The sequence below is a fragment of the Microcoleus sp. S36a_B3 genome, from assembly GCF_036700745.1.
Taxonomy (GTDB): Bacteria; Cyanobacteriota; Cyanobacteriia; order Cyanobacteriales; family Microcoleaceae; genus Microcoleus.
The window spans coordinates 132,024-189,694 of record NZ_JAUBPN010000004.1 but is presented as its reverse complement, the minus strand read 5'-3'; the positions used below and the strand labels follow the sequence as shown (position 1 = coordinate 189,694).

General features: G+C 45.9%; 50 protein-coding genes and 1 pseudogene (2 of these 51 cut by a window edge). 23 read left to right on the top strand and 28 right to left on the bottom strand.

What is annotated here, in order from left to right; translation table 11 throughout:
• Positions 1 to 742, bottom strand: the 5' portion of a protein-coding gene (locus QUA01_RS06650; protein ID WP_194066113.1) for a tetratricopeptide repeat protein. The gene continues 1,460 nt to the left of window position 1, outside the view; 742 of the gene's 2,202 nt are visible here — the first part of the coding sequence; it begins with the start codon at positions 740 to 742; its stop codon lies beyond the left edge, outside the window.
• 363 nt (positions 743 to 1,105) lie between these two features.
• On the opposite strand from QUA01_RS06650, the gene QUA01_RS06645 reads away from it, so the two are divergent.
• Complete coding sequence (locus QUA01_RS06645) at positions 1,106 to 1,315, top strand: hypothetical protein (RefSeq protein ID WP_194066114.1); 210 nt, start codon at positions 1,106 to 1,108, stop codon at positions 1,313 to 1,315.
• 374 nt (positions 1,316 to 1,689) lie between these two features.
• Positions 1,690 to 3,075: a tRNA uridine-5-carboxymethylaminomethyl(34) synthesis GTPase MnmE gene (gene mnmE, locus QUA01_RS06640; protein WP_333088138.1), complete on the top strand. Its 1,386-nt coding sequence runs from the start codon at positions 1,690 to 1,692 to the stop codon at positions 3,073 to 3,075.
• Positions 3,076 to 3,291: 216 nt separating this feature from the next.
• Here mnmE and QUA01_RS06635 read toward each other — a convergent pair whose 3' ends face one another.
• Positions 3,292 to 4,830 carry a SagB/ThcOx family dehydrogenase gene (locus QUA01_RS06635; RefSeq protein ID WP_333088136.1) on the bottom strand — a complete coding sequence of 513 codons (1,539 nt, stop codon included), beginning with the start codon at positions 4,828 to 4,830 and terminating at the stop codon, positions 3,292 to 3,294.
• A gap of 230 nt (positions 4,831 to 5,060) precedes the next feature.
• Here QUA01_RS06635 and QUA01_RS06630 point away from each other — a divergent pair, with 230 nt between their 5' ends.
• The 4 genes from QUA01_RS06630 to QUA01_RS06615 all read left to right on the top strand — a co-directional run bounded on the left by QUA01_RS06630 (position 5,061) and on the right by QUA01_RS06615 (position 9,919).
• The gene (locus QUA01_RS06630) at positions 5,061 to 5,582 is read left to right on the top strand and encodes a pentapeptide repeat-containing protein (protein WP_333088135.1); all 522 of its coding nucleotides are present in this window, start codon (positions 5,061 to 5,063) and stop codon (positions 5,580 to 5,582) included.
• Positions 5,583 to 5,777: 195 nt separating this feature from the next.
• Entirely contained in the window at positions 5,778 to 6,110 is a 333-nt protein-coding gene (locus QUA01_RS06625) for a hypothetical protein (RefSeq protein ID WP_333088134.1), read from the top strand.
• Between the two features lie 33 nt (positions 6,111 to 6,143).
• On the top strand, positions 6,144 to 8,222 hold the full coding sequence (locus tag QUA01_RS06620; RefSeq protein WP_333088133.1) for a dynamin family protein: 2,079 nt from the start codon (positions 6,144 to 6,146) through the stop codon (positions 8,220 to 8,222).
• A gap of 14 nt (positions 8,223 to 8,236) precedes the next feature.
• Positions 8,237 to 9,919, top strand: a complete 1,683-nt coding sequence (locus QUA01_RS06615) for a dynamin family protein (RefSeq protein WP_333088132.1) — start codon at positions 8,237 to 8,239, stop codon at positions 9,917 to 9,919.
• On the opposite strand, the gene QUA01_RS06610 is transcribed toward QUA01_RS06615, so the two are convergent.
• The gene (locus QUA01_RS06610; protein ID WP_333088131.1) at positions 9,886 to 11,178 is read right to left on the bottom strand and encodes an endonuclease/exonuclease/phosphatase family protein; all 1,293 of its coding nucleotides are present in this window, start codon (positions 11,176 to 11,178) and stop codon (positions 9,886 to 9,888) included. The genes QUA01_RS06615 and QUA01_RS06610 overlap by 34 nt on opposite strands.
• Positions 11,179 to 11,287: 109 nt before the next feature.
• Positions 11,288 to 11,761: an SMU1112c/YaeR family gloxylase I-like metalloprotein gene (gene gloA2, locus QUA01_RS06605; RefSeq protein ID WP_333194925.1), complete on the bottom strand. Its 474-nt coding sequence runs from the start codon at positions 11,759 to 11,761 to the stop codon at positions 11,288 to 11,290.
• 223 nt (positions 11,762 to 11,984) lie between these two features.
• Here gloA2 and ilvC point away from each other — a divergent pair, with 223 nt between their 5' ends.
• The 3 genes from ilvC to QUA01_RS06590 all read left to right on the top strand — a co-directional run bounded on the left by ilvC (position 11,985) and on the right by QUA01_RS06590 (position 16,881).
• Positions 11,985 to 13,034 (top strand): ketol-acid reductoisomerase, encoded by a 1,050-nt coding sequence (gene ilvC, locus QUA01_RS06600; RefSeq protein WP_333088128.1) that lies wholly within the window; start codon positions 11,985 to 11,987, stop codon positions 13,032 to 13,034.
• Positions 13,035 to 14,409: 1,375 nt separating this feature from the next.
• Entirely contained in the window at positions 14,410 to 15,045 is a 636-nt protein-coding gene (locus QUA01_RS06595) for a TetR/AcrR family transcriptional regulator (protein WP_194012757.1), read from the top strand.
• 111 nt (positions 15,046 to 15,156) lie between these two features.
• A complete protein-coding gene (locus QUA01_RS06590) occupies positions 15,157 to 16,881 on the top strand; it encodes a DHA2 family efflux MFS transporter permease subunit (protein WP_333088125.1) in 1,725 nt (574 codons plus the stop codon).
• A gap of 372 nt (positions 16,882 to 17,253) precedes the next feature.
• Here QUA01_RS06590 and QUA01_RS06585 read toward each other — a convergent pair whose 3' ends face one another.
• The 3 genes from QUA01_RS06585 to QUA01_RS06575 form a co-directional block, all read right to left on the bottom strand.
• Complete coding sequence (locus QUA01_RS06585; RefSeq protein WP_333088124.1) at positions 17,254 to 18,912, bottom strand: alpha/beta hydrolase; 1,659 nt, start codon at positions 18,910 to 18,912, stop codon at positions 17,254 to 17,256.
• Between the two features lie 476 nt (positions 18,913 to 19,388).
• Complete coding sequence (locus tag QUA01_RS06580; RefSeq protein ID WP_194066127.1) at positions 19,389 to 21,392, bottom strand: cation:proton antiporter domain-containing protein; 2,004 nt, start codon at positions 21,390 to 21,392, stop codon at positions 19,389 to 19,391.
• A gap of 218 nt (positions 21,393 to 21,610) precedes the next feature.
• Positions 21,611 to 23,008 carry an amidase gene (locus tag QUA01_RS06575; RefSeq protein ID WP_194066128.1) on the bottom strand — a complete coding sequence of 466 codons (1,398 nt, stop codon included), beginning with the start codon at positions 23,006 to 23,008 and terminating at the stop codon, positions 21,611 to 21,613.
• A 306-nt stretch (positions 23,009 to 23,314) separates the two neighbouring features.
• Here QUA01_RS06575 and QUA01_RS06570 point away from each other — a divergent pair, with 306 nt between their 5' ends.
• Both QUA01_RS06570 and QUA01_RS06565 read left to right on the top strand, forming a co-directional pair.
• Positions 23,315 to 24,559 (top strand): type IV pilus twitching motility protein PilT, encoded by a 1,245-nt coding sequence (locus tag QUA01_RS06570; protein ID WP_333088414.1) that lies wholly within the window; start codon positions 23,315 to 23,317, stop codon positions 24,557 to 24,559.
• A 68-nt stretch (positions 24,560 to 24,627) separates the two neighbouring features.
• Positions 24,628 to 25,431, top strand: a complete 804-nt coding sequence (locus QUA01_RS06565) for a circadian clock KaiB family protein (RefSeq protein ID WP_333088121.1) — start codon at positions 24,628 to 24,630, stop codon at positions 25,429 to 25,431.
• A 132-nt stretch (positions 25,432 to 25,563) separates the two neighbouring features.
• Here the strand turns inward: QUA01_RS06565 and QUA01_RS06560 are convergent, their stop codons facing one another.
• Complete coding sequence (locus tag QUA01_RS06560; RefSeq protein WP_333088120.1) at positions 25,564 to 27,204, bottom strand: thioredoxin-like domain-containing protein; 1,641 nt, start codon at positions 27,202 to 27,204, stop codon at positions 25,564 to 25,566.
• A 282-nt stretch (positions 27,205 to 27,486) separates the two neighbouring features.
• Between QUA01_RS06560 and QUA01_RS06555 the strand changes: the two genes are divergently transcribed.
• Positions 27,487 to 28,203, top strand: a complete 717-nt coding sequence (locus tag QUA01_RS06555) for a hypothetical protein (protein WP_333088119.1) — start codon at positions 27,487 to 27,489, stop codon at positions 28,201 to 28,203.
• 103 nt (positions 28,204 to 28,306) lie between these two features.
• Positions 28,307 to 28,786 carry a DUF2726 domain-containing protein gene (locus QUA01_RS06550; protein WP_333088118.1) on the top strand — a complete coding sequence of 160 codons (480 nt, stop codon included), beginning with the start codon at positions 28,307 to 28,309 and terminating at the stop codon, positions 28,784 to 28,786.
• A gap of 103 nt (positions 28,787 to 28,889) precedes the next feature.
• On the opposite strand, the gene QUA01_RS06545 is transcribed toward QUA01_RS06550, so the two are convergent.
• The 5 genes from QUA01_RS06545 to QUA01_RS06525 all read right to left on the bottom strand — a co-directional run bounded on the left by QUA01_RS06545 (position 28,890) and on the right by QUA01_RS06525 (position 33,278).
• Positions 28,890 to 29,231: a hypothetical protein gene (locus tag QUA01_RS06545; protein WP_333088117.1), complete on the bottom strand. Its 342-nt coding sequence runs from the start codon at positions 29,229 to 29,231 to the stop codon at positions 28,890 to 28,892.
• Positions 29,185 to 29,586, bottom strand: a complete 402-nt coding sequence (locus QUA01_RS06540) for a GAF domain-containing protein (RefSeq protein WP_333088115.1) — start codon at positions 29,584 to 29,586, stop codon at positions 29,185 to 29,187. The genes QUA01_RS06545 and QUA01_RS06540 overlap by 47 nt, the downstream gene beginning before the upstream one ends.
• Before the next feature lie 15 nt (positions 29,587 to 29,601).
• Entirely contained in the window at positions 29,602 to 30,504 is a 903-nt protein-coding gene (locus QUA01_RS06535) for a GAF domain-containing protein (RefSeq protein ID WP_333088114.1), read from the bottom strand.
• 114 nt (positions 30,505 to 30,618) lie between these two features.
• The gene (gene arsM, locus QUA01_RS06530; RefSeq protein ID WP_333088113.1) at positions 30,619 to 31,587 is read right to left on the bottom strand and encodes an arsenosugar biosynthesis arsenite methyltransferase ArsM; all 969 of its coding nucleotides are present in this window, start codon (positions 31,585 to 31,587) and stop codon (positions 30,619 to 30,621) included.
• Between the two features lie 104 nt (positions 31,588 to 31,691).
• Positions 31,692 to 33,278: a hypothetical protein gene (locus QUA01_RS06525; protein WP_333088111.1), complete on the bottom strand. Its 1,587-nt coding sequence runs from the start codon at positions 33,276 to 33,278 to the stop codon at positions 31,692 to 31,694.
• Positions 33,279 to 33,705: 427 nt separating this feature from the next.
• Between QUA01_RS06525 and QUA01_RS06520 the strand changes: the two genes are divergently transcribed.
• From QUA01_RS06520 to QUA01_RS06500, 5 genes are all read left to right on the top strand, one after another.
• Positions 33,706 to 33,852, top strand: coding sequence for a hypothetical protein (locus QUA01_RS06520; protein WP_333088110.1), 147 nt, complete (start codon positions 33,706 to 33,708; stop codon positions 33,850 to 33,852).
• Between the two features lie 68 nt (positions 33,853 to 33,920).
• Positions 33,921 to 36,215 carry a photosystem I core protein PsaA gene (gene psaA / locus QUA01_RS06515; protein ID WP_194010323.1) on the top strand — a complete coding sequence of 765 codons (2,295 nt, stop codon included), beginning with the start codon at positions 33,921 to 33,923 and terminating at the stop codon, positions 36,213 to 36,215.
• Between the two features lie 108 nt (positions 36,216 to 36,323).
• Positions 36,324 to 38,549 carry a photosystem I core protein PsaB gene (gene psaB, locus QUA01_RS06510; protein WP_333088108.1) on the top strand — a complete coding sequence of 742 codons (2,226 nt, stop codon included), beginning with the start codon at positions 36,324 to 36,326 and terminating at the stop codon, positions 38,547 to 38,549.
• A gap of 773 nt (positions 38,550 to 39,322) precedes the next feature.
• Positions 39,323 to 39,862, top strand: coding sequence for a group I truncated hemoglobin (locus tag QUA01_RS06505; RefSeq protein WP_333088107.1), 540 nt, complete (start codon positions 39,323 to 39,325; stop codon positions 39,860 to 39,862).
• Positions 39,849 to 40,205 (top strand): hypothetical protein, encoded by a 357-nt coding sequence (locus QUA01_RS06500; RefSeq protein ID WP_333088106.1) that lies wholly within the window; start codon positions 39,849 to 39,851, stop codon positions 40,203 to 40,205. The genes QUA01_RS06505 and QUA01_RS06500 overlap by 14 nt, the downstream gene beginning before the upstream one ends.
• Positions 40,206 to 40,337: 132 nt before the next feature.
• On the opposite strand, the gene QUA01_RS06495 is transcribed toward QUA01_RS06500, so the two are convergent.
• The 4 genes from QUA01_RS06495 to QUA01_RS06480 form a co-directional block, all read right to left on the bottom strand.
• Complete coding sequence (locus QUA01_RS06495; protein WP_333027259.1) at positions 40,338 to 40,532, bottom strand: hypothetical protein; 195 nt, start codon at positions 40,530 to 40,532, stop codon at positions 40,338 to 40,340.
• A 140-nt stretch (positions 40,533 to 40,672) separates the two neighbouring features.
• Entirely contained in the window at positions 40,673 to 40,885 is a 213-nt protein-coding gene (locus QUA01_RS06490) for a helix-turn-helix domain-containing protein (RefSeq protein ID WP_006631308.1), read from the bottom strand.
• An 86-nt stretch (positions 40,886 to 40,971) separates the two neighbouring features.
• A complete protein-coding gene (locus tag QUA01_RS06485; protein WP_006631306.1) occupies positions 40,972 to 41,184 on the bottom strand; it encodes a helix-turn-helix domain-containing protein in 213 nt (70 codons plus the stop codon).
• A 78-nt stretch (positions 41,185 to 41,262) separates the two neighbouring features.
• Positions 41,263 to 41,475 (bottom strand): helix-turn-helix domain-containing protein, encoded by a 213-nt coding sequence (locus QUA01_RS06480; RefSeq protein ID WP_193974409.1) that lies wholly within the window; start codon positions 41,473 to 41,475, stop codon positions 41,263 to 41,265.
• 193 nt (positions 41,476 to 41,668) lie between these two features.
• Here QUA01_RS06480 and QUA01_RS06475 point away from each other — a divergent pair, with 193 nt between their 5' ends.
• Positions 41,669 to 42,139, top strand: coding sequence for a hypothetical protein (locus tag QUA01_RS06475; RefSeq protein ID WP_333088105.1), 471 nt, complete (start codon positions 41,669 to 41,671; stop codon positions 42,137 to 42,139).
• Between the two features lie 90 nt (positions 42,140 to 42,229).
• On the opposite strand, the pseudogene QUA01_RS06470 reads toward QUA01_RS06475, so the two are convergent.
• Positions 42,230 to 43,495: pseudogene (locus tag QUA01_RS06470) on the bottom strand (RNA-guided endonuclease InsQ/TnpB family protein); the annotation flags it as partial.
• Positions 43,486 to 43,914 (bottom strand): IS607 family transposase, encoded by a 429-nt coding sequence (locus QUA01_RS06465; RefSeq protein WP_442921530.1) that lies wholly within the window; start codon positions 43,912 to 43,914, stop codon positions 43,486 to 43,488. The pseudogene QUA01_RS06470 and the gene QUA01_RS06465, both read right to left, overlap by 10 nt.
• A 494-nt stretch (positions 43,915 to 44,408) precedes the next feature.
• On the opposite strand from QUA01_RS06465, the gene QUA01_RS06460 reads away from it, so the two are divergent.
• Positions 44,409 to 44,624, top strand: a complete 216-nt coding sequence (locus QUA01_RS06460; protein WP_333088413.1) for a type II toxin-antitoxin system HicB family antitoxin — start codon at positions 44,409 to 44,411, stop codon at positions 44,622 to 44,624.
• A gap of 145 nt (positions 44,625 to 44,769) precedes the next feature.
• On the opposite strand, the gene QUA01_RS06455 is transcribed toward QUA01_RS06460, so the two are convergent.
• Complete coding sequence (locus QUA01_RS06455) at positions 44,770 to 44,976, bottom strand: hypothetical protein (RefSeq protein WP_106150778.1); 207 nt, start codon at positions 44,974 to 44,976, stop codon at positions 44,770 to 44,772.
• A 71-nt stretch (positions 44,977 to 45,047) separates the two neighbouring features.
• On the opposite strand from QUA01_RS06455, the gene QUA01_RS06450 reads away from it, so the two are divergent.
• Entirely contained in the window at positions 45,048 to 45,371 is a 324-nt protein-coding gene (locus QUA01_RS06450; protein WP_333088103.1) for a hypothetical protein, read from the top strand.
• On the opposite strand, the gene QUA01_RS06445 is transcribed toward QUA01_RS06450, so the two are convergent.
• The 8 genes from QUA01_RS06445 to QUA01_RS06410 all read right to left on the bottom strand — a co-directional run bounded on the left by QUA01_RS06445 (position 45,362) and on the right by QUA01_RS06410 (position 54,819).
• Positions 45,362 to 46,684: a CO2 hydration protein gene (locus QUA01_RS06445; protein ID WP_333088100.1), complete on the bottom strand. Its 1,323-nt coding sequence runs from the start codon at positions 46,682 to 46,684 to the stop codon at positions 45,362 to 45,364. The two genes, QUA01_RS06450 and QUA01_RS06445, sit on opposite strands and share 10 nt — an antisense overlap.
• A 232-nt stretch (positions 46,685 to 46,916) precedes the next feature.
• Complete coding sequence (locus QUA01_RS06440; protein ID WP_333088098.1) at positions 46,917 to 47,306, bottom strand: NirD/YgiW/YdeI family stress tolerance protein; 390 nt, start codon at positions 47,304 to 47,306, stop codon at positions 46,917 to 46,919.
• Between the two features lie 207 nt (positions 47,307 to 47,513).
• Positions 47,514 to 49,019 carry an NADH-quinone oxidoreductase subunit M gene (locus QUA01_RS06435; RefSeq protein ID WP_333088096.1) on the bottom strand — a complete coding sequence of 502 codons (1,506 nt, stop codon included), beginning with the start codon at positions 49,017 to 49,019 and terminating at the stop codon, positions 47,514 to 47,516.
• A 110-nt stretch (positions 49,020 to 49,129) separates the two neighbouring features.
• Positions 49,130 to 49,846: a carbonic anhydrase gene (locus QUA01_RS06430; RefSeq protein WP_333088094.1), complete on the bottom strand. Its 717-nt coding sequence runs from the start codon at positions 49,844 to 49,846 to the stop codon at positions 49,130 to 49,132.
• A gap of 104 nt (positions 49,847 to 49,950) precedes the next feature.
• The gene (locus QUA01_RS06425) at positions 49,951 to 51,810 is read right to left on the bottom strand and encodes an NAD(P)H-quinone oxidoreductase subunit F (RefSeq protein WP_333088093.1); all 1,860 of its coding nucleotides are present in this window, start codon (positions 51,808 to 51,810) and stop codon (positions 49,951 to 49,953) included.
• Positions 51,811 to 52,127: 317 nt separating this feature from the next.
• Positions 52,128 to 53,117, bottom strand: coding sequence for a glycosyltransferase (locus QUA01_RS06420; protein WP_333088092.1), 990 nt, complete (start codon positions 53,115 to 53,117; stop codon positions 52,128 to 52,130).
• 216 nt (positions 53,118 to 53,333) lie between these two features.
• The gene (gene mraY, locus QUA01_RS06415; RefSeq protein ID WP_333088091.1) at positions 53,334 to 54,449 is read right to left on the bottom strand and encodes a phospho-N-acetylmuramoyl-pentapeptide-transferase; all 1,116 of its coding nucleotides are present in this window, start codon (positions 54,447 to 54,449) and stop codon (positions 53,334 to 53,336) included.
• Positions 54,450 to 54,579: 130 nt separating this feature from the next.
• Positions 54,580 to 54,819, bottom strand: a complete 240-nt coding sequence (locus tag QUA01_RS06410) for a DUF3134 domain-containing protein (RefSeq protein WP_194010307.1) — start codon at positions 54,817 to 54,819, stop codon at positions 54,580 to 54,582.
• 391 nt (positions 54,820 to 55,210) lie between these two features.
• Here QUA01_RS06410 and QUA01_RS06405 point away from each other — a divergent pair, with 391 nt between their 5' ends.
• A complete protein-coding gene (locus QUA01_RS06405; protein WP_333088089.1) occupies positions 55,211 to 56,890 on the top strand; it encodes a glycosyltransferase family 4 protein in 1,680 nt (559 codons plus the stop codon).
• A gap of 243 nt (positions 56,891 to 57,133) precedes the next feature.
• On the top strand, positions 57,134 to 57,671 hold the 5' portion of the coding sequence (locus QUA01_RS06400; protein WP_194068823.1) for a PAP/fibrillin family protein. 47 nt of this gene lie beyond the right edge of the window; the window shows 538 of its 585 coding nt (coding positions 1–538); its start codon is at positions 57,134 to 57,136; its stop codon lies beyond the right edge, outside the window.

The window sequence follows — 57,671 nt, the reverse complement described above, 5'->3', positions numbered from 1 at the left end:
GCCACGGAATCTCGCCTTTTTTGTTGTTTCTCAGGGCGCTGAGTTCCTTGGGTGAGAGTCCCGTTACCGCAAGCTGGGCGATCGTACCTAGAGCGTAGATGTCGCTATTGTAGTGGGGGTTGCCTTGCGATTGCTCGATCGGCACATACAAAGCCTGCACCGCCAACTCCTGTTTTTTTCCCAAAGGCGATTTAACAGACTTCGGCGGAGTTTGCGCCCACAAATCACAATTAACAAGTTCCGGGTTAATTTCTTTGTCTAAGCTAAAGTCAACCAACACAAATTTTCCGTCTGACTCGCGCCGGATAACTCTGTCTGGTTGAATTCTGCGGTGAATAAAGCCCTTGGAATGGATGAACGCCAAAATTTCTAATATCGATGATAGCAAAGTAATTACTTCATCTTCTTGCCAAGCTTCACCCACAATCAGTTCTTGACTCAAAGGTGAACCCACAATAAATTCTTCAATTAAGTATAAACTTTGATTTTCCTCAAAATACGCCAATAATTCGGGAATTTTGTCGTGTTTACCCAATTCCTCAATTATTTCTGCGTTTCTTTGAAATATAACTTTGACTAATTCGGGAGTTTGCGAACTTGTGCCGGGAAGCCGCATTTCTCTAACCGTGCATTGCGGATACCCGGGACGGTGAGTATCTGCTGCTAAATAAGTTTTTCCCACCTCATTTGAGTCTGTGACTTTAATGATGCGGTAACGTCTGTCTAGAAGTTGACCAATCATGCTCTGCCCTCTACCCTGTCAATGTTCCATTATCGCATGAAATCAGGATAGCTCACTGTGGTGTCAAACTTTTAGCTATTGATTCCGGTGTGCCAAGCAGCCGAAAAAATAGCCCGTAGTAGGACTACAGGTGCTGGCAATTTAAAGAAAGGCTATCGCCGAAACTTTGAGCCTTGTCTGAATTTGAGCAGTCCTGGACGCAGTGTTAAAAGCCGGGATGCAGTATTTCCGTAAAAAACCAATTTCTGCGTCGAGGACTATAGCATTAAGATTAGTCCCAGTCTGCTGCCCGTATCGGTTGACTGTAAATGCAAACCCTGAACTTATAGTATAATTTAGTAACCGAGCAACAGATGACTTAAAATGAACGTACAACTGGTTGACTCCCTAATTCAAGTTATCTTATCTCTCTCCGCAGACGAGCAATTAGCGATTACGGACAAATTACTAGAAAACATCCCGTATCCTTCGACTCAGGAACTTATGCAGCTTTCTCAAAACGGTGGCTGTTTTGACTTTTTGCAGGACGAACCTGATATTTATACGATAGAAGATGGAGAACCTATTGCGTGATACTAAAAAAAGGAGATATTGTATTAGTACAATTTCCATTTACTGATTTGAGTCAGATGAAATTGCGTCCTGCTTTAGTGCTGTGTGCTATCTAAAATTCTGATGAAGTTACTGTTTGCTTTATTTCCTCTCAAAATGTTGCAAGATTAAACAATGAAGAGTTTGCCCTGAATGTGGAAGATAGAGAATTTCCAGCAACTGGATTGCGACTATCATCTAAAGTTAGAGTAACTCGAATAGCTACCCTCCAACGCAGATTATCAGACGATTGGGTGAATTAGGAAATCTCTATATACAGCAATTAAATGCCTATATAATCGAGGTATTGCAGATAGGGCGATCGAGATAATTATTGAACTCTAGAGCAATTAAAAATGGCTGAATCACTAACAAAAGGAGGAACGATCGCAGCGATCGCCACTGCCATAGTTCCCCAACAAGGCAGCGTCGCCATTGTGCGACTTTCCGGGGCTTCCGCCTTAAAAATTGCCGAAACTCTGTTTCGCGCCCCAGGACAGCAAATTTGGGAGTCTCACCGCATTCTTTACGGCCACATCCGCCACCCAAAAACTCAAGAATTAGTTGATGAAGCTTTGCTGTTAATCATGAAAGCGCCGCGTTCTTTCACTCGCGAAGATGTGGTGGAATTTCACTGTCACGGCGGGATTATGGCCGTCCAACAAGTTTTGCAGTTGTGTTTGGAAAGCGGGGCGAGATTGGCGCAGCCGGGAGAGTTTTCGCTGCGGGCTTTTTTGAACGGGAGGCTCGATTTAACTCAGGCTGAAAGTATTTCAGATTTGGTGGGAGCAAAATCACCTGCTGCTGCACAAAGTGCTTTAGCTGGTTTGCAGGGAAAATTAGCCCAGCCAATTCGCAAATTAAGAACAACTTGTTTGGATTTGCTGGCAGAAATTGAGGCGAGAATTGATTTTGAGGAAGATTTGCCTCCTTTAGATGAAGCTAAAACTTGCTGGGAAATAAATCATGTTTTGGCGGAACTGTCAACAATTTTGACGACGGCGGATCGCGGTGAATTGTTGAGAACCGGTTTGAAAGTGGCGATTGTGGGGCGGCCGAATGTGGGAAAGTCGAGTTTGTTGAATGCGTGGAGTAAGAGCGATCGGGCGATCGTCACAGATTTGCCCGGTACGACGCGAGATGTAGTAGAATCGCAGCTAGTTGTGGGCGGCATTCCGGTGCAGGTGCTCGATACTGCCGGCATTCGGGAAACTGAAGACAAGGTAGAAAAAATTGGGGTCGAGCGATCGCGCGCTGCAGCAAAACAAGCCGATTTAGTATTGCTAACAATTGACGCAGAATCTGGTTGGACAGAGGGCGATTCCGAAATTTACGAACAAGTAAAGCACCGCCAGCTAATTATAATCATCAACAAAATCGACCTAGTAAAAACCATCCCCGAACTACCTTTTTCCTCGGAAATTCACCCTACAGTTACCGCATCTGCCGCCCTAGAGCGAGGCATAGAAAACTTAGAAACAGCCATCTTAGATGCCGTCAGCCACGGAAATTTGCAAGCAGCAAACTCCGATTTAGCAATCAATCAGCGGCAAGCAGCAGCCTTAACCAAAGCCAAAATTTCTCTGGAACAATGCACGGATACTATTAGCAACAAATTGCCTTTAGATTTTTGGACAATAGATTTGCGCGGTGCAATTCAAGCATTGGGAGAAGTTACGGGCGAAGAAGTGACAGAATCAGTGCTAGACAGAATATTTAGCAAGTTTTGCATTGGGAAATAGATCAGACGGCGGTTAAAACCGCGCCTACAAAAACTAAGTCCGCCTCCGCGGACTAAAGAAAACAGGTAATTTTAAGCGCCTGGTCTTCTTATCTTCAACCCGCGGAGGCGGGTTTTGTTTGTGTAGACGCGGTTTCAACCGCTGAGTTTTCTGTTGCTACGTGTTGATTATTTCATTTAACTCATATTATCTCTACTAGAACGATCGCCCTAAAATTCACGATCGCGGTCTTCCCAGAGTAGTAATATAAAGCACAGCCTCGCTTGTAGGAATACCGAGAACGTCATTGACGCGATCGTCAAAAAAGCCCGCGATACCGCTAACACCCAAACGCAGTTGAACCGCTGCTAAATTCAACCGTTGGCCCAAATGACCCGCGTCCATGTGCAAATATCGGTAAACTCGATCGCCATATTTTGCTACAGCCCTGTTCAAATCCGCCGTGTGAAACAACAGCGCCCCCGCATCTCGGCCCAAATCTTGCCCCAAACACAAAAAATGCAACTCCCTGCGGAAATTTTTAAACCGAATTTGCCGCAACTCTTGAGCTTTCGGAGCATAATAATAACAGCCTTCCTCCAATCCATGCACTCCCGAAACAGCAATAAAAGTCTCGATCAAACTCAGATCGAAATAATCGGGATAACCGTCTAATCCTTGGTCGATATAGTGCTGTGGCTGGTAAGTAAAATCGAGCAAGGCTAACAGTTCGCCCAAGCTCAAAGAAGCACCAGTATAAGCGCGGGTAGAACGCCTTTTGAGGATAGTTGTTTCTAAAGTTTCCAGATTGACTCCCCAAGGAATCGAAGGACTGACAGTCGAAATTTTAGTACAAAATGGAAAATTGTATTTATCCTCTAAATCACCTTCTTTTTCATCAAATTTCCAGCCATCCGTTCCGGTGGGGTCTGAATCTAACTGTGTCGCTTTGTGGAGGTATCCCAACAGTTGACCTTCGGAAATTTTAGGATAATCTGTTGTGGTGTTTCCGGGCAAAGCTGTTTTGAATTTGGGCAAATTTTGGTCGATATCCAGCAAGTCGGCTAACGCAACTACACAAATCGCTCCTTCTTGCTCCGAGTCGATGTACAGTAATTCATTGATAGCTGCATCGGCGAATCCTCCAATCAGGTGAGGTCGGTAATCGTTGATGGCGCAAGCTAACTCGATATTGCTCAATAAATGACCGGTATCGAGGAAAATTCTGCGGTAAGCCCGGTCTTCGTAACGCCAAGAAGAACGGAAGAAAACAGTAGTAATCGCGATCGCCAGTTGGGTATTTTCGAGCGCCGGCGATCCGAAACAAGCAGCTTGCAACCCCGACCAAACTTCACTGTTCCAAAAATGAACGAGTGAATGAGTTCTGCACTGATAGTTGTAGAGTCCGGCGGGCAAATGTGGCGTGCCGCGGGAGATTAAATAAACCTCTGCAGGGTACAGCCCGCCCGCCGACGGTGCGGATCGCAAATACAGATAGCTCTCATCTAGCGTCTGCACCTTCGCAGTCAACCCGTAGCTGCACAGCAACAAGCTCGACAAGCGGTGCCACCAACCGGCATCAGCCGCGGCCTCGCGATCGTCCGAGGGGTCTTTTATATAAGGCTTTAGGTCAAAATACGCACCAATTTTATATTCTTTGAACGGCACCGGTTGCTCTGTCCAATCTAGCTGTCTGCTTTTGGCAGCAAGGGTTTCAGGGTCATATTTCGTCCGCTCGTGGTAGTGCTCAGCCATAGAAAGAGGAAGTTCTGGCATATTTCAGTAGAAGATGGGCTTTGGTTTGTCGATCGATCTTGAGATTACTGACTGGTTACTGACCGAGCCAGCCAGAAATTTACAAATATAAAAAAAATCTTAGAAAAAATGCGCTCGTTGTTACACAAGCTTAACATAAGAGAATGCTTAGGTATAAATACGCAAACAGTAATAGCCCTTTATTATCGTTATGGACTGGCTACAATAGCTGTCCTCATAAAGAGATGAATATGCAAAAGCTAAGCGCTGAGCAATTGTTAGCTCAGTATTCTGAAGGCAAGCGAAATTTTGACGCAGTTGACCTAAGTGAACATAATTTATTTCAAGCAGATTTAGCAGAAATCAACCTTTCTGGTAGCGTTTTGAGGCGAACTTATTTGCCCTACGGAAATCTGACTCAAGCCAATCTTTTTCAAACACAGTTGCAGGATGCCGAATTGGGCGACATTCAGCTTTATCAAGCAAACTTGTCAGAAGCTAATTTGTCAGGAGCAAATTTATCTAGAGCAAATTTACGCCACGCAAATTTGCAAGGTGCTAATTTGCAGAAAGCTAATTTACAAGGTGCGGATTTGTACAATGCCGATTTGAGCAATGCCGATTTGAGCAATGCGGATTTGAGCAGAGCTAATTTGGAGAAAGCAAAGTTAACTAAAGCTCAATTAGCTGGCTGCAACTTATTTCGATCGCGCTTGGCAGATTTGTCGGAAGCTGAGTGCGATCGCACTACCATCAGCCCCGAAGGATATTGATGATTTCCAGCGCTGCGGGCGATCGGCTTCATTAGTCGTGAAGCGTAGCTATCCCGAGCGGGAATCGCCCTTTTTAAAATTTATTAACATTTCTCGACACGGCGGAAAATGTGAGTTACAGTCGTAGAGAACTTATCGCTTTGCAACATTGACAATAAATAACACATTTTTTCAGTGGAAAATAAGAGATAATTTATGAATTTTCCCGACAAAACAGCCAGAGAACTTCGGCACAAAAAACAAAATTTGCGGAGGCGCGAACAAGAAATTTGGCTCCGCGAACTAGAAGCCGAAATCGACCGCTCAGTGCCAGAACATCTAACACGCAAGTACGAAGAATCCGATAGCCAAGTTAACGGCACACTCAAACAGTGGCGCAGAAAAATCCTAGCCGTAGCTCAATTTACAGGCATTGTCATTGCTGTTGTCGTTGCAGTTCGCATCGCATCTTGGCTGGCAACTACGCTGATAGTTGGATTCATTGCTTTGAGCGCTTACAAAATGTTTATTGAAGAAGATATAAATTGAAAGTTCCCAGCCGTAAAATATTAGGAAATACCCATGAACCTTAAAGTCGAAACCAGCAGTTTTCTCAACGATTTAGAGCGAGTAGCCGCCGTCCGCCGAGAAATTGCAGGTCGCCTCAGCAACATCGCCACAGCCATCAACCAATCAGAATTAACAGCAGCGGAAGCATCAGGAAAACTAGGTTTAGAAACAGACAACGCGGACATTGATATCGCCAGTAAAAACTTGCGCCAAGGAGTCTTTCGGCTGCTAGTGCTAGGCGACATGAAACGCGGTAAAAGCACTTTTCTCAATGCGTTAATCGGCGAAAATTTACTACCGAGTGACGTAAATCCCTGTACAGCTTTGCTGACGATTTTGCGCTACGGTTCAGAAAAAAAAGTTACCGTTTATTTCAATGACGGCAAAAGCCCAAAACAGCTAGATTTTAAAAGTTTTAAACAGAACTACACAATTGACCCCGCTGAAGCTAAACGCCTAGAAGAAGAAAAGAAACCAGCATTTCCCGATATCGATTGCGCCGTAGTAGAATATCCCTTACCTTTGCTAGAAAAAGGCATAGAAATAGTAGACAGTCCCGGACTGAACGATACAGAAGCCCGCAATGAATTATCTCTGGGTTACATCAACAACTGCCACGCTATTTTGTTTGTGCTCAGGGCAACTCAGCCTTGCACAATGGGTGAAAGACGTTATTTAGAAAATTACATCAAAAATCGCGGATTGAGCATTTTCTTTCTGATTAATGCTTGGGATCAGGTGCGGGAAAGTTTGATTGACCCAGACGATCCTGAAGAATTGGCAGAAGCCGAAGGGAAACTGCGGCGGGTTTTTCAAGCTAATTTGGCTGAATATTGTTTGACAGAAGGACACGATATTTACGACGAGCGAGTGTTTGCAATTACCTCAATTAAGGCGCTCAGGTTGCGGATGAAAAACCCGGATGCGGATTTAGCAGGAACTGGTTTTCCCGAGTTTATGGCGGCACTGAATACGTTTTTGACGCAGGAAAGGGCGATTTCGGAATTGCGTCCGGCGAGGACTTTGGCGCGTCAAATTTCTGCTCGCGTCCGCGAAGCTGTTGGACGCCGTTTACCATTACTCGATCGCGATGTCAATGAGTTGAAAGAAAAGATTAATTCAGTTGAGCCGGAGTTTAAAAAGCTGACTCAGATTCGCGATGAATTTCAACAAGAAATTATCGCAGTTAGAGATAGTAAATCGCGGGCGATCGCAGATTCTTTTCGCGCCTACGTTCTTAACTTAGAAAATACCTTTGAAACAGATTTCTTACGATATCAACCAGAGCTGAGATTTCTGGATTTCTTCAGCCAAGGCAAGCGAGAAGCCTTTGAAGCATCCCTCAAACGAGCATTCGAGCAGTACATCAACGACAAACTCGCAGCTTGGACTCTCACGGCTGAACAAGAGATGAATTCAGCATTTTCGCAACTCTCGCAAAGTGCGGCAAATTACGGAGCATCTTACACGAAAGTGACTGAAAAAATTACAGAAAAACTGACCGGGCAAAAAATACCAGCAGCAGTCAGCAACTCGAAGGAAGATAATTCGCCATCTTGGGCAAAATGGGCAATGGGATTGTTTTCATTAACGACCGGGAACCTGGCAGGCGTAGCTATGGCAGGAGCGGGTTTTGACTGGAAAAATATCTTGCTTAATTTAATTACTGTGTTGAGCGTCAGTACGATTTTTGCTAGTTTTACGGGGATTGTTTTGGGGCCGCTGTACTTGGCTTTATTGGGGATGGGTGTTGGGGTTTTGCAAGCAGACGGAGCTCATAAACAGTTGGTGAAAGCCGCGAAAAAAGAGTTAGTGAAATATCTGCCGCAGGTGGCTCAAGAGCAGTGGCAGCCGATTCATGATGCTGTGAAAGAGTGTTTTGATGTTTACGGGCGAGAAGTGGGCGATCGCATGAATGCGGATATTAATTCTCGGAAATCGGAGTTAGATAATTTGCTCGAACAAAAGGAATCTCGCGAGATTAATTGTCAGGCTGAATCCCAGCGGTTGAAAAAATTGGAGGCTGATGTTTCTGCCGAGTCGCAGAGTATTGAATCACTATATCAAGCTTTCCTAGCATCTGCTAACTGAGATAAAACAACAATATGCAACAACCCGAAATTTATCAACACCTGACTGACAATCTCAAATCAGCACTCGGTATTCTCGAACTTGAGAAAAACTCCCAACTTTACCGAGATACCACCTCAATCTGTGACTATCTCGCCAAACCAACTTTTCAAGTTGCTGTCTTTGGCCCGTTTAATTACGGCAAGTCAACTTTGCTGAATGCTTTGCTGGGAAATCGGGCTTTGCCGATCGACCTTGTGCCCACTACAGGTGCTGCCATTTATGTCAACTATGGCGAGGAATTGCACGCAAAAATTACCCTGAAAGACGGCACGGAAATTAGCGAACCGGGGACTGATGTTTTGAAACGCTACGCCATCCTTGACGACGCGAGACAAATGCGGGATGATGTGGCGGCGGTGAATGTTTACTGTCCCCATCCATTTCTGCAAACCGGTGTGGAATTGCTGGATTTGCCGGGAACCAATGATCGGGAAGAACAGGATAATTTGGTTCGGGATAAATTGCTAACGGCTGATTTGGTTGTGCAGGTTTTAGATGCTCGCAAATTGATGACTTTAGGGGAACGGGAGAACTTGAGAGATTGGTTGAGCGATCGCAACATCAACACTGTCGTCTTTGTTGCCAATTTTCTCAATTTACTCGAACCAGACGAACAAAAACAAGTTTACAATCGCTTGTTGTTTGTTGCCGAAAGTTTTCGCTCCAACTTACCGAACAATATCAGCAATATCTACCGCGTCGATGCTTTGCCGGCGTTGAGGGCGAGGCTGAAAGGAGATGTGGCGGCCGCCCAAACTACAGGAATTGCCACCTTTGAATCGGCTTTGCAAAGTATTGTGGCAGCTCAACAGGAACAACTAGCAGTTAAGTTGCCCAGAATTGAAGCTATAGCTACTAAAATTTGTCAATCTCTCCGAGCCAAAGCTGAAACTGTCGCTGCAGAAATAGCTGCCGCTCAAAAAAAGCACAAAGACAAAATTGAAATTAAACAAAAAGCCGAAAAACTGATATCAAAAGGCTTTCAAGCCAGCGTTTCCGATTTCGAGATTTGGCTTTACCAGCCCACACTTTTGCAGCGGTATCAATCGGAAATGGCGGTGTCGCTCCAGGAAGGAAGTTTTGATGCGTGGAAGCTAAAATTTCAGCGAGAGGTCTTACATCAGCAGCAAAGCATCGCAGAATGGGTAAATAAAGCTTGCGAATTCTTTGAGAAAGAACAGCCGATCGCGCTTTTGATTTCGTTTCCTCCATCCCCGCAAGTCTCTTTACCGGAACCGCCGCCACCTCCACCTCAAAAGTCGAACGAGGGCGAAGTGGCTCCAGTGGCGATCGCCACAGGCTTAGGTTGGCTATTGGGCGGGCCTGTGGGAGCCGCAGTAGTCGGCGGTGCTAGCTATATTTTGAATAAAAGAACTGGGTATGAAAAGCCGCCTGAATCGTCAGAAGCTTATCTCAATCAAGTAACGGAAATTTGCAGCGAGGCTGCTAAAAACTATCTCGCTCGCTTCAGCACCGATACTTTTTCCATGCTGCAACACTACAAGGAAATCGCCGGAAAAGTTATCTGTTTTCAAGACAGTAAAGAGCCACTACAGACAAATATTCAGCAATATCAGATACAGTTAATCAATAATTTGTTAGAAAATATCGAATCCTGCCTTCAAATGACTAAATCTGTAATTAACGGCAAATGATCCGAACCGACATTGCGGCCAGTACGAATCTTCAAAACACCAATTTCTTTGCTGACTAGAAAGTGATCGATCGGAATATAAGCCAGCGGCATAAAAGTCGGCCAAGTCGGTAAAATGCCAAAGCCCGATCGCGCATTTCGCAAATTTCCGGTTTTTACCATATTTTTGTAGAAAGGCGACCACATTGTGGTATTTAAATCCCCAACCACAATCAGCGGATTTTTGATTTGGGCTGCATACTCGCCGATGGCTGCTAGCTGTTTATTGCGATCGATAAAACTCTCCTGTTTGATCGGCACAGTCGGATGAGCAAGAATCAGAGAAATGATTTTACCTTGAAATCTCACATCTGTAAACAAGCTCTTTCTTCGCTTTGAAAAAGCTTTAATAGAAGCATTTTCTAAAGGCAGCTTGCTGTATATTGCACTGCCAAATCTCTCAGATTCTTGCAGGTTGGAAGAGTAAGGAAAAATCTCGCTTAAAACTGCTAACTCTTTTGCCCAAACTGTGCTGACTTCGACAAAAACCGCGATATCAGGTTGTTCTGCTTTAACCAGCGATATCACCTCAGAATAGCGTCGGTTACTCGTTAAAACATTTGAATGCAAAATCCGCAAGTTGTGTGCGCTAGTTGCTCCTGCAAATGCTGGCGCTGGAAAGTACCAAGGAACAATTTCAGCCAAATTAACGATCGTGCAAAATGCGCTCACCAACAACCATCTTTTTTGGGAGCGCACCAGAGCGAAAAATATCAAAGTAGAGAAACCAACCAGCAGATATTGTACTTTAAAATGAGAACTCAATTCAAAAAAAATGTTAGTTATTCTCAAATAACCGACTATTGAAAATAGGGCATTTACACTTGCTGCGATAATAAACCATTTTAAAATTACGTGCTTCAAGCTAATGTTTTTGTTGTTGCTGCTGTACATCACCGCCCATTTGAGCTTGATTTTAAGGTCGTTAGTAATCGGCAATTTATCAATTTCTGTTACCAGTTGTTCTGGCGGGTGCAACTCTCGCCGCTTTTGATAAAATCTCACCACCAAGCCATCTACCACAAAATAACTCACAGAATTGGCAACAAATCCTGCAAATACCAACACACCTAAACCGATCAGCATACCAAAGGAACCGCCGACTTTGACCAAACCCGACCAAACGGCTGCATCACCTGTTTTTCCTGTAGCTAATATGGCGATAAAGAGCATTAAAGTCGGCAATCCGATAGTGATTGTATTTCTGATTAATCTGTCCATTATACAATTTTATATTTTAGATTTTAGAGGGGGATGAATGATGCAATTTCTATAGTCATCACTACGGACTGGTTGACTTAATAACGGCTTGAAAAAATAAATAGACTCCTTAATTCTCATATATTTCTAATGGTAAGTTGTCGGGGTCTCGGAAAAATGTAAACCTTTTTTCGGTAATTTCGTCAAGGCGAATTTCTTCTACTTCTACTTGTTGGGATTTTAAGTAAGCAACTGATGCTTCTATGTTCTCAACTGCAAAAGCTAAATGTCTCAAGCCACAGGCTTCAGGATTGTTAATTCTTTCAGGAGGATGGGAAAATGAGAAAAGCTCGATGGTGTCGCCATTTCCGACTCGCAAATCTAGTTTGTAAGAATTTCTCTCGGTTCGGAAAGTTTCTTTGATAATGGAACATCCCAATACTTCTACATAAAATTTCTTCGACGCTTCGTAATCCGAGCAAATAATCGCCACATGATGTATTGCCTTTATTTTCATCTGAAAAAAGTTAGTTAGTTGGGTTTTTCTGAGATGTTGCACCATTCTCAATAAGCTTTTATGAACAGGCTCTCCGGCCTGTTCCACAAAGAGTAAATTTTCTTGTGGAACAGGCCGGAGAGCCTGTTAAGCGAGAATAGTGCAAGATGCGAGGTTTTTTCAAATGCACAGCACGCTATTAACCAATTATATTTGACGATCGCAGACTCGGCGACAAACCCTGCGACATTCAGGGCGATCGACCTTTATTTTCCCCCGTCCAAATCTTAATTGAAAAATTTCTGCAAAAAAAAGCACCCTACTTGATAAGATGAGAGTTTTGCAGTCAATCACCCAATTTGCATCTCAGGAGACAAGCATTATGGCCCGTATGTATTACGACACCGACGCTAACCTAGACCTGTTAGCCAACAAAACAATTGCTATCATTGGCTACGGTTCCCAAGGACACGCCCACGCCCTCAACCTCAAAGACAGCGGTATGAATGTCGTTGTCGGCTTGTATCCCGGTAGCAAATCTGCAGCCAAAGCAACCGACGCGGGTTTAACAGTTCACCCGGTAGACAAAGCAGCCGCCGCCGCTGACTTCATCATGATTTTATTACCCGATGAAGTTCAAAAAACTATTTACAAAGAACAAATCGAACCGAATCTTTCCGAAGGAAATGTTTTAGCATTTGCTCACGGTTTTAACATTCACTTCGGCCAAGTTGTGCCCCCAGCCAACGTAGACGTAGTAATGGTAGCCCCCAAAGGCCCCGGACATTTGGTGCGCCGGACTTACGAACAAGGCGAAGGTGTTCCGAGTTTGTTTGCAGTATATCAAGATGCTTCCGGTCAAGCGCGCGATCGGGCAATGGCCTATGCTAAAGGTATTGGCGGCACCAGAGCCGGCATCCTGGAAACCACTTTCCGCGAAGAAACAGAAACCGATCTTTTTGGCGAACAAGTAGTTTTGTGCGGCGGTTTGAGCGCCTTAATTAAAGCTGGATTTGAAACCTTAGTTGACGCTGGATATCAACCAGAATTAGCTTATTTTGAATGTTTGCACGAAGTTAAACTTATCGTTGACTTAGTAGTAGAAGGAGGCCTCGCCAAAATGCGCGACAGCATCTCCAATACTGCAGAATACGGCGATTTAACTCGCGGCCCCCGCATCGTCACCGATGACACCCGCGCCGAAATGCGGAAAATTCTCAGCGAAATTCAATCCGGTCAATTTGCTCGCGAATTCGTTCTCGAAAACCAAGCCGGCAAACCAGGTTTTACTTCCATGCGCCGTCAAGAAGCAGAACATCCCATTGAAGAAGTTGGCAAAGATTTGCGAGCTATGTTTAGCTGGTTGAAAAAGCAAGCCTAATCGATTATAAAGTTTAGATTCTTCGGCTTTGCTCCGAATAAGTTTGAGATTTTAGATTGAACGAACAATCTAAAATCTGAACTGCTAACTAACCCGAAAGTGGGGAGTAAAATTGCTCGTTGCTCGTTACCAGGCTCTGCCTGGTAATGCAGGTGAGGAGACTCTGCCTCTCTCTACCTTGTCGTTTCTGGAGAGAGAGGAGTGAAAGATGTTTAAGTTAGTGATTTTTAGTTTTTTACAAAAAAGTGGCTAGATATTGTTAAAGAAACCTGGTTTGTCGCTGTTAGCTCAAAACTATCTACTGGGAGTAGGACTTTTTTGCAATTTCTCAATCTGCTGTTCTCTTTTCTCGTTGAAATCTCTCGGCCTCAGCCAATTCGGCCACAACCCGACGAAGAAATTTCTACTGGCGACGCTGGTATCTCTTATCGGTTTGGGCAGAAAAGTTAAACTGTCACCGTAAAGGGTAAACAGCACTATAAACAAAAGCAACAGCGGAATAACATTTTTTTTAGGCATGGCAGTTTGGGAGTGGAGTTTGTGAAAGCGCTTTGTTATATTTTGCCCTGGTACGGACAAAATATATCAGCAACGGCTCAAGAAAAATAGACCTCAGCAGTTTCGGAGACGGCAATACCGTTTCCCCTACCCCAAAATAATCAATTTTCGTCGGTTAAAGGTGTAACGATTCCGGGATTAATTGTAGGGAAATAGCGCGTGCAGTTTCCTGATGGTTCGACACTTCGGCGAGGTTTAGGTGCAATGTTTAACAGTTAACATCATTCCGAGACAATCGAACACGATATAACAAGTTATTAGCAAAAATCGAAGTTGTGGAAAATAGTTTGTGGGTGCATTTTTGTTAATTAGCTGACAAAAAACATAAAAACAATCAAGTGACACGCGAGAGTGTGGAAGAGAAATCCCAGATATTAAATTGTATTCAGACACAGGTATATCTCAATAAATCTCAAAATATAGTGAGCATAAATGGTGTAATCTTAGTGAAGAATAGTAATTTACGTTAATTAATTTGCGACTGATAATTCAACCCTATGTCTTTTACAATCACCTCAAGCATTGGCTTTTAATTTTTAATATTTCTAGCTTAAAAGTCGGATTTCTAGAACTATTAAATATGATGAATAAATGTTGTGGATATACAACATTAAACTCTGGATAAAGTTGGTCTGCCGTTGTTTTATTTTATCCAGAGTGATGAAAGAGCGCTAGTTTCGGAGCGGGACGACTTTTCCTGGTTTCCGGCATCTGAGCGTAAATCCATCCCTCCTGTGTTTCAAAAATCCGTCTTTGTGCTGAAGCTACAGCCCTTTGGCGATCTAGAATATGTAAGTTAGTGCTTACATTAATTAAGATGAGTAGAACGAATCGAAGTGCAGCGGAAACGCGCGATCGCCTGTTGAAAGCCGCGATTGAAGTTTTCTCTACAGAAGGCTACGTTGGAGCGACAACTCGTGAAATTGCTCGTGTTGCAGATGTGAGTGAAGTCACTTTGTTTCGCCGCTTTCAGAGCAAAGAGCAAGTGTTGAGTGCGGTTGCCCATCACATTACAGCATTGCGGACGGAGGCGTTGGCGCATCAAGACGAATGGACTTATGACCTACGCCGCGATCTCCTGCATTATGCAAAGCTCCACGACGATATGTTGGAGGAGTACGAAGCTCTATTTCGGATGTTTATTGGTGAAGCTCACCGGCATCCGACAGAAGCACTGGAGGTGCTTCAGCAATCATTTTTACCGCTGCGTGAAAAACTAATTTCCTATCTACAAACCTGTGTTCAACGCGGCAGTGTTTGTCCGAATGTTGACCTGTCACTGGCAGTGGATCAATTGACTGGAATGCTGCTGTCGGGTATGATTCGCCGCCATGTTTTTCAAGTAAACCGGGGCTACAGCCGTAAACGATACATCGAAGGGTGTGTGGATTTATTGGTGCGGGGAGTTAGCACAGCAGCGTCTTCTTTAAGTCGTACTTCGTCTCCAGAATGAAGGTTCCTGACAATTTTCGTATGAATTTGGCATTTGTGGATTGAAGCACCCTAACCCCTTGGGGTGGTGGGAAGCACCTGCCGTTCGCGATCGCAGAAGTAGAGACGAAAGATGGAACGCCCTCAAATACAGAGTCAATCAATTGAGCCAGATTCTATGGATATTCGGGCTTTTACCGAGTTGGAAGAGTCTGAGCCTCAAGACCAACAAAACGCTCAACAAAACGCTCAACAAAAGCGAGCAAAACCATTAAAAAAATTGAAACAATCTACCTATGATGCAGCCGGGTACGTGCAGGGACCGCTCAAGTGGGCGATCGCCCTGACGGCTTCTCTGGGAGCGATTCTAGAAGTCATTGATACCAGCATTGTGAACGTTGCTTTAACAGATATGCAGGCGACATTAGGCGCAACCGTGACCGAAATTGCTTGGGTAGTAACGGGTTACGCGATCGCCAACGTTGTGATGATTCCGCTCTCAGCCTGGTTGGGGGACTTATTCGGCAAGAAAACCTACTTTGTCTTTTCCATGATCGGGTTCACAGCAGCCTCGATGTTATGCGGTTTATCCATCAACCTGCCGATGTTAGTGGTAGCTCGGATTCTTCAAGGCTTCTGCGGAGGCGGACTGTTGGCAAAAGCGCAAGCGATTCTGTTTGAAACTTTTCCCCCTGCGGAACAGGGATTAGCGCAGTCGGTGTTTGGGGTTGGGGTGATTGCAGGTCCGGCTATTGGTCCCACGCTAGGCGGCTATCTGACCGATACGTTAGGCTGGCGCTGGATTTTCTTTATCAATTTGCCAGTCGGCATTGTGGCTGTCATCATGGCGATCGTCTTTCTCCGACCAGACTCGAAGCAACACGGACGGAGCCAGCAGAAAGTAGACTGGACAGGAATTGTACTGCTGTGTATTGCGGTAGGTAGTTTGCAAGGATTTTTGGAAGAAGGGGAAAAAGAAAACTGGTTTGAATCCGGTTTCATTACGCTCCTGGCGTTTGTGGCGGTTGTGGGGCTGTTTCTGTTCATCTGGCGAGAACTCAGCACCAAAGCACCAGCAGTTGACTTGCGGGTTCTGCGGCATAAATCCCTGGCAGCCGGTAGCCTTTACTCTGGTATTTTGGGCATGGGGTTGTACGGAGCCTTGTTTGCTGTACCGCTGTTTGCTCAAGGCGTGCTGCACTTTTCGGCAACGCAAACCGGATTTCTACTCGCTCCTGGAGCTTTAGCGTCCGCCATCATAATGGTTTTATTGGGCAAAATTTCGACTAAGGTGGATGCCCGCATTTTAATTGCGCTGGGAGCCTGTGGAACGGCAGCCGTGATGTTTGAGCTGGCAAAAATCACGCCCCAAACCGGAACTGATAATTTGTTTTGGCCTCTAATCTGGCGCGGTGCAACTACGGTTTTGATGTTCCTGCCCCTAAGTTTGGCAACATTGGGTTCCATCCCCAAAGAAGATGTATCGGCTGGCTCCGGCTTCTATAACTTGACTCGTCAGCTCGGTGGTAGTATTGGCATTGCCATTCTGACCTCATTGCTGGCTCAACGAGAGGCTTTTCATCGAGCCATTTTGTTGGCAAAGTTAACGCCTTACGATCCAGAAACAACGGAGCGGCTCAGTGCACTCATTGGTTTGTTTCAGAGTCGCGGTTCTGATGCCGCAACCGCCGAACAACAAGCCCTCGCCGCGCTCTCCCAATTAGTCAATACGCAGGCAGCCGTTCTATCCTACGCAGACATTTTTCGCTTTGTCGGCATTGTCTTTCTCTGTTCGCTGCCATTGCTGCTGTTTCTCGGCAAGGGAGGCGCTGGAGCCAAAGTACCTGCTGCTCACTAATTGCTTGATTTTAAGCAAAGTGCTGTATCAATTCCACTTGTACCGTCAGGTAATTGTTGATTGTTGACTGTTGACTGTTGACTACTGACTGCTAACTACTGACTACTGACTACTGACTAAGGATCGAAAACTTAATAACTTAAACACCTCCTACAGTCCTCTCTCCCGTAAGTTGCCTTCCTCAAAGGAGGCAGAGCCTCCGGATCTGCATTACCAGGCAGAGCCTGGTAACGAGCAATCGCTTGAGTTATTAAATTTTCATTCCTAATGACTAATGACTACCCTTCGAATTCGCTCAGGGCAAGATGACTACTGACTACTGACTACTGACTACTGACTACTGACTACTGACTACTGACTACTGACTACTGACTACTTATTCTCTTGAATGAAAGTTTGCACGACTGCATTAGTTTCTGGGGGAATTTCTGTTATTAGGCGCACCGGAATTGCGTTTGTTGAGGCAAATTGCGCGTATTCTGGGGTTAAAAAGATAGCATATTTGTCGGCTTCTGCTGTTAGTTGAGCGGCCATTGCCAAACTGATAACTTTAATATAATTGCGTATGCTCGCGGCTTGGTCGCCGACAAGTTCATCGCCGGTAATTACTGTGCTCGGCCTCCCAACTTGGTCTAAGGTTGTACTCGGATCTTTGACGCTTAAGTGGGTTCCTCCTACAAATCCGACTAGCCATTTGGGTGAGGGAATTTTTGGGAAGCCGGCAATTTGTTCGACTAAGGCGGGTGTTGTTTTGTCTGCTGAAGATGCTACTATTAATGTGGGAATCTTAATTTTACTTAAGCCTGTTTCTCCAAATAGTAATGATGTTGTGGGATTCATGACGATCGCCCTTTTAATCCTCGCATCCCGCAATTGATACCGTTCTTCGGGCAATCCCGCCGCCGCGCACTGAATCCCTTCGCCCAAGCTAAACCCAATCAAATCGCCCTGACAGCGCTGTTTGAGCCCGCTCAATTGCAGTTCGGCACCCGCTACGGACAAGGCTGTGGCGCCGCCGAAGGAATAGCCAACTATCATCGATCGGTCGATCGCGATTTTCCCCCGTAAGTTATCATCAGTTTGGTTCAATTTTGCTAGTTCGTCGAGCACAAAACTGATGTCTTTGGGACGCTCTAAAAACTCTTGAGGAGCTAATAACCGAGACTTACCCGCAATCGCAGCATTGGTGTTCGTTTCGTTGCTTCCCGGATGTTCCAAAGCAGCCACCACATAGCCGTAAGACGCTAAATGCTCGGCCAAATAGCGCAAATCCGTGCGGACAGAACCCAAACCGTGAGAAAAGACGATCGTTGGTTTGTCAGCCGTCGCAGCTTTCGACCAGTAGACATCAACTGGAATGCGCCGATTGCGGGCGCTGTCGTTCAAATCTAGCTTCAATACCTGCACAGAATTGGGGCCCGGTAGGCTAGGGTCGAAAGGCAGGTTAAGCGCCGGTTTAACGGCTGCTAACTGAGGTGCGATCGCCGCCATAAACCGCTGAGTTTGCCAAAAACCCGCGTTCAAATTTCCCAAAACCGAGAAAGCTCGATCGAGATCCACGACTACCCGCGAACTCGGATAAGATTCTATAAAACTCAGTACCGACAAGCCTTCCGGTGCGTTCGCACCCAACACCAAAGCGGCTCGCAGCGCTTGGACACCGGCACCGTCGCGCCTCGGTATGACTGTCGTCAAATCAGTCAGGATCGCACTCCCAATGCGCGTATTTAGCAAGTTGCTCAAACCGACTACATTGAGGGGGATTTTCGCAGTTAGCGCGCCAAAAATTTGACCGCGCTGTGAGTCAGACAGCAAATTGGCGTAGGTTTGTAGTTTTTCGGGTACTTTTCCGGTTTTTGCGAGTTCGCGCAAATCCGCAACCGATATTGACGATTCTAAAATACCTTTGCGGAGAACAACGGTTTCTGCAGCTTTTGCAGAGGATGTGACGCTGCTGAAAGTGCCGATCGCGATCGCGCTACAAACACTCACCATTGACGAAAACCATCTGAAATGGGGTCTAATGCTCATTTTTATTTGATTCAACTAGAAACAATATCACTATATTCTCAGAAGTCTCTCAGATACCGAAAAATTGCCTCAGATGTCGAGAAATTGTGCTGAAGTCCGCTCTAATTTTTGTATAATTTTTTGTATTAGTGCGATCGGCTTTGCTCGAAGGGCTTCCATCACCGAAAGCCAGCGAGGACGATCGCACAGCGTTAAGGCCAAACACAGATGATCCCATTACACTAGACCTTTTGTACTCAATCGCACACAAGATCGAAAGCATCTGCGTCCATCAGTATTTATCAGCTTAAAATCTGCGGTTAACCGGCTCTATAGAATATTTATCCAACTCAAGTATACTTTGCTTGTCGCTGCTAATTCCATACACTTGATATCGGCCAGCAAGCGAGAGTAAATCCGCTGTAAAAATAGACTCTCTTGCATTTTAACCGCAGATGAATGCAGGTAGATCAGACGATCTGCAGTTAAAATATTACTTAAGATTTAGGGAAATAAACCACAAGCATCGAAAGATCTTGATGAGCGCGGGCGATCGATTCCGGTTCTTTAAGAGTTCCCGGTTGTTCCCACAAATTCTGCGACTGATAAATTGTTGGTAAAATCAGCAAATCATGTTCTAACAACTGCTGCGAAACCTGCTTGACAAAATTTCCCCGCACCCGATTTATCGGTATCTCAGAAAGAATTTCTATCTTAGTGGCACTTTTGTTAGCTTGTTCGCGTTTTGTCGCCACCAACAATACTTGTAAACTCGCCTTAAGTTCCTGGGCCAAACTCTTAGCAATATCCACGGTTTCCGCAAATCCAAACCGAGTCAAATCGCTGTCAGTTATCGCTAAAATAACTCTGGCTGTATTTTGGATAGGATGGGGAAATCGAGCAATCAGTACCGGTACGGGCGATCGCCTCACTATATTATCAATGATGCTGCCAAAAAAATTGTCGCGAGTCGTGGAAAATCCCTTCCAACCGCAAACAATTAAACTAGCCTCGCGTTCGGTTGCGCTCCGCAGAATTCCGCGATCGATCGCATCATCTATCCTCGCGATCGGTTCCACCGCACAATCAGCGGCGTTAGCGACAGTTTCCGCAGCCCTCAAAAGTTGAGTTTGCTGCATTTTCTGTGCCGGCGAAATTGGTTCCCCGCGATCGGACAAAATATGCAGAGGTAGCAAAATTCCCTGGGATGTTTTAGCTAAAATCAAAGCCAAACGCAGCAAATTATCTTCCGTATTCGGGTTAGCAACAGGTACTAAAACTCGATCTCCCCATGAATGCTTTCCCGAAGTAGCAGCCGGTAAACTTGACTCCGGCTCCTGCATTTGTTGACCCCACCGAGATACAATCCAAGGAGAAGCGACACAAGTTACTAAAATCATGAAAATGATGCCGTTCACCACTACGCGATCGACCAATTCAATGTTAAAAGCAACCGTAATTGCAGCCAAAGTAGAAGCAGCTTGAGCAGCAGAAAGACCAAACATTACCATAATGTTGGGAAACTTAAAACCAAAGATTTTCCCCGGTATCCAAGCTGCCAAAAACTTGCTCACCAATTCTGCTAAAATTATCACCCCCGCCACCAACAAAGACTGCGGCTGCTTCACCAAAATTAGCGGATCGATCAACATCCCCACAGAAATCAGAAAAAACGGCACAAACAGCGTATTCCCAATAAACTCAATCCGATTCATCAGCGGACTCATTTTGGGGATGATTTGAGTAATGGCAATTCCCGATAAAAACGCACCAATAATTGGCTCAATTTGAATCATTTCGGCTGCGTAAGAAACCAAAAACAGCGTAGCCAGTACAAACATAAATTCGGCGTTTTCGTCGTGACCAAATTTCTTAAAAAACCAGCGGCCGATTTTGGGGACTCCCCACAAAGTAGCAAAAGTGTAAATAGCAAGAGATGGAATTAGAAACAGCCAAAAATCGAGAGTCAGATTTCCTTTGTGAGCTTTAACAACAATTGCCAGCACCAACAGTCCCAAGACATTTGTAATTAAAGTCCCGCCCAAAGTCGCAGTAATAGTCTGAGTTCGCATCAATCCCAATTTTGTCAAAATTGGTAGGGCTAAAAGCGTGTGGGTAGCTAAACAAGAAGCGACTAAAATTGAAGCAAGCAAGCTATACCCCAACAGCAGCATTGCTCCAGTCCCCAATATCATCGGTAGGGCAAAAGTAGCCAGGCCAAATATGATAGCTTTGTCAGCATTTAGTTTGAGGTCATCGAGGCTAGTTTCCAGTCCCGCTAGGAACATCAAAAACAGCAATCCTACAGTACCTAACAAAACAATAGTAGCGTCTCGTTGCAGCAAATTGAGACCGTTGGGGCCGACAATTACGCCAGCAATAATCAAACCGACTATTCCCGGCAATCGCAAGCGCTCAAATACTAGAGGGGCGATTAGCATGATTGCTAAAAGAACCAGAAAAACGGGAACTGGAGCGGTAATTGGCCCGGAAGCTAGCATAAATTTTTATCCTACATATTCGCACAGAATTGCTACTAATTTTTCCCTAAAAACTCTAAATATTTATCAATCTAAAGAGGGATTTTGGAAAAATTGCAGTTGTTATTGTTGATAACTACAATTGACCGGAATTGACTCGGTTTTTTAGCAAAATATCGGTTTGTAGTGAGGACTTTAGTCTTTATCTAAATCCAAGGACTTTAGTCCTCACTACAAACCTATTGAAAATTCAAAACTGGGAAAGGCTTTGCTGCTTCCATCTGCGCCGCCAAAGCAATTAAAGTTGCTTCCGCTGCCGGCCGCCCGATAATTTGAATGCCCACGGGTAAACCGTTATCATCTAAAATTGCCGGAAGTGCGATCGCAGGCAAACCGCTAGCATTAAATGGCGGACAAGGAGCAACCCAATTAATAATCCGCTGCAAAGTTTCCTCACAACTCAAATCAGCCCACTCGCCGATGCCAATTGGCGAGTGCATATAAGTCGGTAAAACTAAGACATCAAAATTTTCAAAGAATCCCACAATCCGCCGTGAAATAACCTGCATTTGATTCACCGCCCGCAGATATTCTCCCGCAGAAACAGTTCTTTCCAACAACCAGCGATTCATCGGTTCCAAAACTTTGCTGGGAATGCCGCTTGCACCCGCCCCAGACTGCCAAATTACTGTAAAGGGTTCGATTAAACCCGTAAAATCAGGGCATCCCGGTTCGACATCGTGACCCAAATCTGCCAATAATTTTACGGTATCGAGCACCGCTTGCTGACACACAGGCGCTGCCTCACCGACGGGAGCAATATTGGTAGAAAAAGCAATTCGCAGCTTGCCCAATTTTTCACTGGCAGACTCTAGAAACGTGGGATTTGGGTCTGGTAGCCAGTACGGATCGCCGGTTGTGTACCCTGACATTACATCCAAAAGTGCGGCCGCGTCAGCCACGGTACGCGCTAGAGGGCCGTTGGCAGAAATGCCGCTTAGGTAGTCTCCGACTGGTGCCCAGGAAACTCGCCCGCGCGATGGTTTGATGCCGACTAAACCGCAGGCGGAAGCTGGGCCTCGGATCGAACCGCCGCCGTCTGAACCTTGGGCGATCGCGCACAAACCGGCCGCTACAGCCGCTGCTGAGCCGCCGCTGGAACCTCCGGGCGTGTAGCCTAAATTCCAGGGATTGCGCGCGGGCCGGAAACCTGGGGGTTCGGTGTAAGGCAATGAGCCTATTTGAGAGGTTGCTGTTTTGCCCAGAATGTTAAATCCGGCTGCTTTGATCCGCCAGACTACTGACTCGTTGTAGGGAGATATGTTACCGTGCAATGCCTGAACTCCGTAAGTACAGGGAATGTCGGCAACTGGTGTCAAGTCTTTGATGGCGATCGGCACTCCGAAAAACGGTGGCAATTCCTCTGACTTGTTTAAGCCTGCTAGGTGTTCGGTTTGCGCTGTCGCTAGTTCGATCGCCCGATCGGCCGTTACTGTAAAATAACTACCAAGCTGATGGTTTAATCGATCGATCCGTTCCAAGTACAGATTGACAATTTCTAGAGGCGATACTTCCCGATCGCGGATCGATTTCGCTAATTCCAGGGCTGGAGTAAAAGCCCGATCGACAGAATTCATCGGTTTAAGTCCTTAACGGCTTTATTGAGTATCATTTTATACTTGCTTACTAAGTAAAAATGTGGGCTGTAAAACAATATTTCCCATGTCGAAAATCCATATTCGATAGTAGCTCGATTTGACTCGCATCCTGCAAGGGGCAGAATATTTCCTTACAGGTGCAACGCCGTGTGCTCTTCTTTTGGGATAGACTGATCGGAAGAGTCCAGCTTTTGTGAAAGAGACGCTCTTCGGGCGATCGGCATTGTGCCACTTCCACAAATCCTCTGTTCGAGTCAGCCTTCTCAGCAAACCAAGGTAGCGCATATGACACAACAGCACCCGCCAGCACCTCGCCCGCCCCTACCCGGAGCACCCCCACCTCCAGGACTGCCCCGCCCTCCCCTCCCAGGCATTCCCAGAACAGCAGGAATGCCCCCCCCACCAGCACCGCCCGCACCAGCGCCTCAATCTTCAGCCACACCTAAAAACCCCAACTCTAGCAGCGGCGGAGTTCCGAGTTTGAAAGAGCTAGTAATCCGAGCCAAAGAAGAAGGAGTATCCGACCTTCACCTCGGAGTAAACGAATTCCCTCGCTTCCGTACCAGGGGCGAAATTGCCGACATCGGCTATCCACAGACAGATTTAGATACGTTTTTTGGCTGGCTGCGCGAGTGCATGAGCGATGAAGAAATAGAAATTTTCCAAAAAACCCTAGACTTTGACGGCGCTTTCGACTTCGGCTTTGTCCGCATCCGGATCAGTTGCATGGACTCCTTGGCAGGCCCGGCGATGGTGCTGCGGCTAATTCCTGCCAAAATCATGACAATGGAGGAATTGAAGCTGCCAGATGTCTTTAAGAAAATATGCGGCTACCACAAAGGACTGATTTTGGTGACGGGCCCGACAGGTTCGGGCAAGTCTACCACCTTGGCCGCCATGATCGACTACATCAACAAGAATAAAGCCTACAACATCATTACGATCGAAGACCCGGTAGAATTTGTACACGAAAGCAAAAAATCCTTGATCAAGCACCGCGAAGTCGGCCGGCACACCCTCAAGTTTATGAATGCTCTCAAAGGCGCACTGCGACAAGACCCGGATATGCTGCTAGTCGGAGAAATTCGGGACAGAGAGACGGTGGAAATCGCCCTCAAAGCCTCTCAAACCGGTCACTTAGTTGCAGGAACCCTGCACACCAACAGTGCGATTAAAACCCTGAACCGGATTCTGGATATGTTCGCGGCGGAAGAACAAGAGGCCATACGGGTGTCAATTTCCGAATCCCTAGTGGCGATTATTGCTCAACTGCTGTGCAAAACCACAGATGGCAAGCGGGCAGCTTTTCACGACGTTCTGATCAATACCGACGTGGTTAAGGAATACATTCTGAAGGGGCAGAATGAGGAAATTAATCAAATCATGATCAAAGATACTTATGAAGGCATGACGACGATGAATAAGTCGCTCTACGGTCTTTATCAAGAAGGCCGGATTACTGAAGAGCTTTGTGTAGAAAACTCGCCGGCCCCGAACGAAATGGCTCAGATGCTCCGAGGTCGAGTCTAAAATTCGAGTGTTAACTTTTAACTTTTAACTTTTAACAGTTAAAAGTTAACTTTTATGTGTGTACTTCAATGAAAGTCGATCGCCCGAGTTTGCCGGAATTTTTCAAAGGCATTGCGCTGTTTACACCGGGGGGAGACTTAATCTATTGCATAGACCCCCGCAAGCAAAATCAGTGGCACTTGCAGTTGTGCGTAGCTTTACAGGAAATACTCGGTTTGTCGGAACCGCCACATTTTTTGATACCTTGCTACACGGCCACCGTTGACTGTTGGGGTGATCGGATCGATCGAGAGTTGCGGGTTGTCGCCGAGGCATACCCGCCGGTGCTGCGCCATCAAACGCTGCTGAATGCCATTTTTGGCACTGGGGACTTGGTTTGGGAGGCCCGCAGCGACGAAATGTGCGAACCGATGCCGATCGCCACTTATTACAAACAATTCCCCGAACTCTGGGAAAATCACGACTTAGTTGTACAGTATCCCCTCTCGGTTGGGCGATCGGACTTTGGCAGTTTCCCGATCGTACCTCCCTCGCGCTTTGGACAATCTCTGCAGGTAGCGCTTCCCCAACCCGCAGCCATCACTCCACCGCCACCAACTCTAGGATACGTTTTGCGGCTGTTTGTTTCCGGCATCAACCAGAGTACCGAACGCACCCTCGAAACATTACATCAATTGTTAGAACAATCCCTCAATCTTCCCTACACTTTAAAAGTAATTGATGTTTTAAAACATCCCGAACAAGCTGAGGCGGATCAGATTTCAGCAACACCTACTTTGATTAAAATTTGGCCAAAACCGGTGCGACGAATAGTCGGGGAATTGAACGATGCCGAAAAAATAGTGCGGTTGCTGAGCAATTCAGAATTTTAGATTTTAGCGATTATTGAATACTGGCGATCGCACTCGGTTTTGCAGGAGTATTCGCTGTGAAAAATCCAAGTGCTATCGCTGCCATTTTCGTCGGATTGACTCTCCGCACAGATGCTCCCAAAGTCGATCGGCTCAATCAGGAAGACAAACATCCGGCGCGCACAAACCCCCTAAATCTAAAGTTGTGACTTCCAGCGTATCCAACTCAACTCGCCGAATGACGTGATTGTTTGTATCAGCAACAAACAAATGAGACCCGATCGCGCTCAAGCCTGAAGGTTCAGAAAACCGAGCCTTGAGACCAGTACCGTCAGCCAAACCTGCAGTACCATCTCCAATCATCGTTATGCAAGTACCGCTGCGGTGGTCTATCCGCTTAATTTTGTGATTGTAAGTATCAGCAACCCACAGATAATTTTGACTGTATTCCACACCCAAACAGTGCTGCAATCTCACATCTTCACCGCGGCCATCTTTATCCCCAAAACCAAACAGTTCACCGCTACCGCAGACAGTACGCACCTTCGGGTCTTCATCTACACCGAGGGCGCGAATCGAACTAATTTCGCTGTCAGCAACAAACAACTCCGATCGATCCGTAGCCAAGCCGCTGGGCTGAGAAAAAGCAGATTCTGCCAGATTTCCGTCAACACAAGATTCCCGGCCCGTACCTGCATAAGTGGCGATCGTGCCAGTGTCTAACTGCATTTCCCAAATTTGGTGGGAACCCGCCATTGCAATAAAAAGTCTATTTCCAACCCTTTCTAAATCCCAAGGCGAATTCAATTGCGTTTCTAAACCCTTGCCGCTGCGGGGTGCAATTTCGTGACTTTGTTCGCCAGTACCAGCAACAGTTTCCACCCGCTCAGTTGTAAAATCAATCTTTCTGAGAGCGTGATTTTCCGTATCAGCAACATAAAGAATTTGACTTTCTGCATCAAAAGCCATACCTTGAGGGGCAGAAAACTCAGCTTCTTCAAACTTGCCATCAGTTAAACCCGCTTTCCCCGTACCGATGACGTGCAGCACTTCACCTTCAGTAGAGCTAACAACAATTCGATTGTGTCCAGAATCTGCAACAAACAAGCAAGAACCAACCAAGCTTTGTTGAACTGAGTTCGCAGGCCCCGGCAATACAGTTTCATCTACAGATTGATTGTCCTCAGTCATTTCGCCCAAAAGCGCTTCATTTTGGTCAAGCTGTTTTGCTTCCATTGAAGTAATGGCAAATGCCAGCACTTTACCGGGAAAAGCCAGCGGTGTTGATACAGGTTTGCGCTGTTTTTCTAACCTAAAACTGAGTTGTTTAAAGTTGAGCACCTTTTTATCTTTGTATTCAGCAATTAACTTGCCAACTAACTCATCAAGTGCTTCTCTATTGCCTTCGCCGGAAACAAAGCCGACGACATAACTTTCAGGATCGATCACCATTAAAGTCGGCCAAGCGCGAACCGCGTAGCTTTGCCAAACTTTCATGCCACTGTCTACGATTACGGGATGTTCAATATCGTAGCGGAGGATAGCTTGGCGGATATTTTCTACTTCTTTTTCGTTTTCAAATTTAGCCGAGTGCACGCCGATAACTGTGAGGGAATCTTTATATTTTTGTTCGAGGTATTTTAAGTCTGGGAGGACGTGCAAGCAGTTGATGCAGCAGTACGTCCAGAAGTCGAGGAGGACGACACGCCCTTTTAAGGATGCAATGGATAAAGGTTTCTCGGTGTTAAGCCACGGGTACTTTACGGGGAATTCTGGTGCTCTGACGCGAGGCATGGCATCTCCTGGTAGGGTCTGAATAATTTTTTACCTTCTTTAATTTAGCGGGAAGTTTCGCGGCATGGGGAAAAAGGGAGGTTAAGGAAACCGCCGAGGGTGCAGAAGGCGCTGAGAAGGAGAAGGGAGGAAAGATGCCCAACCGTCGTTATTGCGTATAAATACTTAAGGAATCCATCGTTTAGACAAATCCAGGAATCTTAGCCAAGATACTTGACATCTTGGGCTAGCAGGTTTAATCTATTTCTATGAACCTTAGCCAAGATTTTTAGGAAGTGGTCAATGTCAAAGATCATCTACGATCTCATCCAGCGCTTTGAGGTAGAAAATGGAGTCCCTCGCCTGATTTCAACCAAAATTGAGGTCATTGAAGGCGGAGAGGATTTGATATCGCTAGCTACCCGTTTGCTGAAGCAACTTGGTTTCTACGAAAAGTTTGAGGAGAAACGAACATCTCAATATGTAGGATACAGACTTAAGAATCCTGGGAAAGGAGATAAACGTTATCAACTTATTTTAGGTCAGCGGAAAGAGGGTTTATGTATTTCTATTCCTGAAGAAGTTTTAGAACCATATCTCTTGCAACTGAAGTCTCACACATATATCGAAGAGGAACTAACCCTAGGTTACATTATAAAAGGAATTTTTTGGGTATTACCAAGCAAGAAAAGTTTATTTTTAGAGTCACTTCACCCTAACTATTGGTCTCTTTTCGAGGAAGGTGAAATAGTAGGCGATTTTTATTTGAATAAGTTAAGAGATGAAGATGGATATGGATATGGAACTGTGTTACCCAGCAGAATTTTAGATGAATTTAACCCCAATACTTTGAGCGACCCCGAGAGCTATCTGGTTCTCAGTCAAGATAAACTTTTTCCTTACACATTCCAAGTATGTATTAGTTATAGTGCTATTTTAGAAGAGTTTTTGGGTTATTTCGTAAAAATTATATTAGATTATGAAGCGGCTGTAGTTAGCAGCAAAATACAGCGAAATTAGTCGGACTTTGGAAACTAACTTTTAGGATTTTGATGAAGCAGATAAGGAACCTGGGGTTTCTCATAGAACTACAAATCATTAACTTGATACTGGAGCAAAACTAATGTCTGTAAAAGCCAAAAGACTTGTCAACTCTTACGAAGAAAGAATGCTTGAATTTCTTCATACCTGTGTAGACAACAACTATAAAATTCATACACAGGTTAGCTTGTCCCAAATTTGCGAACAAGTCAGCAACCTTGACTGGGAACTCAAAAAGTTTTTATTTAGCCCCAGTGCTGTCGATGCTCTAATCACAGACTTAAACTACAATCCTTGCCTAGTAGTAGAGTTTCAGTCTCAGTACCACGATAGCCCAGAAGCGAAAAAGCGCGATCGTAAAAAAGCTACTTTACTTGAGTTTGCCAAAGTTCCCTTAATTTACTCGCGGGTAAAAAACTGTGGTTTGTTATATCTCTCGTCTCAAGATGAGGAAGTAGTTTACAATTTATACACAGGACAAAACAGGAAAAATGCCCAAGCACTAATCACGCAATATTGCAGGGAATCAGTCGCGCCTCAAGTCCCGGATATAGCTTGGTAACTAGGAATAGTTAGGTTATTTATGTCCGAAAATACCAAGCTAATTAATATATGGCTTCTGGGCGGGTTCACCAACAATACACTCTTCTTGCTTCTCCCAAATTTTATCCTTGGTTTTCCCTGCAATTATTTTCCAAAATAACCAATACACCGTTAATTTTTTTGTGTTCGATCGCACTTGCGATCGAGTTAACCCACAGATTGATATTCTGCGGTTCTCCTTGCAATGGCAATAGAACCCGATTGCGGTAATATTGCTCTCTATCTCGATCGCCTTTGGGTGACAAAGCCGCATTTAACCATTGACTAAAATTCTCATTCTCGATTTTAATCAAATCACCCAAAAATACACCCTCTACGACTTCTCCCTCGCCACCTAGCAATTGTTTAGCCCGATCGTTAGCGGTAAATAATGTTACCTTTTTTATCTGTGGAGATGACACCATTAGGGAGCGATCGCACTATATCTTTATGTCTGTTTTCTTCTTGTTTGACCTTGGAAAACAAGATAGCGTTTTGCAGGGCGACTCCTGCTTGGATGTTAAACGCTTTCATAAATTCCAGGTCGTTGCGATTGAAGCTCGCTTTCCACTGGTCGGGGGCCTGTGGCCAATCTGCCGGGTTGTAGGGGGGGAATTCTCCTTTTCGTTTTTTATTAATTAAGTGGGTGACGCCAATCAATTTGTGGGCTGAGTTAAATACTGGCATACAAAGCATACTGCAAGTGCGGTAGCCAGTTTTTGGGTCTATTTTTTTGGCATTTTCGGCGCGGGGGTCGTCGTATACGTCAAAGGGAATCAACAGCGGTTCGCCGGATTAGGCGACGATGCCTGCAAAACCGGCGGTTCTGGGTATGCGAAGTTCTTTAAGGTCGCCACCGATCGGGATTTTCGTCCACAGTTCGTCTTTATCTTCGTCGAACACCCACAAGATACTGCGATCGGCGTTCATGAGTTCTTGGGCCTGATCCATCACCCTTTTTAGGGTATCTTCTAAGTCTAGACTGCTCTGACAAAGAGCGTTGATGGCGTTCATCAGCGCTGTGGCGGCCCGTTGTCTTTGACTGGCGGCATAGAAAGATTTGGACGACTCTACAACTAAGCGAAGGGACGAGGCAAATTCTCTAAAAACTTGTTCGTCTGCTTGAGTAAACCCTACATTGTCAATCTGTTCGCCTAAAGTATTATAATCTTTGTGGTTTGGCTTGAGTTTATTAATCAGTTGGACTACTGCCATTAACTCGCCTGTTCCTTCATCGAGCAGAGGCATCGCCAGCATTGTATAACAGCGATATCCTGTTCTTTCGTCAATTTTTTTGACATTGACAGAACGTGGGTCATCATAGAAATCATAGGTAATATTTACCAGTTTTTTCTCCGTGGCTACTTCTCCCACAATGCCCCGATTAGCGGGAAATCTGATCTCTAAATTTTTGCCGTTTTCGTCTTTAGCGACAATAGCCCACAGTTCATTTGGCTCTTGATCGAATATAAAAATTGTCGTTCTATCTGCCTTCAACCATTCCCCTGTTTTTAGAGTAATGTCTTGGATCATTTCATAAATGATTGGCTCAAATTCTACACCGTCAATTATACAATCTATCAATGATAGAATTTGATTGAGAGTTTGACGCTCTCGATGTCCCTTGCAACAAACATCTCGCATCATATCTCTAAAATCCTCAGGGTTCAGAGGTTTAAAAAAATCGCTCAAACTCATACAATAACTCCTATCATAATTTTAATCAGGCACTGTCTAGAGATAACTATCAGCAGAATGAGTTGAAAGAGGTATATCTGCGGTAAAAGCTACCTCCCCCATTCCTAACCAAATCTAACAGCAACCGCCGCCGTTATAATGCCAAGTCGAATCAGTAATCAACACCTTATCCGGCATCAATCCCCCTAACTTCCCAGCAGTTTTATCGCACACCGCCGCCGGAACTCCGCGCTGCAAAACGTGGCCAGCCCCGTCATCAAACAGCTCTTCAGACCCCGTATAAATCGCCGTCTTGCCAGTAAAAATGCAAGCTCCGTCATCCGGTACATCCACTTTGAAAGACACCGAATCCAGGCTTTCTAACAGCAAATCCGCATCCAATTGATAATTGTGTTTGTCCAGCAATCGGTAAGGACGGCGCGCCCGCACTTCCACTTGCCCAAAACCCACGTCTACAAGGTGTTGAACATATTCTTCGTATGTCAAAGCACCGGACAAACACAAGGCCCGCAAGCGTTGGTCTTCCTTCAAATGCTGCGGAATGGGGCGAGTTGCGATCGGATCGCTCATTAACAACCTACCCCCTGGCTTCAACACTCGATAGGTCTCTTTTAATGCCTTAGCTAAATCCGCCGGTTCAAAGATATTAAACAAGCAGTTTTGTGCAACAACATCGACAGAGGCATCGGGCACCGGCAACGCAAAAGCATCGCCTTCGCGAATTTCTACAAAACTCGCATCAAACCAATCATTTTCTTGGGCTGCCTTTTGCAAGTTGCGTGCAGCCGCGTCTCGCATTGTTGCAACCGGGTCAACGGCAATCACTGCTCCTTTTTGTCGAGAAAAATAAGCAAATTGCAGTGCTTCTAAGCCGCCGCCGACTCCGACATAAAGCACGATGGGATTACCGACAAGTTCGGCGGCGTGAACTGTTGTGCCGCAGCCGTAGTTCATTTCTTGCATTTGTTGGGGGATGTTTAATCCTGGCAGTTGCAAGGGGCTGCTTTGGACGCAGCAAAGTCCGATTTGGGGTGTTTCGGCTACGTCGCTATAGAATTGGGCCGCAGTTTCGAGATAGGTCATTTTTGATTTTTCTGGTTTTTGTTTTTGACCGCAGATTGAGGCGGATTTACGTGGATGAACGCTGATTAATTCAGAAATATTTAGGTTTCCAATTTGAATTTTTGTTAGGATTTGGGCGGGTTTTCTGGTTCAAAAACTGTTCGTTCTGGGGCTGATTGGGAGTTTTCGGGAGTGGCAACTGGGGGCGCTGGCGCTATCAGATTGGGAGATGTTTCTGGTAGTGCAGGAGCGACTATTTTTGGTATTGGAGCTTTTTCGGTTATTTCTGGCAGAGTTGGAGAATTTGAAAAGGTATCGGGTTCGGTAACTTGATGCAAAAAGTTGCGGAACCGATTGTAGTATCCTCCATCTTCCTGTTTTTGTGTTGGGGGTGCTGTTTGTATCGGTTCTATTGTTTTAATTGGTTCTACAAGTTTGGGGGTTTGTAGTTGTGGGGTTGCTGTGGGTTGTGGTTCTATTTCTTGAACTGGTTCCACAATTTTCGGTGATTCTAATTCTGGTGTTGTTGTGGGTTTTGGTTCTATTTCTTGAACTGGTTCCACAATTTTCGGTGCTTGGAGTTGCGGGGTGGCTGTGGGTGCGGGTTCTGTTATTTGAACGGGTGCAACTTCGGGAGCAATTGTTCTATCTAAGTTAGGTTGGGTTACGGGCGTTTCTGGAACTGCTGCTTCGGGTTCGGCTGCTGGTATTTTTTCTACTGCTGGTGGGGGTGTTGGTTGTGGGGTTGGGGTTGGTTTGGGTGTGGGGGCTTGGTAGGTGCGATCGACTATGCCGCGAGCATCTGCTACCGTTAGGGAACCCCGCACTAATTTGGAAAGGGTGTCTTGCCCCTGGGGTTGGTAATTTACCAGTTTGGCTGTATTGTTAAAGGCGTTTTTGACGCTATTTCCCGCCTCGTCGAGCAATTCTAGCTGTACCCAGTTTTTCCCTGGCTTGAATCCTTTAAGATATATAGGTTGCCATTGGTCGATCGCAAAGCTTTGGCCGTTAACTGTGGCTCGAATTTTCCAATCGAGTATTTCATCTTGGGAATTTTGTTGCGCCACTTGGTGCAGGGGAGCATTTGTCAGGTAAAAGTCAAGCATGATGGGTTCTGCCCCGTAGCTGCCTTGGGGGCTGTTGTACGTTAAGAGGGGCAATGTTCGATCGGGATTATTGTTCTGTGTTTTGGTAAAAATGTGGAAGGTGGTTTGGGCGTAAGCACCTTCGTTTTTAAAGCTTTCTTCCCAAGGACGAGCCGCGAACACCCGCAGGGTATGGGTTCCTGGTTCTAAGTCTGAGAGTGTTAAAGGCTGGTTGATGTCGTAAACTGCTGCATAAGGTTGGTTGTCTAATAAAACTTGCAGGTGGGGCCCCAAACCCAAGTTTGCGTCTTTGAAAAGGGGTAAGTTCTTTACTTGGAACTGAACGGACACATTTATATCCTGAAGCACTTCGTCAGGTTTGGGATTCAAAATACTAATTTGAGGCTGATATATTTCTAGCGCCTGACGCAGTTGTTGAATGGCTTCTGGGGGAGAAACCTCTGAAATTTTGTTTGCTGGGGCGGTAGCTGAGCCACTCTTGTTCCCTGATGCGGGGAATTCGGACTCGCGCGCCCCACAACTTGCTAAACCGAAAATTAATACTGCTGCTGCGAACAATGCCACCAGCCTGCCCGCAACCGTTCTGTGCCAATTGATGCCAATCACGCAACCATACTCCTAGAAGCCTTCTCATAGGGAACTATAGCCCAAAACTGAATGTTGTATTGGGGAATTGCCGATCGAGAATTCCTGAGAGCTCTCTTCCTTGGGTTGGGGCTATGCGGGCGACTAATCCGAGCTCGCGAATAAATCTCGCAGCCGTTTTCCCAAAAATCTCTCTATAAACTGAGTATTCCTCAATTACCTTATCTTTGAGTTTTGTAAATTTAATTGCAATACCCCTTGACTTTTGCAAGGCTATGTGAAAAATAAAGGGCTGATAGCATCAAGAATAGAAGGTTTTTTAAGTATTGTTAACAAGCGATGAATAGTCCTGTAGCAAGCTTATAATTCATAAAACTCCCTCAAAAGGAGCAGCCGCATCAAACCTGATATTAAGGATGCGATCGGTTGCTTCAGATAACGAGAAGAGTTGGCAGTACCCAGATATATTGTTAGCGACACTGGGGAACTGGCTTCTTTAGAGAAGCAAAATGCTTGGGGAAACGGTACACCTGCATCTAACTCTGCAAAGAGTGAAGTGCAAGCAGTATCGATCAACCGAGAATACCCCGCCTAATTAAGCGTGGGAAATGTCAGATACAGTATTCAGTTCTCGTTCCTTGTCTTACCGAGAGGAGAGTCTTCATGACCATTAGTCCTCCAGAGCGAGAGGTAAAAGTTAGGGTAGTAGTCGATAAAGATCCCGTTCCAACTTCTTTCGAGAAGTGGTCTAAACCGGGACATTTCGATCGCACTCTAGCTAAGGGGCCAAAAACCACCACTTGGATTTGGAACCTCCACGCTAACGCTCACGACTTCGACAGTCATACAAGTGATTTAGAAGACGTTTCGCGCAAAATCTTTAGCGCTCACTTCGGCCACTTGGCAGTAATTTTCGTATGGTTAAGCGGCGCATATTTCCACGGCGCTAAATTCTCCAACTACGAAGCTTGGCTGACAGATCCAACAGCCATTAAGCCCAGCGCTCAAGTGGTTTGGCCGATTTTTGGTCAAGAAATTTTAAATGCAGATGTAGGCGGCGGCTTTCACGGAATTCAGATCACCTCTGGTCTGTTTCAACTGTGGCGCGCTAATGGCATCACTAACTCATACCAGCTATATTGCACTGCGATCGGCGCTTTGGTAATGGCAGCTTTGATGCTATTTGCCGGTTGGTTCCACTATCACGTCCGCGCTCCGAAACTGGAATGGTTTCAGAACGTAGAATCGATGATGAACCACCACTTGGCAGGTTTGCTCGGCTGCGGATGCTTGGGCTTTGCAGGACAACAAATTCACGTTGCTCTGCCGATAAATGCTTGCATGGACGCGATAGATGCAGGCGCACCCCTGACAGTGGGCGGCAAGCTGATTAAAACAGTTGCTGATATCCCCCTGCCGCATGAGTGGATTTTGACACCGGGCTTGATGGCTGACATCTACCCGAGTTTCGCAAAAGGTTTAACCCCCTTCTTCACCCTCAACTGGGGCGCATACGCAGACTTCCTGACCTTCAAAGGCGGTCTGAACCCTACTACAGGCGGTTTGTGGCTGACAGATACAGCGCACCATCACTTAGCTTTGGCAGTGCTGTTCATCGTCGCTGGACACTTCTATCGCACGAACTGGGGCATTGGCCACAGCTTCAAAGAAGTTCTGGAAGCTCACAAAGGCCCCTTCACTGGCGAAGGCCACAAGGGAATGTACGAAATTTTCACACAGTCTTGGCACTGCCAACTGTCGTGGAACTTGGCCTGGATGGGCTCTTTGAGCATCATCGTGGCTCACCACATGTACGCGATGCCTCCGTATCCGTACATCGCAACCGACTACCCGACTCAGCTATCCCTGTTCACCCACCACATGTGGATTGGCGGATTCCTGATTGTTGGAGCAGCGGCTCACGCAGCAATTTTCATGGTGCGAGATTACAATCCGACTCAGCACGTTAATAACTTGCTCGATCGCGTAATCCGCCATAGAGATGCAATTATCTCTCACCTCAACTGGGTTTGCATATTCTTAGGCTTCCACAGCTTCGGTTTGTACGTTCACAACGATACAATGCGGGCTTTCGGTCGTCCTCAAGATTTGTTCTCGGATACCGGGATTCAGTTGCGTCCGATATTTGCCCAGTGGGTGCAAAACATCCACGCTTTGGCTCCGGGCACAACAGCGCCTAATGCTACGGAAATCGTCAGCCACGCTTTTGGCGGCGGTGCAGTAGTAGTCGGTGGCAAAATAGCGATGATGCCGATCGAATTGGGTACGGCGGACTTTTTAATCCACCACATCCACGCTTTCACAATTCACGTTACAGTCCTGATTCTTTTGAAGGGCGTGTTGTTTGCACGCAGTTCACGCTTGGTTCCTGACAAAGGTAACTTGGGCTTCCGGTTCCCTTGCGACGGCCCCGGCCGTGGCGGCACCTGCCAAGTATCCGGTTGGGATCACGTTTTCCTCGGCTTGTTCTGGATGTACAACTGCATCTCGATCGTGATTTTCCACTTTAGCTGGAAAATGCAGTCGGACGTGTGGGGAACAGTATCGCCAGACGGCACAATTTCTCACATCACCGGCGGCAACTTCGCACAAAGTGCGATCACGATTAACGGCTGGCTGCGGGACTTCCTGTGGGCGCAAGCTTCTCAGGTAATTCAGTCCTACGGTTCGGCACTGTCGGCCTACGGTCTGATGTTCCTAGCCGGACACTTCGTATTCGCTTTCAGCTTGATGTTCCTGTTCAGCGGCCGCGGCTACTGGCAAGAACTGATTGAGTCCATTGTTTGGGCTCATAACAAACTCAAAGTGTCTCCGTCGATTCAGCCTCGCGCTCTGAGCATTATTCAGGGTCGGGCAGTGGGTGTAGCTCACTACCTCCTGGGAGGAATTGTCACTACTTGGGCATTCTTCCTAGCGCGAATCATCTCGGTAGGGTAAACTACCTTTAGGTTTTGGATTCAGGATTTGGGAGCAATCTCAAACCCAGAATCCAAACCTCGGAACCGAACCTCTTCAACGTTCAGGATTCAGGATTAATCAAGGCTTATGGCAACGAAATTTCCAAAATTTAGCCAAGACCTTGCCCAAGACCCGACCACACGGCGGATCTGGTACGGGATTGCCACAGCGCACGATTTTGAAAGCCACGATGGCATGACCGAAGAAAATCTTTACCAAAAGATTTTTGCTTCTCACTTCGGCCACCTAGCAATCATTTTCTTGTGGACTTCGGGCAGCCTGTTCCACGTAGCATGGCAAGGTAACTTTGAACAGTGGATTAAAGACCCCCTAAATGTCCGCCCGATCGCTCACGCGATTTGGGACCCTCAATTCGGTGCTCCTGCAGTAGAAGCTTTCACTCAAGCTGGCGCTTCTAACCCTGTTGACATCTCTTACTCCGGCGTATACCACTGGTGGTACACCCAAGGGGTTCGGACTAACGGCGACCTGTATCAAGGAGCTATCTTCTTGCTACTGCTGGCTTCTGTCATGCTGTTCGCAGGTTGGTTGCACCTTCAGCCCAAGTACCGCCCGAGCTTGTCTTGGTTCAAGAATGCTGAATCTCGCCTCAACCACCACTTGGCTGGTTTGTTCGGTGTCAGCTCTTTGGCTTGGACGGGTCACATGGTTCACGTTGCTATCCCCGAATCTCGCGGACAGCACGTAGGTTGGGACAACTTCTTGTCAACTCCGCCTCACCCAGCAGGTTTGGCTCCGTTCTTCACGGGTAACTGGGGCGTATACGCCGAAAACCCAGATGCAGCGAGCCATGTCTTCGGTACTGCCGAAGGTGCAGGAACAGCAATTCTGACTTTCTTGGGTGGCTTCCATCCTCAGACAGAATCTCTGTGGTTGACAGATATTGCTCACCACCACTTGGCGATCGCAGTTCTGTTTATCGTTGCCGGTCATATGTACCGGACTAACTTCGGTATCGGTCACAGCATCAAAGAAATGTGTGACGCCAAAGATTTCTTTGGCAAAAAAGTTGAAGGCCCGTTCAATATGCCTCACCAAGGCATTTACGAGACCTACAACAACTCGCTGCACTTCCAATTGGGTTGGCACCTCGCTGCTTTAGGCGTGATCACCTCCCTGGTAGCACAGCATATGTACGCGATGCCTCCCTACGCTTTCATGGCGCAGGATCACACGACAATGGCTGCGTTGTACACCCACCACCAGTACATTGCTGGTTTCATCATGGTCGGCGCTTTCGCCCACGGAGCTATCTTCTTGGTGCGGGACTACGATCCTGAAGCAAATAAAGGCAACGTGCTCGATCGCGTGTTGCAGCACAAAGAAGCGATTATCTCTCACTTGAGCTGGGTCTCGCTGTTCTTGGGCTTCCACACTCTCGGCCTGTACGTTCACAACGACGTTGTAGTCGCTTTCGGAACTCCCGAAAAACAAATCTTGATTGAACCAGTGTTCGCACAGTTCATTCAAGCTGCTCACGGAAAGGCTCTGTACGGCATGGACGTACTGTTGTCTAACCCTGACAGTATTGCTTCTACCGCTTGGCCGAACTACGCTAACGTGTGGCTCCCAGGCTGGTTGGACGGAATTAACAGCAGCACTAACTCTCTGTTCTTGGCGATCGGACCTGGCGATTTCTTGGTTCACCACGCGATCGCACTTGGCTTGCACACCACCACCTTGATTTTGGTCAAGGGCGCTCTGGATGCACGCGGTTCTAAGCTGATGCCAGACAAAAAAGACTTCGGTTATGCTTTCCCTTGCGACGGCCCCGGCCGTGGCGGTACCTGCGATGTCTCTGCTTGGGACGCGATGTACCTGTCTGTTTTCTGGATGTTGAACACCCTAGCTTGGGTAACGTTCTACTGGCACTGGAAGCACCTAGGCATCTGGCAAGGTAACGTGGCTCAGTTCAACGAGTCTTCTACCTACCTGATGGGCTGGTTCCGCGATTACCTCTGGCTGTATTCTTCTCAGTTGATCAACGGTTACAACCCGTATGGTACTAACAACTTGTCAGTCTGGGCTTGGATGTTCTTATTCGGACACCTAGTTTGGGCAACTGGTTTCATGTTCCTGATCTCTTGGAGAGGTTACTGGCAAGAGCTGATCGAGACTTTGGTTTGGGCTCACGAGCGCACTCCTTTGGCCAACTTGGTTCGCTGGAAAGACAAGCCTGTTGCTTTGTCGATCGTCCAAGGTCGTTTGGTTGGCTTAGTTCACTTTACTGTGGGTAATGTCTTCACTTACGCGGCCTTTGTAATTGCCTCGACGGCCGGGAAATTCGGGTAACTCTGAACTCTGGTTTCTAGGTAATTAAATTAAATCCCCTGCCTTCTGGCGGGGGATTTTTTTTTGATGTGTTGGTTAATTGAAGCTGTTAATCAGGAATCTGAGGGCGATCAATTTATCCTAAAAACCTCATTTTGAGTCGTAGGGTGCATCGCCATAAAACATCCCTAACTAAAAATCGACAATCTAACAGATCCGCACCTGTCCCATCGCTCGCAGAGTGTAAACAAACCCAAAACTTCTTCTGTCCCAAAACTTTATAAAAATGGTATTACTGCCGATTGCTGAGGCTTAGCCGATCGCCTCCTCTGCTATGCTGGACTACGGTATCCCAGCATTGAGCAAAGACCAGTAGCGCTTGATGCGTCATTGGCAAGTGTTCAAGAAGCTCAAAGGGATTGGAACATACTTAGCACTTTTCACCTGAGCTTTTAGCTGCGATGCAACTTGTTTAACCGCGTTTTGACAAGACGCAACACAATGTGAAGTCAATCCATCACCAAATGCTGACTTATCTAAGAAATATTACAAAATCTACCCTAAAATAATTTGATGCTAAAGTTATCAAGTGATGTGACGACCGATCGCCTCTTTCCCATCGCCTCTTTACCATCGCCTCTTTACCATCGCCTCTTTACCATCGCACAGAGTGAAAAACTAAGTTTAGTTGGGCTTATACTTTGGCTGCCGGCTTTTGAAGCCTATGTATCTGTAAATGACTTAGTGCTGAAGATTCAATTAACCATATTACCATCACAATTGGAGCTTTTTCAATGAAAATCAGTAAATCTTTGGCAATGTTGTTGACATTAATTTGTATGACAGTCATAGTAGTGACTACTTTCAGATTAAGCCCTAGTTTCGCTCGTTCTACGCCGATGATGTCAGGACAAGAATCCGCAGAAAAAGTAACTACAGATCTGATTGCACAAGTTCCCGGAGGAAATTCTCTCTACACTAGGCTAGGAGGCTACAACGGGATCGCAGCCGTCATTGATGATTCAGCAACTTTCATATTCGCTGACCAATTAATTGGTAAATACTTTATTGGCTTGGGCACAAACTCAAAACAGAGGCTGCGTCAGTTGTTAGTGGATCAATTCTGCCAAGCAGCAGGGGGGCCTTGTGTTTATACAGGGCGGACTATGAAGCTTTCCCATAGTGGAATGGATGGAGGTCTCACGAACAATGAATTTAACGCTTTTGCTAATGGTGTGTCCCAAGCTCTCGATAAAAATAGGGTCAATCAACCAGAGAAAGTCGAAGTCCTGGCATTTGTTAATAGTCTCAGAAGCAAGATTGTCGAAAAGTAATATCAAACGCTCCTATCTCCTCCTGCTTTCGGTGGCATTTCTGCTACTGTCAGGAATGGTAACGGCCGACTCCGCCCATGCAAAACCGTCAGAGCCAACCACCGAGATGAAAGTTCCAGTATCCCCAATGCCGAGGCAGTCTTCTGAGCGCTTTTCCAGGCCTGCTACTTTTGCTCCACCCCATCCTCAATCCAACGATCGACCTTTGTGTTTTTATCAGCGCTCGGATACCACGATAGTTGATTTGAGCAAACTGTGTGGGGCTAAGAGCACCGAAACGGGTACAAATTCTAAATTGGAGAACGCTCCCGTTGACAAGGGCAGCACCCCCATTTATTGGTAGAAAAATCAGAATTTGGCTCGGTACACAAGTTCCATAGGATCGCCCTTACCTTACTTCACCCGAAGTCCGCGCGAGCGAAGCTATCCCTAACGCGCGTGCCTTCGGGAAGGGTAGGGATTTGCCCTCAACCACTCAAATCTCCCCATTCACCTGCATCTGATGCACCTGATCGGCCAACTCTTGCAGGCGCTTTTCGTCCAACTCGTCAATCGCCAGCATCCCGACATAGATAATTTCCTTCAGCGTTAGTCGGGTTGCTAGCGCCTTTTTCTGCACAAGTTCCTTGATGATGGGGCTCACCCCGATGGCGGTACTGGCTCTAGTCACAAAGGTAACGGGAGATTAACAACTTCGACTAAATCTTAGCACTTTTAACCTCAGCTTTTAGCTGCGATGCAAAATGCTTAAGCGCGTCTTGACAAGACGAAACAAAAAGTTTATAGTGGAAACGTGGAAAGGGCAATTACCTATTCCTCAATAATCTCCACCAAGTCCTCAATCATCACATCAAATGCCCGCGCTAACTTGTACAGGGCGGTAAAGTCAACCATTGATATTTCGGAACGACGAGCATAGCTGGTTATGGTGCTGTAGATCACGCCCGATCGCTCAGCCACCTCCTTAAATGTCCAGCCCCTCTCGGCCGCTAGCTCTCGCACTTTAACTCTGACTAAACCCATGCTTGACAAATAATGCAGTTGCGTTTTAAAATAATTATATCTGAAAAAGCGATCGCCCCAATCTCGAATGCTCAAGGTCGAACAGCTTATTCTTCCAAAACCTCAACCAAATCCTCAATCATCACATCAAAAGTTCGAGCTAATTTCAGCAGTAAGGTAAAGTCAACCGTTGTCAGCCCGGGACAGCGGGCATAGTGCTTGACAGTGTTGTACACCACCCCAGAACGTTCTGAAACTTCCTTGAATGTCCAACCTTTCTCGGCGGCTAGTTCTCTGACTTTAATTCTAACTAAACCCATGCTTGATAGTTGATGCAATTGCGTAGTTATTTTATAAAATATAGATTATTTTGACCGAGGATGCTCAAGGTCGATCGGCTATTCTTCCAAAACCTCAACCAAATCCTCAATCATCACATCAAAAGTTCGAGCTAACCTCCGCAGGCAAGTAAAGTCTACCATTGCCATTTCAGGACGCCGAGCATAGCTTCTGACGGTGCTATAAATTACCCCAGAGCGATCGGATACTTCTTTAAGCGTCCAGCCCTTCTCCGCCGCTAGTTCCCGAATTTTTAGCCTGACTAAACCCATGCTTGACAGTTGATGCAGTTGCGTCGTACAATTACTGTATATAAAAAGCCGATCGCCCTCTGGCCTCGAAAACTAAAAGGCGATCGTTTATTAAACCTCATCTCGACAGATATTATCTGTCCTCCACACCGACCATCAAGAGATTTACTCTCTATCGACAGGTGCATTTACCATATCCAGAGGTCTACAACCAATGATATCAGAAAATCAGTCAAAATCGCCGACGATCGCAGAATCCAAGATAATTCACAAATCTCCCATCCTGCATCCGCTGGCGCGATTCGTCACCGAAGAAACAGTCGCACTGCTGTTCGATATCGCAGTAGACGAGATTTACCGCATCGAATGCTGCCGCTACATGGTTTACGTGCACGCCAAACACATCAGCCGCTTTGTCAGCTACGCCGATTTTCCCCCAATTATAGAAGTAAAGCCGATCGCCCTTCAAGATTTTGGCAGATGGTACAAACGCTGGAAAAGCAAGCTAGCACCGGCATTTTGGACTAAATTCTACACGCACAAGTTTAAAAAAGCTGTTTCAGTTGACAGATTGCTGGAGTGGGGGTTCTTGGTAGCTAATGTTAAATCGGTTATTTCAGGGGCCGCGCTGCAACAGCTACGAGATGTTTACGCCCAAGAAAAAGATTTGATGGAAAAATTTTAAAGTGCGATCGCACGAGCAACTGTGAGAATGGGCACAGGCACAATTCAAATAAATGGCTAATGGATAGCTGGTAAAACTATAGTCATTTATTGCAATGACATGGGAGGCGTCAGCCCTCCCCTTTCTGTTTTACTTTGAGCGGATTAACCCGCGCAAGGCTCGAACTACGCAGCTCACTATCCCATCGCTAAACGCATTTGGGATTGCTTTTCTGAGAATGTTGTAAGCACCGTTCACGTCAGAATTAATCAACTGATTAGTTGATGTTTTGTACAAACCTCGTGAGATCCGTTTCCCAGTAAAAACAGGTTCTGTTTCTGTTTTCCCGTAAACAGGAATTGGATCTAAGCCTAGAAAATTGGCTTTGGAGGTAAAAGATTCTTCCTGCACGCTCACCTTAATTCCAACCAAGAAAGCTTTGTATTCCAGCATCTCAATTAATCGAGCGTGAGGGATGCTAACAAAGTTTTGGTTGGTTTGCTTTCCGAGATTGATCTCGGTTTTCCACTGTGCATTCTTACCGATTACTAGCATCCCAATTTGTTGTGCGACCAAGACATCGACAATCGTGCGACTTGCATGATGCAAATAATTGTCTATTTTTTGATGGCGGCAGCGAGTTAAGCGCTGAATGCGGGGCGAAGTTTTGCGACACCCTTTCAATTGGGATTGTAATTGCGCTTTGCGCTTGTTATAGAACTGGTTAATCGATTTCAATGGTCGCCCGTTAATCAACAGCGGGACAAATCCCGGTTGATTTGAAGTTAACGCCACTAAATTATTCAGTCCTAAATCAATACCTGCTACGAATTTGTCGTCGCTGACGGTGGACTCCGGCTCATCATAAATTACCTCAATTACGTAGGAATCACATTTCGGAACCAACCTAACTTGACAAATTTGGTCGGGGTTGACTTTAGTTTTGATTGAGAGTTCAGTGCCGGAAAGTTTAATAATTCCGTTTCTCAATTGTTTGCTGCTAATCGCCTGAATCGTGTAGACGAGAAGGTTTCGACCTTTAAGCTTATCTTTGTACTTTGGGAATTTTGGGCGACCAGTGAATTTAGAGGAGTCGGTTTTGTATGCTTTGACGGCTTCAAAAAACGACTTCCAATTCTGATCTAGAACCATCAAGATTTGCTGACTTACTTTGGCGGGTAAAGCCTTATATGCGACCTGAGACTTCATCAATCGGTTCATCTCGTTGTAATTGGCATAGCCCCATCCATAAATAAAGTTCTGACGAATGACGTAGTTAGCGGCATTGTACAGATTTTTGGATTTGAAAGCTAGTTGGTCAATTTCAGCGAAACGAGATTCTGTTGATTTAATGATGTGCTTCTCTACTAGCTGCATTCAGCACCTCCATCTTTCAACTCGGCAATTATTTTTTCTGTTTTTCTGCTGGCACGTCGTTGTCCGTAGAGTCGAGCAGCAAAGCTTGTAACTATAGCCACTAAGTCTTGCATCAACTCATCTTTTCCATTTTCTGCTAAGTTAACTATTTCCAGCTTAATTCCTAATCTTAGTAGTAGAACGTCTAGATAATTTGTGCCAAATCGAGCCAAACGGTCTTTGTGTTCAACTAATAAAATGTCGTAGTCATTTTGTTGCAACAGTGCTTCTAATTGTTTTCGGTGGTCGTTTAGTCCGCTGCCAATTTCTTTGACATTTCTAACAACTTGATAACCGTTAGTAATGGCGTACTCAGTCAACCTCTCCGATTGGCGGTTGAGGTTGTCCTTATTCTCCGAAGATGAGACTCGACTGTAAATAGCGACTCGGTTCTTTTTAACCTGGTTTGATGGCGCTTGCGGTAAGTAGTCAACTATAATTAGACCGCTTTCGGTCTGCCGTGCCGGATGTGGCAGCTTATTTGCCTTCCACTCTTAGCCACGCGGTTGTGTAACTTATGCCTATTGCTTTGGCGTAGTCAGGTAGTTTCATTTTCGACATCCTGACTACATAATACCATTATTGACTACTACTGCCTATAAACTTAATAAAGTTTTAGAATACAATGGAGGTAGAAAATGGACAATCACCATGTCTAGAAAAATTCGCGAGTTAAAAGCTCAGATTACCCGCGAAGGCTTTATTTGGCAAAACGCGGAAAACGTAGCCATGAGAGATAGCAGCATCCTTTGATTTGCAAAACCTTAACAATTCCAGGCAAAGACGGAGATGATGTGCCACGCTATGAGAGAGAAGCAGTTGGCAATATTGTTAGCGGAACTCGACGAGTTAAAGCAGGAAGATTCATGAATCGATACAGTACAGTATCAGCATCCAATGGTCTGACGAAGATCAACTTTTCCTAGTGACTATTCCAGAATTTGCCGATCGCGTTATCATGCCCTGTACCCACGGCCAAACCCGCGAAGCAGCCATCCGACATGACGAAGAAGTGCTCGAAATGTATCTAGAAGCTTGGCAGGAAGAAGGTGAACCCATCCCCGAACCTAGCATTCTTCAAATCGCCTGAGTATAATCCAAAGCCGAAAAGTTTGTGAATCGCAGCTATCCTTCTTCGTGAATCACCTGTTCTCTTTGTCTATTAAACTGAGACAACTAGATGATGGAATTAGACTATTGATGAATTGCTGATTTTACCGATCGCGATTTAACTTTTAAAACACTTCATCTTCTATTCCTACCCACCATTCCCCTAGATTCATTAAATCCTGCTGGATATCGGCAAGTTCTGTAACATACTCTTCTGCAGAAATTTCCGATCGCCTTTCTTGCAATTTTTTCAGCCGCAATTGCACTAACAGCCAAGGTTTGGAAATTCCGTCGGTTGCTTCGATATATTTTGCGACATCTTTGCTATTCATGATTCTTTTTTAGATTGGATTTTTTTTGACCGCAGAGAGCGCAGAGGAGGAGAAGAGAGAGATGTATATTTATGATGCTAATTTATTTAATCGGTTGCTTTGATATATTTTGCGATATCTTGGCTATTCAGGATTCTTTTTTAGATTGGATTTTTTTTACCGCAGAAAGCGCAGAGAGCGCAGAGGAGGAGAAGAGAGAGATGTATATTTATGATGCTAATTTATTTAATATCATACCTTTTTTGAAATCGATTAAACAACTCTCTTTTTTCCATGTCAGTTGCAATTTATATTTTGCACCATTGTCGAGAACAGGCAAAATGCCTGTTCCACAAAGAATGAGTTCTGTTGTGTGGTGGGATTCTAGCCCGCCCGCCAACATCTTTTATCTGTAATCTGAAGTCTGAATGTTCTTCAACTTCGCTGCGTATTTCATGCCGTATTCCGGGCGGCAGAAGCGATCGATCTGAGACTCGAAAAACGCCCGATTCGCCTTCAAATGCTTCGGATTTGGATCGTCCAAAGGATACAGTAGGGCAACCCGCAAAGCTTGAATCACCCCCGAAGTAACGCAGTACATCGATCGCTGGAACGTCACCCCAATTTGATTGAGAATATCATCCTCGCCACGACACCGCTGTTTGTAGAAATCCATCAAATAAGGCGGCAGGAAGTGCAGCATATCTTGTGCTAGCAAAGTCGGCGGAATTCCGGCAGTACCTACTGGGAATTTATCTGCATACAAAACTCCGTAGTGGAAGTCTTTTTGATCGTCGGGAACTTCCTTGGCTTGCGCGTTGTACGATTTGGTTCCCCGGAACGGCGAAGTGCGGTAAAATATAGCTTCTACATAAGGTAGCGCTGCTTCGTACAGCCAAGTGAAACCTTTAGATTTCGGGATTATTTCGTAGGTTTCTCCGTCGATGACAACGTGGTGGTAAATCGGACGACCGGCGATCGCAAATATGCCATTTGTGATGAAATCCATCGCCTGCGGGACTGTGGTAACTTTGCCTTCGTCGTACAAGTCGGAAACTTCAAAAAACACCGGGGCCATTACTTCCCAAAACAAGCCGAGATTGCTGTAATAAGACATTTGGCGGCACTGTTCTAAAAACAAATCCGGGAATGCTTTGTGCAGCGCCAGCATGAACGGATCTTTTTTGAAGTAAGCTTTAATGGCGCGATCGGCATTAGCTTTGTATTCGTCGCTGTCGAGATAAGGGTCAAACTGATTGACAGGAACGTACATCCCCCGGTGCCAAAGCATCGACCTCATGACCTCTTCGGCAAATTCCATGTTAATGCGATCGTGCCACAAATGGTGAAACAGTCGCGACTTTTTGCCAGTTTCCCCATTTTCCATGAACTCCAAAAGTTCCGGGTGTGCGCTTCCAGTCCCCCGCCAAATCCGCAAATCTGCACCGTCACCTGAATAGTGATTTTGCAAATCTAAATACTCCTGGGGTAAGAAGTATTTAAAGAAGGGCAGCGGGTGTAAAAATACCCGTTCGGCGATGTAAAGTAAATCCCGCCAGTAGAAGTCCATCGGCACCGCGTAGGCCTTCCAAATCGCGATGATTTGCATCAGATTTTCCGGCGTATCTGGAATCATCGCGCCGCCAGCTTCCAGTCTGTGAATTACTTCGGCAAATTCGTGCTTGGAAGGAGGCAATTTAGTTGCTGGTTTAGTAGGTGTTTGTACCATTGTTTGTTCCTTGGTTTGAATGAATTTGACTATTTAGAAATATTTGGAATTAGGCCTAGGGCTTACGCACAGGCAGTCAGAAATTTGTTTCCTTTACGAATATTTTTCGTTAAAGTCACGAGGAATGGTAAAAAACTAAGGTTTGAATGTTTTTATGCCTCCAGGAATGTCGGAGGCAATCTTCTTGTTCGCAATCCCAGGCTCAGCAGACAGATAGCGCAAAATTTTGCAGTTAATCGTCCTCTTTGTCATCCCAAGGCTCCCGGCCTTTGGGAGAGCGGATGTTAATTACTGAGCCGTTCGAGCGAGTAATAGAAAAAGCATCAAATTCACCGTCGTCTATCTCGCCAACAACTCTGATTGTTTCACCTTTTGATACATTAATATTGCGCCAGGAGCGGGGGCCGGCATCGATTCTAATTTGACCGCTGCCGTCGTCGATAATCCACTCATTGTCATCAGCATCTCCAAAACCGACTACTTTCCCAGAGATGGTAGTTGGTGTTCTCGACGGTCGCAAATCGCTGATTCGAGTTAGGGCTTGTGCAAAGACAGAAGTGGCTGCTGCAGATGAAAGAATGGTTGTCACTGCGAGCAAACTAAAAAGTTTTTTCCGTTTCATGAGTTCTTATTTCCTGGCAATCAGTGCTATTTTGTCAGTTAGCTCAAACTCTCGCGTCTATTATATGAAGCTGCCGTCGTTGAAGGCTATATCCTACTTTAACACATTTATAATCGGCTGGCATAAGGAAGAAGAAGAAAGCAGAAAGAAGAAGAAAGCAGAATCATCAAAGACTCGTACTTTTTCTATCCTCTACTTTCTCACGCTCTATTTATCCGGCTGATAGCTGACAGCTACTTGAGAATATCTGCCCGTTGACAGAGTTACTGCCATCGCATTTGTAGTAGATTCGCTCCACTTCAGCAGCCACACCGGTTGCACTCCCAAGAAGAAAATGAGAGCGGCTAAGACTAGGGCTGGCATATTTTCGGCAAACTTAACTGGAGGATAGTAAGCCGTGGCGTTGTCCAACTTTCCAAAACAGGTGCGGTTGAGCAGAATTACAAAGTAAACTGCTGTTAACCCGGAGGCTAAAATGCACAGTAAAGTCGGAATTGGAAATGCTGAAAAACTGCCTTGGAATACTAAAAATTCGGCGATAAAACCGACTAAACCGGGAATGCCGGCGCTTGCCATGCCTCCCAAAACTAACAGGGAACTTGCTGTGGGCAAACCTCGCAACGGGTTCATCAAGCCGTTGAGTACGTCCAAATCCCGCGTGCCGGCTTTGGTTTCGATGATGCCTACTAGATAAAACAGCAAAGCTAAAATCAAGCCGTGGCTTACCATTTGCCCGACTGCACCGATTAAGGCGAGTTTTGTTCCGGCTGCACAGGCGACGAGGATGTAGCCCATATGCCCGATCGAACTATAGGCTACCATGCGCTTGATATCTTTTTGGGCGATCGCACTCAAAGCACCGTACATCACGCTGACTGTACCAATTATCGCTAAACCGGGAGCGATAATCGACCAAGTTTCGGGAAACATCTGCAAACCAAACCGGATCAAACCGTAAGTTCCCAACTTCGCCAAAACGCCTCCCAACAGAATTGCGGTTGCTGGCGAAGCTTCGACATAGGCATCCGGTAGCCAAGTGTGCAGGGGAACTAAAGGAATTTTAATTGCCAACCCCAGCAGCACAATTGTTAGCAGAATTAATTGCGTTTTCAAGGACAAGTCTTGAGTAGTAATCGCACTGTAATCGAAGTTTAAAGAGCCGCTCAGCCAAGCTACACCCAAAAATCCCGCTAAAACTAAAAGTCCCGAAACTGCCGTGTAAATCAGAAACTTCATCGCAGCGTATTCCCGCTGCTTGCCGCCCCAAATCGCAATCAACAGGTAAAACGGAATTAATTCTAGCTCGTAAAAAAGTACGAACAACAGCAAATTTTGAGACATCAATGCCCCAACGACACCCGCATTGATCAGCAAAATCATCGCGTAGTAAAGCTGTGGACGAGCTATTCCTTCGCCGGTGCCGTAAATCACTAATAGCGTCAACAATCCGGTTAAAACAATTAGCGGCAAAGATAAGCCGTCAACCCCTAAGTTGTAGCTCAAACCTAATTGGGGAATCCAAGGCAAATATTCTTGAAATTGCAGTCCTGAATTTGTCGTGTCAAATTGAGTCAGCAGCAAGATATTTAACAGGAAAATAGCAACAGCGAAGGCGGAGGCTATTGAGCGCAGTCGCATTGCATTGATATTTCCTGGTAAGAAACCCACTACCGCAGCGCCCAACGCGGGCAACCAGAGCAAGGCACTAAGCATAATGTGTGAAGAGTGAAGAGTAAAGAATCTATTTTGTAGGCTTTTGTGATTAATAATGTGAGATTTTAGATATTAACCTTCTCCCCTATTATCAATCACAAATTGCATCACTAATCAGCAAGAATACTGACTGCACCCGTGTCTAAATCGTAGTATCCACCAACAACTTTCAGTTTGTTCTCCTCAATTAACTTAGAGATAACTGGAGATGCTTTCAACCTTTTAGCTTGCAGCAAAACATTGGCTTTTACGGCATTTTCTAGATGATCGCCCGTTTGACCTTTCGAGCTTTCTACAGCAGGCTTAATTGCTTCTAGCAAACTGCCAATTTGACCGGGAACCTGAGCTCCTTTGATGGTTGCGTCTACCGCACCGCATCTTTTATGCCCGACTACCACAAGCACTTTTGCTCCAAGTACCAGAGTGCCAAATTCCAAGCTGCCAATTTCTTCTGGGGTAGCCACATTTCCGGCCACGCGACAGACAAATAAATCTCCAAATCCCTGATCGAAAATAATCTCGGAAGGAAAGCGGGAATCTGCACAGCCAAGAATAGCAGCAAAGGGTTTTTGATCTTTGGCTACTTCGGTGAGGCGGGGGAAGTCTTGGTGGGGACTTGTGCGTTTTTTGTCAACAAATCGCTTGTTCCCATCCATTAAGCTTTTCAAAGCTGCATCGGGATTCATGTCATTTTGAGCAATTGCTGGTGCCGGTGCAGCCACATCAGCGCCGACTCGTGCTGCGAGTATTCCTGTACCTATTGCTCCTGCTACAAATTTGAGTGAATTGCGTCGGGAAAGATTGACTGGTCGGTTATTGTCTTTCATGTACTTGGGATTGTTGGATCGGGTTTGAAATCTTTATTCGAGAATTCATTTATTTAAGATTTTAGGTTATAAATGTCACCTAAAATTTTAAATGTTATATCTCTTTACCCGCCAACAATCAGCGAGAGACGAGCCAACAAAGGCCAGCTTACTAGCAGTCCCAAAAGTGCAACTCCGAACAAAATTGTCAGGGCGTAAAACTGAGTTTGACCGTTGACGTTGTATTTGAGGCTCTGCCCGCCGAAAACAGTGGCAAAACCTACTAAATTTACGAATCCGTCAACAATATTGCGATCGACCCAGGATATGATTTGGGATACCAGACCGACGGCAAATACCACTGTGACGCGGTAAAGTTTGGCGGTGTAAAAGTCGTAGGCAAAGAAGTCTTGTACGGCTTGAGAACCAATTCGCACCGGTTTTTCCCACTTTTCGTTGAGATAAATAAATGCCCCTGCACCGATGCCGATCGCACTTGACAAAACCAACAGTCCGACCGCAGTATAATTCAAAGTTGCCAAAGGCAAAAGTTGCCACGCGGCGAGCAAGTGCGGAACGTGCAAGGTAAATCCCATTAACACGGTCATCGGCAAGATAAAAGGCCAGGAAACTTCGGGGGAACGTTCGGTCATTTGCTTTGGTTTACCACCAAAAACTAAACCGAAAACGCGCACTAAGCCAAAAGCAGTTACACCGTTGACAAACAGCAGGACTCCTAACAGTGAAGGGTGGGTATTCCAAAACCCGCCTGCTAGTTCCGATAAAGCCCAAAAGCAGCCGAAGGGCGGCAGTCCAATCACTCCAGCAGCGCCGACAAGAAACGATATTCCCGATATCGGGCGCTTGGGCCACAAACCGCCGAGAGCTCGGACATCCTGAGTGATGCTGTTCCAAACTACTGAACCAATGCTCATCACCAGCAAACCCATTGCCAAGGAATAACCAAATATCAATGTCAAAGCTGTTTGGGTTTGTCCGGTACCGACGGCGATAAATACCAAGCCCATGTAAGAGCTAACTATATAGGATAGCGTGCGCTTGATGTCGATTTGGGCGATCGCAATTAAGGAAGCACCAACAGCCGTTGCAGCACCTACAATAATAGTTGTCTTCAGTCCCACGGGCGACAAAGCGATGACCGGCTGCAATTTAATCAAAATCCAAGCGCCGGTTTCCACAACTACCGTGTTCCGCAAAATCGTTGCCGGCAATGGGCCTTCCATCGCTTCATCCAGCCACAGGTGCAGGGGAAATTGAGCGCATTTGCCCATCGGGCCGGCAATCAAAGCTAAACTCAACAGCGTGGCGACTGTGGGGTCAATGTTTGCAGTCTGAGCCCAAACTGCCAACTCGTCAAAATTCCAAGTTCCCGCCAGCGGCAGAATTGCAACTACTCCCATCAGTAGGAATAAGTCTCCCACCCGCTTAGTCAAGAAAGCGTCGCGGGCTCCCGTCACTACCAAAGATTGATTGAACCACAACCCGATTAGCAGGTAAGTTCCCAGAGTCAGGACTTCCAAAATCATGTAGCTGAAAAACAGGGAGTTGGACAAAACTAAGCTGCACATCCCCGCTTCAAACAGCCCCATCAGGGAGAAGAACCTCGCCCAGCCCCAGTCCATTTCCATGTAGCCGAAGGCATAAACCTGCGCCACAAAGTTTAGTCCGGTAATCAAAACTGTAGCCCCGACGGTGACAACAGAGATTTCTACGGGAATGGTGAGGTCTAAACCTGCGACGTTCAGCCAGGGAATCAACTGCTGTTGTGCCGGTTGGTTCCAAGCTGCGGTTAGGGCTATGACGCCGTGGGCGAAAGCGAAGAAGGTTAAAATGGCGTTTATGTAACCGGAGGGTCTAGGGCCCGTGCGGCGGGTTAGTCCAGGAAACCACAGTATCGACAGAAATGCGCCGATGAGTGGGTAGCAAGGTATAAACCAAACGGTCTGGAGTAGGATTTGAGCCATTGGCACTACCTGTAAATGTTACAAAAAATTAATAATCTGAGAATAATCTCGATCGCCAGTAAAGAAATTTTGGGGTGACTGCGAATTTCTTGTCGTTTTGAAGCCCGGCGCTTCAGAATAGACTTATTAATTTTATATTAAGGATTGCCGGAAATTTTCATATTTGCTGATTAATGGTACTTATCGGGAGATAAATTATACTTATACGATGCAAAAATAAGAGGGCTGCCCAAGAGTCTCCAACCCCCTTGTATAGCGGGTTTTACCTATAGAGAAGTAGAGAATCGGTGTTAACCGCCCGGTATTTTTTTTAGTGATTAAAGCTGGTCAATTTCCCAAGCTGCTAAAGGAAGTTTGGCTTGGCGCTGTCCGATCGCCCTTGCCCTAACATTCAAAAGACCGATCGGCGTATGTAACAAATCTACCAGATCGAGGCGGGCGAGATCACTTTTAGCCGCAGCAACCGGCAACTCTTTTAACAGCCACCTAGCCAGCCGATACAAATATTCGCCTGTGGTAAATTCACGCATCAAATCGACGCCGTGAAGTTCGTGCAAATATTTATTAGATTCGCCGTACCGATACCATTGACTTTGCAACTGTTTTATTGTAGAACGGTGGCGGTGTCGGACGATCGCACTTTCGGCAAAATACATTTTATAGGATGTTTCTCGCAAAATCCGCCAGCATAAATCCGCATCGCCACCACTCGTAAGGTACGGGCGAAACAAACCGACTCCTGCTAAAATCGGCCTGCGTACAGCTAAGTTGGCGGTTTGACCGTAGGCACAAAAAGGGTGAGCGAGAGTATGTTTTTGAGATAAAGTATTGTCGCGGGCTGCGTGTTTTTCTAAGAGACTATTACCGGGGAGGGCGAGAATTTCCCCCGCGCTAATTCCTACTTCTAAGTCAACAAATGGCTTAACTAAATTTTCCAGCCAGTGAATTTCGGGGCGACAGTCTGCATCGGTAAAGGCAATTATTTCACCTTTTGAGCTGTGAATTCCGTTGTTGCGGGCGGCGTAGGAACTTTGAATCTGGTTTTCGGTGAGGTGGCGAATGGTTATTCTATCCAAAGGGCTTCCCCCCCTTACCAAGGGGGGGACTGAGGGGGGGTTCAAGTTTGTAGCTGTTTGGATAATTGCTGAAGTGCGATCGCGACTGTTGTTGTCTACTATGAGATATTCTACACTGTGTGGCGGATAAGTTTGCGATCGCAGACACTCGATTAAATCCGGCAAATCCCTCTCACCGTTGTAAACAGGTACCACAACCGAAACAAAGGGTAAAAACTCCGCACTGTTCATTCATCCTCTCTGCTGGTTGTTGAGTCAATCAGGACTAAAGTCCTTACTACGAACCAGTTTTATTTTACCTTTTTTGAGACTTTTTTTAATCTAAAACTGGCAAAATGCCCGTTCCACAACTGCATTGAGTTCTTGTGGAACGGGCATCTTATTTGTTTTTTAACATGGCAGAAAACATCAGCTACATATGCTGTAAAGTCTATTAATAATCCGCTGTTAACTATTGCTAGACAACATCAAAATCATTAATACTAACACCCCGTTAGTTAAATAAAAGATACCAACCACCTGAGTTTCCAGCCAGCCGCACAGTTCTAAATGATGGTGCAGCGGAGCCATTTTTAACAGACGCTTGCCGATGCCATCCGGGCCTTTCGTAGCTTTGTAATAACCTACTTGAGCAATTACCGACAGCGTTTCTACAAAGAAAATCCCGCTGATAATTAATAATATCCAAAGGCTATTTGTTAATAAAGCTACCGCACCCAACGCACCGCCCAAAGCTAAGGCCCCTGTATCGCCCATAAACACTTTGGCTGGATTGCGATTGTGAGTTAAGAAACCGAGACAACTGCCGCTGATGCAGGCGCAAAATATCATTAATTCTGGCGAAGTTGAGGCTACAGATGCGCCTAATCCCAAAAGTGCGATCGCCCCTAAACCTCCCATCAACCCATCAATGCCGTCGGTAAGATTAGTAGCATTGCTTTCAGCAACTAACACAAAACCCGCCAGCGGCCAAAACAGCAAACCCAAAGGCAATACCCAACCGAAAGGCAAAGCAATGTTCGTAGAAATTGCTGGATTGTGCAACATTAACCACAGACAAAATAAAGCTGCAAAACCTATTTGCAAAGCCAATTTCATCCGAGGTGAAATACCTTTATTCGACTTGTGGCGCAGAATTTGCCAGTCATCCAGCCAGCCGATGAAACCGTAAGCTAAAGTTAAAGCAGATACTGCCACAACGTCTGAGTTAAAATTAGACCAGAGTAAAGCGACTGCGACTCCCGCCGGTACAAAAAAAACTCCGCCCATTGTTGGAGTTCCGGCTTTTTTTAAGTGGGCTTGGGGGCCGTCTTCGCGAATTATTTGTCCTGCTTTCAGTTTTTGGAGTACGGGAACTATTAGATAGCCCAATCCCGATGCAACGAAAGCACAAACCACTAGCGGTAAAAATAGCGATCGAGGCAAATTCAAAAATCTGCCCGCTGCTACATCTAAACCGATCGCTACAATGCCAAGTCCAAAACCCAGCACGAGAAATAAATTCCGACCTGTAAGTTTGAAAGGTATACTAAAAGGGATTCTTTCATCGACAAAGTTATCCATATCACTCCTGCACACACACCATTTGAGAACAAGCAATTGACAATTGAGGAATAGGGTGGAATACCGGAGATTGCAAAATCTCTTAGTTTTTATTCCCTGTTTCCGGTTGATTCTTTCACCCTGTTATCCGTTATTCGTCGCCTGCACCCGCATCATCTTCAGCTTCTTCTTCTAAATCATCGTAAGGATTGTCGTCAACTGCCATCAGTTCGGGAAATTCTTCTTCGTTGAGATAGTTGGGTTCTTGGACATCCCTTGCTAACAGGCGATTCTGAGATTCCAACCAGTCTAAAAGAGATGATTCCTGCTTTAATGGAATTACGTCGGCAGGCAAGTGGCGAGGGATTTGGCGCAGAGATGGGTTATACATGATTCTCGGTTTCTAAACGGAAAGACGCGATCGAGTAGAGGTAATATTTTGCCGAGTGACTGCTCTTTCGATCAATCGCTTGCACATCCGGCATTTAGCAGCGCTAGGGCATTATACCACAGAGACTGTTTGCTTCCGGATCTCGATAGGATGGCAGACCGAAAAGGAACTTGTCCCGAGCATGGGCCCCAGAATAACACTAAAATCCGCTCTTGCCAATCCTTTTTTAGCCGTAAGTATTGTAATCTGAGACGATCGCCCTTTAACATATCCAGGACGCAGGGTTCTCTGGCAAGCGGCAGATTCACAACACTCTCCTAGTTTTCGAGTGAAGCCTGATGGCAAATAGCCTCTACATTGTTCAGTCAACTCTCAAGCAATAAATCTCAGGATGGATACCACCGCAGCCGTTTTATACAACAAAGAGGGTTACGACACCACAGGAAAGAGACTTCTGGGGCGTCATGCAGCCGGAGAAGGATTTCTCAAAAGCTTAGTCCAACACGGCACCGCTGACTCTCTCTACTGTTGTGCAGATAGCCAAACCACTTTTGAGGAATTTTGTGCCCGCATCGAACCTTGGCTGGAAACACCTCGGAAAGTCCGCTGGATTCCCACACAACGATCGGATTTGCTATCTCAACCGGGGACAATTTACCGACCCGATCCGGCCCTGGCAGACCTGGCTTGGGCGCGCAGATTTGTCGATCAGCGGGCCTACAGCATTTGCGGCGTTACCCACACAATCGGTACAAAATACGTCATGGAGGCGATCGGCGATTCGATCGCCGCACCGACACAGCCTTGGGACGCGCTGATCTGCACCTCTGGGGCCGTGAAAACAGCAGTAGAAGGAGTTTTGACGCAGTGGTCAGAATATTTAGCGCAGCGCAACGGCGGTCAACCGGAAATTTTGATCAAATTGCCAATTATTCCCCTAGGAGTCGATTGCAGCGCGTTTCCGCAGGGTGTGGAAGCAGTTAACAGCCGCCGCCAACAGCGACAAGAACTCGGCATTTCTCCCGGCGATATTGTTGTGTTGTTTGTCGGTAGATTAACTTTTTCGGCAAAAGCCCATCCCGTACCAATGTACATCGCTTTAGAACGGGCAGCACAGCAGACTAAAGCTAAAATCCACCTAATTCAAGCCGGTTGGATCGAAGATTTGAGAGAAGAACCCGACTTTAAAAATAGCGCGCAAATATTTTGTCCCTCCGTAAATGCTATTTTTTTAGATGGCAGAAAGCCGGAAATTAGAATTAATATTTGGTCGGCGGCTGACATTTTTATTTCGCTTTCCGACAACATTCAAGAAACCTTCGGCCTAACGCCAATCGAAGCAATGGCTAACGGACTGCCGGCCATAGTTTCTGATTGGAACGGATACAAAGAATCAGTACGCCACGAAATCGATGGCTTCCGCATTCCCACACTCATCCCGCCGCCAGAAGCTTGTTTAGATTTAGCCCTAAATTATCTCGACGGTAGTTTGAATTGGCCGACTTACATGGGTCACACTTCCCTAGCCACAGCAGTTGATATTGATGCTTGTACCCGTGCTTTGTGTCTGTTAATTGACAGCGCGGAATTGAGAAAGCGGATGGGTGAAAATGCCCGACAAAGGGCGAGGGAGATTTATGATTGGAAAGTAGTAATTGCTGCTTACGAACAGTTGTGGCGGGAATTAGCAGAAATTCGGATTTCTGCACCGGAATCGGCACCTTTAAAACCAGGGAAACCGCCTTATCCGCTAAGTGACGATCCGTTTCGGGTGTTGGGCCATTATGCGACGAGAACTTTAACCAATGATATGATGCTGAGTCTGGGTGCGATCGCCACACCAGAACTTCTGAAAGAGTTGCAGACTATTTGGTTTAGCAGTTTCGGTCAAGACCGAAGAATCTCTGTTAAGATTCAGATGGAGATGTTAAAGGCGATCGAGCAAAAAGGCACTGTTAGCGCGGGCGAGATTCTCAGGCTTTATGCCAAAAACGAGCAAGAATTAGCACACCTGTATCGGACGCTACTCTATCTCGTAAAATTTGGCGTGCTAGTCATTGGGAATCGGTAATGGTTCATGTTAAATCGAATAAGATTCGGCGGTTGAAACCACTCCTTATCAAACGATTTTCGCGGCTAGACTGAAGATTAAAATAAATCTAGGGTTCGCACTACGTACAGAGAAGAAGAGGGCGGGCTTTGCCATTTTTTAAGTCATTTGTATCATATATCCTTAGCTAAACCCGCCCCTAAAAAATGCTAATGACTACTGACTAATGACTACTGACTACTGACTACTGACTCTTAAAAAACTATGCTTAAAAAATCTGGACTATTAGAGATAATTGCTGGTAAAAATCGCGGTTTGCTGGCGACTCCAAACGACAAACAGGCGATTTTAAGTGCGATCGCCCAATTGGAAGATTACAACCCCACATCTCGCCCCGTCGAAGCCGCAGAGCTTTTAGAAGGTGATTGGCGGTTGTTGTACACCAGCAGCCGCGCCCTGTTGAATATTGACAGTTTTCCACTGTTAAAATTAGGTCAAATTTATCAATCTATCCGCGTCAAAGAATCAAAAATTTATAACATTGCCGAAGTTTACGGATTGCCTTATTTAGAAGGAATTGTCAGCGTAGCTGCGAGATTTGAGGCTACCTCGGAACGGCGAGTGCAGGTAAAATTTGAGCGATCGATTTTGGGTTTAAGCAGGTTGATTGGCTATGAATCTCCGGCAAAATATATCGATGAGATTGAGTCGGGGAAAAAGTTTGCTGCTGTAGATTTCAAGCTGGATACTCGCGAACAGCAGGGATGGCTGGATATTACTTATTTGGATGGCGATTTGCGGA

What these genes read in the sequence shown, in the direction of transcription:
- QUA01_RS06645 (WP_194066114.1), top strand. Translation starts at nt 1,106, where the DNA reads ATGAACGTACAACTGGTTGACTCCCTAATTCAAGTTATCTTATCTCTC.
- mnmE (WP_333088138.1), top strand. Translation starts at nt 1,690, where the DNA reads ATGGCTGAATCACTAACAAAAGGAGGAACGATCGCAGCGATCGCCACT.
- QUA01_RS06635 (WP_333088136.1), bottom strand. Translation starts at nt 4,830, where the DNA reads ATGCCAGAACTTCCTCTTTCTATGGCTGAGCACTACCACGAGCGGACG.
- QUA01_RS06630 (WP_333088135.1), top strand. Translation starts at nt 5,061, where the DNA reads ATGCAAAAGCTAAGCGCTGAGCAATTGTTAGCTCAGTATTCTGAAGGC.
- QUA01_RS06625 (WP_333088134.1), top strand. Translation starts at nt 5,778, where the DNA reads ATGAATTTTCCCGACAAAACAGCCAGAGAACTTCGGCACAAAAAACAA.
- QUA01_RS06620 (WP_333088133.1), top strand. Translation starts at nt 6,144, where the DNA reads ATGAACCTTAAAGTCGAAACCAGCAGTTTTCTCAACGATTTAGAGCGA.
- QUA01_RS06615 (WP_333088132.1), top strand. Translation starts at nt 8,237, where the DNA reads ATGCAACAACCCGAAATTTATCAACACCTGACTGACAATCTCAAATCA.
- QUA01_RS06610 (WP_333088131.1), bottom strand. Translation starts at nt 11,178, where the DNA reads ATGGACAGATTAATCAGAAATACAATCACTATCGGATTGCCGACTTTA.
- ilvC (WP_333088128.1), top strand. Translation starts at nt 11,985, where the DNA reads ATGAGAGTTTTGCAGTCAATCACCCAATTTGCATCTCAGGAGACAAGC.
- QUA01_RS06595 (WP_194012757.1), top strand. Translation starts at nt 14,410, where the DNA reads ATGAGTAGAACGAATCGAAGTGCAGCGGAAACGCGCGATCGCCTGTTG.
- QUA01_RS06590 (WP_333088125.1), top strand. Translation starts at nt 15,157, where the DNA reads ATGGAACGCCCTCAAATACAGAGTCAATCAATTGAGCCAGATTCTATG.
- QUA01_RS06585 (WP_333088124.1), bottom strand. Translation starts at nt 18,912, where the DNA reads ATGAGCATTAGACCCCATTTCAGATGGTTTTCGTCAATGGTGAGTGTT.
- QUA01_RS06580 (WP_194066127.1), bottom strand. Translation starts at nt 21,392, where the DNA reads ATGCTAGCTTCCGGGCCAATTACCGCTCCAGTTCCCGTTTTTCTGGTT.
- QUA01_RS06575 (WP_194066128.1), bottom strand. Translation starts at nt 23,008, where the DNA reads ATGAATTCTGTCGATCGGGCTTTTACTCCAGCCCTGGAATTAGCGAAA.
- QUA01_RS06570 (WP_333088414.1), top strand. Translation starts at nt 23,315, where the DNA reads ATGACACAACAGCACCCGCCAGCACCTCGCCCGCCCCTACCCGGAGCA.
- QUA01_RS06565 (WP_333088121.1), top strand. Translation starts at nt 24,628, where the DNA reads ATGAAAGTCGATCGCCCGAGTTTGCCGGAATTTTTCAAAGGCATTGCG.
- QUA01_RS06560 (WP_333088120.1), bottom strand. Translation starts at nt 27,204, where the DNA reads ATGCCTCGCGTCAGAGCACCAGAATTCCCCGTAAAGTACCCGTGGCTT.
- QUA01_RS06555 (WP_333088119.1), top strand. Translation starts at nt 27,487, where the DNA reads ATGTCAAAGATCATCTACGATCTCATCCAGCGCTTTGAGGTAGAAAAT.
- QUA01_RS06550 (WP_333088118.1), top strand. Translation starts at nt 28,307, where the DNA reads ATGTCTGTAAAAGCCAAAAGACTTGTCAACTCTTACGAAGAAAGAATG.
- QUA01_RS06545 (WP_333088117.1), bottom strand. Translation starts at nt 29,231, where the DNA reads ATGGTGTCATCTCCACAGATAAAAAAGGTAACATTATTTACCGCTAAC.
- QUA01_RS06535 (WP_333088114.1), bottom strand. Translation starts at nt 30,504, where the DNA reads ATGAGTTTGAGCGATTTTTTTAAACCTCTGAACCCTGAGGATTTTAGA.
- arsM (WP_333088113.1), bottom strand. Translation starts at nt 31,587, where the DNA reads ATGACCTATCTCGAAACTGCGGCCCAATTCTATAGCGACGTAGCCGAA.
- psaA (WP_194010323.1), top strand. Translation starts at nt 33,921, where the DNA reads ATGACCATTAGTCCTCCAGAGCGAGAGGTAAAAGTTAGGGTAGTAGTC.
- psaB (WP_333088108.1), top strand. Translation starts at nt 36,324, where the DNA reads ATGGCAACGAAATTTCCAAAATTTAGCCAAGACCTTGCCCAAGACCCG.
- QUA01_RS06505 (WP_333088107.1), top strand. Translation starts at nt 39,323, where the DNA reads ATGAAAATCAGTAAATCTTTGGCAATGTTGTTGACATTAATTTGTATG.
- QUA01_RS06490 (WP_006631308.1), bottom strand. Translation starts at nt 40,885, where the DNA reads ATGGGTTTAGTCAGAGTTAAAGTGCGAGAGCTAGCGGCCGAGAGGGGC.
- QUA01_RS06485 (WP_006631306.1), bottom strand. Translation starts at nt 41,184, where the DNA reads ATGGGTTTAGTTAGAATTAAAGTCAGAGAACTAGCCGCCGAGAAAGGT.
- QUA01_RS06480 (WP_193974409.1), bottom strand. Translation starts at nt 41,475, where the DNA reads ATGGGTTTAGTCAGGCTAAAAATTCGGGAACTAGCGGCGGAGAAGGGC.
- QUA01_RS06475 (WP_333088105.1), top strand. Translation starts at nt 41,669, where the DNA reads ATGATATCAGAAAATCAGTCAAAATCGCCGACGATCGCAGAATCCAAG.
- QUA01_RS06455 (WP_106150778.1), bottom strand. Translation starts at nt 44,976, where the DNA reads ATGAATAGCAAAGATGTCGCAAAATATATCGAAGCAACCGACGGAATT.
- QUA01_RS06450 (WP_333088103.1), top strand. Translation starts at nt 45,048, where the DNA reads ATGATGCTAATTTATTTAATCGGTTGCTTTGATATATTTTGCGATATC.
- QUA01_RS06445 (WP_333088100.1), bottom strand. Translation starts at nt 46,684, where the DNA reads ATGGTACAAACACCTACTAAACCAGCAACTAAATTGCCTCCTTCCAAG.
- QUA01_RS06440 (WP_333088098.1), bottom strand. Translation starts at nt 47,306, where the DNA reads ATGAAACGGAAAAAACTTTTTAGTTTGCTCGCAGTGACAACCATTCTT.
- QUA01_RS06435 (WP_333088096.1), bottom strand. Translation starts at nt 49,019, where the DNA reads ATGCTTAGTGCCTTGCTCTGGTTGCCCGCGTTGGGCGCTGCGGTAGTG.
- QUA01_RS06430 (WP_333088094.1), bottom strand. Translation starts at nt 49,846, where the DNA reads ATGAAAGACAATAACCGACCAGTCAATCTTTCCCGACGCAATTCACTC.
- QUA01_RS06425 (WP_333088093.1), bottom strand. Translation starts at nt 51,810, where the DNA reads ATGGCTCAAATCCTACTCCAGACCGTTTGGTTTATACCTTGCTACCCA.
- QUA01_RS06420 (WP_333088092.1), bottom strand. Translation starts at nt 53,117, where the DNA reads ATGAACAGTGCGGAGTTTTTACCCTTTGTTTCGGTTGTGGTACCTGTT.
- mraY (WP_333088091.1), bottom strand. Translation starts at nt 54,449, where the DNA reads ATGGATAACTTTGTCGATGAAAGAATCCCTTTTAGTATACCTTTCAAA.
- QUA01_RS06410 (WP_194010307.1), bottom strand. Translation starts at nt 54,819, where the DNA reads ATGTATAACCCATCTCTGCGCCAAATCCCTCGCCACTTGCCTGCCGAC.
- QUA01_RS06405 (WP_333088089.1), top strand. Translation starts at nt 55,211, where the DNA reads ATGGATACCACCGCAGCCGTTTTATACAACAAAGAGGGTTACGACACC.